The 46,845-nt window shown below is 57.9% G+C and carries 43 protein-coding genes and 1 pseudogene; 28 read left to right on the top strand and 16 right to left on the bottom strand.

The genetic code is table 11. The features are described from left to right. The first annotated feature begins 358 nt into the window (after positions 1-358). The 20 genes from HMPREF3056_RS07775 to der all read left to right on the top strand — a co-directional run bounded on the left by HMPREF3056_RS07775 (position 359) and on the right by der (position 20,186). Positions 359-1,402: a hypothetical protein gene (locus tag HMPREF3056_RS07775; RefSeq protein ID WP_141759858.1), complete on the top strand. Its 1,044-nt coding sequence runs from the start codon at positions 359-361 to the stop codon at positions 1,400-1,402. A gap of 329 nt (positions 1,403-1,731) precedes the next feature. Beyond that, entirely contained in the window at positions 1,732-2,313 is a 582-nt protein-coding gene (locus tag HMPREF3056_RS07770) for a hypothetical protein (protein WP_083317796.1), read from the top strand. Between the two features lie 744 nt (positions 2,314-3,057). Then, entirely contained in the window at positions 3,058-3,804 is a 747-nt protein-coding gene (locus HMPREF3056_RS07765) for a complex I subunit 1 family protein (RefSeq protein WP_246822486.1), read from the top strand. Between the two features lie 129 nt (positions 3,805-3,933). After that, positions 3,934-4,884 (top strand): tetratricopeptide repeat protein, encoded by a 951-nt coding sequence (locus HMPREF3056_RS07760; RefSeq protein ID WP_070754486.1) that lies wholly within the window; start codon positions 3,934-3,936, stop codon positions 4,882-4,884. Beyond that, positions 4,884-5,867, top strand: coding sequence for an HAD-IIA family hydrolase (locus tag HMPREF3056_RS07755; RefSeq protein ID WP_070754485.1), 984 nt, complete (start codon positions 4,884-4,886; stop codon positions 5,865-5,867). Before HMPREF3056_RS07760 ends, HMPREF3056_RS07755 begins: the two co-directional genes overlap by 1 nt. Continuing rightward, positions 5,858-6,019 carry a hypothetical protein gene (locus tag HMPREF3056_RS13490; protein WP_168162645.1) on the top strand — a complete coding sequence of 54 codons (162 nt, stop codon included), beginning with the start codon at positions 5,858-5,860 and terminating at the stop codon, positions 6,017-6,019. The genes HMPREF3056_RS07755 and HMPREF3056_RS13490 overlap by 10 nt, the downstream gene beginning before the upstream one ends. Before the next feature lie 40 nt (positions 6,020-6,059). Continuing rightward, entirely contained in the window at positions 6,060-6,869 is an 810-nt protein-coding gene (locus tag HMPREF3056_RS07750; RefSeq protein WP_070754484.1) for a TlyA family RNA methyltransferase, read from the top strand. Positions 6,870-6,895: 26 nt separating this feature from the next. Next, complete coding sequence (locus HMPREF3056_RS07745) at positions 6,896-7,777, top strand: NAD kinase (protein WP_046649256.1); 882 nt, start codon at positions 6,896-6,898, stop codon at positions 7,775-7,777. 39 nt (positions 7,778-7,816) lie between these two features. Further along, positions 7,817-9,493 (top strand): DNA repair protein RecN, encoded by a 1,677-nt coding sequence (gene recN, locus HMPREF3056_RS07740; RefSeq protein ID WP_070754483.1) that lies wholly within the window; start codon positions 7,817-7,819, stop codon positions 9,491-9,493. 26 nt (positions 9,494-9,519) lie between these two features. Then, positions 9,520-10,704, top strand: coding sequence for a putative cytokinetic ring protein SteA (steA, locus tag HMPREF3056_RS07735; RefSeq protein ID WP_049154955.1), 1,185 nt, complete (start codon positions 9,520-9,522; stop codon positions 10,702-10,704). Beyond that, positions 10,704-11,663 (top strand): copper transporter, encoded by a 960-nt coding sequence (locus HMPREF3056_RS07730; RefSeq protein WP_046649230.1) that lies wholly within the window; start codon positions 10,704-10,706, stop codon positions 11,661-11,663. Before steA ends, HMPREF3056_RS07730 begins: the two co-directional genes overlap by 1 nt. After that, positions 11,664-12,302 carry an NUDIX domain-containing protein gene (locus tag HMPREF3056_RS07725; protein WP_070754482.1) on the top strand — a complete coding sequence of 213 codons (639 nt, stop codon included), beginning with the start codon at positions 11,664-11,666 and terminating at the stop codon, positions 12,300-12,302. Positions 12,303-12,343: 41 nt separating this feature from the next. Continuing rightward, positions 12,344-13,222 (top strand): site-specific tyrosine recombinase XerD, encoded by an 879-nt coding sequence (gene xerD / locus HMPREF3056_RS07720; RefSeq protein WP_046649232.1) that lies wholly within the window; start codon positions 12,344-12,346, stop codon positions 13,220-13,222. Positions 13,223-13,267: 45 nt separating this feature from the next. Further along, the gene (locus HMPREF3056_RS07715) at positions 13,268-14,356 is read left to right on the top strand and encodes a hypothetical protein (RefSeq protein ID WP_070754481.1); all 1,089 of its coding nucleotides are present in this window, start codon (positions 13,268-13,270) and stop codon (positions 14,354-14,356) included. Positions 14,357-14,541: 185 nt separating this feature from the next. Then, a complete protein-coding gene (locus HMPREF3056_RS07710; protein WP_046649257.1) occupies positions 14,542-15,414 on the top strand; it encodes a ParA family protein in 873 nt (290 codons plus the stop codon). 9 nt (positions 15,415-15,423) lie between these two features. Beyond that, the gene (locus tag HMPREF3056_RS07705) at positions 15,424-16,221 is read left to right on the top strand and encodes a segregation and condensation protein A (RefSeq protein ID WP_046649234.1); all 798 of its coding nucleotides are present in this window, start codon (positions 15,424-15,426) and stop codon (positions 16,219-16,221) included. Between the two features lie 16 nt (positions 16,222-16,237). After that, positions 16,238-16,852 (top strand): SMC-Scp complex subunit ScpB, encoded by a 615-nt coding sequence (gene scpB / locus HMPREF3056_RS07700; protein WP_070510783.1) that lies wholly within the window; start codon positions 16,238-16,240, stop codon positions 16,850-16,852. An 85-nt stretch (positions 16,853-16,937) separates the two neighbouring features. After that, a complete protein-coding gene (locus HMPREF3056_RS07695) occupies positions 16,938-17,855 on the top strand; it encodes a pseudouridine synthase (protein WP_046649236.1) in 918 nt (305 codons plus the stop codon). Then, positions 17,855-18,565, top strand: coding sequence for a (d)CMP kinase (gene cmk / locus HMPREF3056_RS07690; RefSeq protein ID WP_070754480.1), 711 nt, complete (start codon positions 17,855-17,857; stop codon positions 18,563-18,565). The genes HMPREF3056_RS07695 and cmk overlap by 1 nt, the downstream gene beginning before the upstream one ends. After that, the gene (der, locus tag HMPREF3056_RS07685) at positions 18,558-20,186 is read left to right on the top strand and encodes a ribosome biogenesis GTPase Der (RefSeq protein ID WP_046649238.1); all 1,629 of its coding nucleotides are present in this window, start codon (positions 18,558-18,560) and stop codon (positions 20,184-20,186) included. The genes cmk and der overlap by 8 nt, the downstream gene beginning before the upstream one ends. Positions 20,187-20,214: 28 nt before the next feature. Here der and HMPREF3056_RS07680 read toward each other — a convergent pair whose 3' ends face one another. The 5 genes from HMPREF3056_RS07680 to HMPREF3056_RS07660 all read right to left on the bottom strand — a co-directional run bounded on the left by HMPREF3056_RS07680 (position 20,215) and on the right by HMPREF3056_RS07660 (position 24,610). Beyond that, positions 20,215-20,823, bottom strand: coding sequence for a response regulator transcription factor (locus HMPREF3056_RS07680; RefSeq protein ID WP_070516234.1), 609 nt, complete (start codon positions 20,821-20,823; stop codon positions 20,215-20,217). 2 nt (positions 20,824-20,825) lie between these two features. Continuing rightward, on the bottom strand, positions 20,826-21,932 hold the full coding sequence (locus HMPREF3056_RS07675; RefSeq protein ID WP_070754488.1) for a sensor histidine kinase: 1,107 nt from the start codon (positions 21,930-21,932) through the stop codon (positions 20,826-20,828). After that, a complete protein-coding gene (locus HMPREF3056_RS07670) occupies positions 21,932-22,729 on the bottom strand; it encodes an ABC transporter permease (protein ID WP_070516231.1) in 798 nt (265 codons plus the stop codon). The genes HMPREF3056_RS07675 and HMPREF3056_RS07670 overlap by 1 nt, the downstream gene beginning before the upstream one ends. Before the next feature lie 12 nt (positions 22,730-22,741). Continuing rightward, a complete protein-coding gene (locus HMPREF3056_RS07665) occupies positions 22,742-23,680 on the bottom strand; it encodes an ABC transporter ATP-binding protein (protein WP_210401784.1) in 939 nt (312 codons plus the stop codon). Between the two features lie 87 nt (positions 23,681-23,767). Further along, positions 23,768-24,610 carry a class I SAM-dependent methyltransferase gene (locus HMPREF3056_RS07660; protein ID WP_049154970.1) on the bottom strand — a complete coding sequence of 281 codons (843 nt, stop codon included), beginning with the start codon at positions 24,608-24,610 and terminating at the stop codon, positions 23,768-23,770. Between the two features lie 109 nt (positions 24,611-24,719). On the opposite strand from HMPREF3056_RS07660, the gene HMPREF3056_RS07655 reads away from it, so the two are divergent. Continuing rightward, a complete protein-coding gene (locus HMPREF3056_RS07655) occupies positions 24,720-25,709 on the top strand; it encodes a CE1 family esterase (RefSeq protein ID WP_082254485.1) in 990 nt (329 codons plus the stop codon). A gap of 10 nt (positions 25,710-25,719) precedes the next feature. Here the strand turns inward: HMPREF3056_RS07655 and HMPREF3056_RS07650 are convergent, their stop codons facing one another. Beyond that, on the bottom strand, positions 25,720-27,021 hold the full coding sequence (locus HMPREF3056_RS07650; RefSeq protein ID WP_083306497.1) for a site-specific DNA-methyltransferase: 1,302 nt from the start codon (positions 27,019-27,021) through the stop codon (positions 25,720-25,722). Between the two features lie 480 nt (positions 27,022-27,501). Between HMPREF3056_RS07650 and HMPREF3056_RS07645 the strand changes: the two genes are divergently transcribed. From HMPREF3056_RS07645 to HMPREF3056_RS07635, 3 genes are all read left to right on the top strand, one after another. Next, entirely contained in the window at positions 27,502-27,708 is a 207-nt protein-coding gene (locus HMPREF3056_RS07645) for an antitoxin (protein ID WP_070510775.1), read from the top strand. Positions 27,709-27,975: 267 nt separating this feature from the next. Continuing rightward, positions 27,976-29,367, top strand: coding sequence for a TetR/AcrR family transcriptional regulator (locus tag HMPREF3056_RS07640; RefSeq protein ID WP_246822485.1), 1,392 nt, complete (start codon positions 27,976-27,978; stop codon positions 29,365-29,367). Positions 29,368-29,734: 367 nt separating this feature from the next. Continuing rightward, a complete protein-coding gene (locus tag HMPREF3056_RS07635) occupies positions 29,735-31,237 on the top strand; it encodes a collagen-like protein (protein ID WP_070546317.1) in 1,503 nt (500 codons plus the stop codon). Between the two features lie 77 nt (positions 31,238-31,314). On the opposite strand, the gene HMPREF3056_RS07630 is transcribed toward HMPREF3056_RS07635, so the two are convergent. The 4 genes from HMPREF3056_RS07630 to HMPREF3056_RS07615 form a co-directional block, all read right to left on the bottom strand. Beyond that, positions 31,315-32,922, bottom strand: a complete 1,608-nt coding sequence (locus HMPREF3056_RS07630; protein WP_070516225.1) for a cation:proton antiporter family protein — start codon at positions 32,920-32,922, stop codon at positions 31,315-31,317. A gap of 561 nt (positions 32,923-33,483) precedes the next feature. Next, positions 33,484-33,705, bottom strand: coding sequence for a hypothetical protein (locus HMPREF3056_RS07625; protein ID WP_005323143.1), 222 nt, complete (start codon positions 33,703-33,705; stop codon positions 33,484-33,486). Then, positions 33,702-33,986 (bottom strand): ArsR/SmtB family transcription factor, encoded by a 285-nt coding sequence (locus tag HMPREF3056_RS07620; protein WP_230310978.1) that lies wholly within the window; start codon positions 33,984-33,986, stop codon positions 33,702-33,704. The genes HMPREF3056_RS07625 and HMPREF3056_RS07620 overlap by 4 nt, the downstream gene beginning before the upstream one ends. Positions 33,987-34,222: 236 nt before the next feature. Further along, positions 34,223-34,891: a hypothetical protein gene (locus HMPREF3056_RS07615; RefSeq protein ID WP_005323141.1), complete on the bottom strand. Its 669-nt coding sequence runs from the start codon at positions 34,889-34,891 to the stop codon at positions 34,223-34,225. 613 nt (positions 34,892-35,504) lie between these two features. On the opposite strand from HMPREF3056_RS07615, the gene HMPREF3056_RS07610 reads away from it, so the two are divergent. Beyond that, positions 35,505-36,500 (top strand): tyrosine-type recombinase/integrase, encoded by a 996-nt coding sequence (locus tag HMPREF3056_RS07610; protein ID WP_070456053.1) that lies wholly within the window; start codon positions 35,505-35,507, stop codon positions 36,498-36,500. 269 nt (positions 36,501-36,769) lie between these two features. Here HMPREF3056_RS07610 and HMPREF3056_RS13055 read toward each other — a convergent pair whose 3' ends face one another. After that, positions 36,770-37,081 carry a helix-turn-helix domain-containing protein gene (locus HMPREF3056_RS13055; RefSeq protein WP_080971166.1) on the bottom strand — a complete coding sequence of 104 codons (312 nt, stop codon included), beginning with the start codon at positions 37,079-37,081 and terminating at the stop codon, positions 36,770-36,772. Between the two features lie 69 nt (positions 37,082-37,150). Between HMPREF3056_RS13055 and HMPREF3056_RS07605 the strand changes: the two genes are divergently transcribed. The 3 genes and pseudogenes from HMPREF3056_RS07605 (at position 37,151) to HMPREF3056_RS13340 (ending at position 41,393) form a co-directional block, all read left to right on the top strand. Then, on the top strand, positions 37,151-38,131 hold the full coding sequence (locus HMPREF3056_RS07605; RefSeq protein WP_083317795.1) for a hypothetical protein: 981 nt from the start codon (positions 37,151-37,153) through the stop codon (positions 38,129-38,131). After that, positions 38,132-39,898, top strand: a complete 1,767-nt coding sequence (locus HMPREF3056_RS07600) for a hypothetical protein (RefSeq protein WP_070456055.1) — start codon at positions 38,132-38,134, stop codon at positions 39,896-39,898. It begins immediately after the preceding gene. A 255-nt stretch (positions 39,899-40,153) separates the two neighbouring features. After that, positions 40,154-41,393, top strand: a pseudogene (locus tag HMPREF3056_RS13340) (IS3 family transposase). Positions 41,394-41,421: 28 nt separating this feature from the next. Here HMPREF3056_RS13340 and HMPREF3056_RS07595 read toward each other — a convergent pair. The 5 genes from HMPREF3056_RS07595 to HMPREF3056_RS13035 all read right to left on the bottom strand — a co-directional run. Continuing rightward, complete coding sequence (locus HMPREF3056_RS07595) at positions 41,422-42,237, bottom strand: ABC transporter ATP-binding protein (protein WP_049156256.1); 816 nt, start codon at positions 42,235-42,237, stop codon at positions 41,422-41,424. Further along, on the bottom strand, positions 42,237-43,361 hold the full coding sequence (locus HMPREF3056_RS07590; protein ID WP_080975109.1) for a FecCD family ABC transporter permease: 1,125 nt from the start codon (positions 43,359-43,361) through the stop codon (positions 42,237-42,239). Before HMPREF3056_RS07590 ends, HMPREF3056_RS07595 begins: the two co-directional genes overlap by 1 nt. Then, positions 43,358-44,515, bottom strand: a complete 1,158-nt coding sequence (locus HMPREF3056_RS07585) for an ABC transporter substrate-binding protein (protein WP_049156259.1) — start codon at positions 44,513-44,515, stop codon at positions 43,358-43,360. Before HMPREF3056_RS07585 ends, HMPREF3056_RS07590 begins: the two co-directional genes overlap by 4 nt. A 152-nt stretch (positions 44,516-44,667) precedes the next feature. Next, positions 44,668-46,029 carry an MATE family efflux transporter gene (locus tag HMPREF3056_RS07580; protein ID WP_231732355.1) on the bottom strand — a complete coding sequence of 454 codons (1,362 nt, stop codon included), beginning with the start codon at positions 46,027-46,029 and terminating at the stop codon, positions 44,668-44,670. 443 nt (positions 46,030-46,472) lie between these two features. Continuing rightward, positions 46,473-46,845: integrase core domain-containing protein (locus HMPREF3056_RS13035; protein ID WP_141759857.1), on the bottom strand; the 373-nt coding region annotated here is incomplete at its 5' end.

Below are 46,845 nucleotides of genomic sequence, written 5' to 3'. Positions count from 1 at the left end.
CAAGAAATACCGCAGCTTTCAACTCGTCGTTGGCGGCGAAACCATCCACGCCGCAGTACCACTACCCCCGGAAATCCAAACCCTCGTCGACAACATCACCGCCCCAACCCTTCGGCACTAATTTGAGCCAAGTCAGGCTACACTAATCAAAATGGTTGAATTAGCGTTCGGCGTTGCTTTTTGCGGATCTAGCCCGGGCTACGAGATTCGGTGGACGGATTCGTCGCTCAGTTTTCTAATGTCACAAGCATTGAGTTGTCATTCGTAGAAATCCAGTTGGAGGTGTCTTGAGATGCTCTTAAGGAAAATGCTCTCTCCTGCAACTGTAATCAGAGTGAATGTTCTTGTGGATGCGTACGTGACTTCATTTCTTGCAGCTTCTGTAGGTTACCTGACAGTAGAATCTGGTCTTGATGGTCAAGGTGCTTTGCATGCGGTGGGCACGGGCATTGTTATTGGGACAATTCTGTCGTTGCCGCTTGCACGTCTCGGAGATGTCGTGGGCGAAGCTAGGGTTCTCGGCTGTGTGCAGATTTTTCAGGTTGTCGCATATGTTGTTCTTGGAATAGTCCCTGGTCAAATCCCATTGATGGGTGCTTTGGTTGGAATCTTTTTGCTTGGAAGGTTTGTTTCGCCTCTGAGAGGTGCTCTTCCTCCACGTTACCTGCAAAAAGAGGAGCTAGTTAGTTTCAAAATTGGGCTACGAACAGCAACGTTGACTGTCGTTCTACTTGGGACAGCCACCGTATCATGCGTTCTGCTTTTTGATATCTCGATTCGAACCTTTGCTTCGTTGCTTGGGATTTTTGGATATTTTGTTTGTATGCTCGCGACGCAAGTATTGAAGCAAAATCAAGGGGTCGACGTTGTACGCCGAGCTTCAGTTTCCGTCAGATTTTCATTGGCAACAGATGTATGGATTTCTTGTCTAAAGGTCTTTGTTACATTCGCAATTGTCACAACCGGTTCCGTTCTAGTGCCGTACATACTGGCATCCAAGGGAAGTAAGCTTAGTTGGTTGCTATTGTGCTCTGTATTTATAGAAATTGCGATCAATTATGTTATCCAGAAGAACTCTCGCTTCAAGGAAGGAGGTGGGGCTTCAAATTTCGCCTTACTCTTGCTAGCAGTTGCTTTGGGGGTGTTCGGCGGGATTCTCTTAGTTAGCAGTGCTGTGCTCTTACAATCAATGATTGTCTTTTCATTAGCCTTGATGGCGGTATTCTGCTTAAATCATACCGCCCGGACGTTCGCAACTATTATGGCTTGGCAGTTTCAGTATGAGAAAGGTGATGATAAAGATCGGACATTTGTGGTAGCTATATTTTCGATGGCGTCAGCTTTTGGGATCGGGTTTGCAAATTTAATAGGTGCAAAAATTTACGAAGTAGTAGGTGTGTAAATTCATAATGAAGGATATCTTCGAAAGCCCGAGAATTAACAGTAGGAATAGACGTGGGCGCTGGTACCCACGACATGAATCTTGGATGCAGTGCGCACGAGCGCGAACTTCGACGCACCCATGCGCGAGCCCTAGTAGTCCGTCTGGTCGAGTGAATTAGTCTATTAGCAGTGTCGGTGGCCGTCTATTGGAATGGTTTATTTGCGACCAGCGTTTTTGTCAGATGCGAGTTTTTGGTACCGGTGTTCTGGGGACTCGGTACTGCCGTGTTCCGGGTAGTTGGTACCGGGCCGAGGGGGGCGTCGGCCCGGACGGGCTACAATTTCAGGGTGGAATCACAGCTAGTCGCCTACATCGATGAGTCCTCCGCCCTTAGACCCCCAGACCGGCAGGAGTACATGGTGTGTGCAACCATCATCGACACTCAAGACTTGGAAAAAATACGCGAGGAGCTGCGTCCACTACGACTTCCTGGCCAGGTCAAACTTCACTGGACCGACGAACGTAATAGCCGACGCCGAAAAATCGTGGACACCCTTTCTGAGATCGACTCCATGCAAGCGATCATCACCCACCAGAGTGAAGTGAGCAAAAAGACGGAGAGGCACCGCAGGAAATGCTTGGAGCAGATGTACTTCGAGCTCTCCGACATGCACGTCCACAACGTCACTTTGGAAAGCCGGCAAGAAGCACAAAACAGGCGAGACGTCGCCCATATAGTTGCCCTGCAGGGCCAGGGACAAAGTGCTGGCATCCGACTGCGACACGTACGCGGTGGCGATGATCCCCTGCTCTGGATTCCAGATGCCGTTCTGGGAGCACTGAACTCCGTCCATCTAGGGGAAGAGCAGTACTGGGAGAAGCTGCACGAGAAAGTGGTCCTCAACCGTCCCACCCCGGATTCCCTCTAGAGGCAGGCGAAGACCCTGGGTCCAGTCGTCCGGCTGGGGTCCCAGGGTCTTCTTCCGATCCTGTCGTAACAGGTGGCAATAACACTAGGGTAGCACCATTTGGCACCATTTGGCACCGATAGGCCCCGTTCGTTTCCTTAGCTGGATCGGCGGCCTCATCCTGGTTTCCTGACAAAATCCACATCGACCAAGCCGAACGCAGCGGGCTAAATATCACTCTGCTCAATACCCCTAGACGTTGACACCGACATGCACCGCCGAGATACAGCTCCTTCCAAGTAGAAGTTGACGCAACACCAGCGGATTGTGGTGTCGCCAACATCAACTATGAAAGAAAACCCCATGCAGTACCGGATACACGGAACACCGGTACCAACTACGCGGACTCGCGGTACCAACTACCCCAAATTGACATTTTAGAACAAGTGAATGAATGCGGCGGCTAAGGGGGCAGGTCTTTCAAATCAGCTTGTACTTCTCCTCGATCTGGAATCATTGGTGACCTTCATGAGTGCACTTCTAAGTTTGCGTTCATAGGCCTGAGGACAAGCAATCACACGGGTTCCTGAACCCCATAACCTCGTCATTTAAGGGACTACATGCCTGACGTTTTAAGTCTTTAGCGCTCCCGTAAATCGTTGGCCACCAGCACTGTATTGATAGCGGGATGTCGTTTCCTTTTCGTGCTTTATAACTAGAATGAGGTCGGTATCAACTTTTGGCGGGATAGCGAAGGAGAACGCGATGAGGTTCCCGCAGACTTCGGCTTCTTTTACTCATTCTTATAACCCGGTCTTTCTGAAGGAACTGAAGGCTGTTCCCTACGGGAGAAAGAACGAGAACCCCTCTCCCTACAACCTTTGTCCGGTCTTTGAATCAGTAGAGCCTGTTCCGCAAGTGCGCGATATCCGTGGTGGGCTTGTGTTTTTCGGAGCGATGGTCTTGGCAGCGGGACTCATCTTCTTTGTGGGCTTGCTTCTTAACAGCTTCAAGGTTCCGGGTCTCTTGGCGTTTCTTCTTGGCGCGTCGCTCCTTTATTTTTTGTTTCTCATCGCTAAACATGCGCTGTTTGCTCTTCGCATTAATAGGGCCTGGAAGAATGGCTGGATCGATTTTTATCCGGTACTCCTTGGCAGTCTTTTTCACGATGAGGAGAATGCCAGGCGTGGGAAGAAAGGGAATTTTTATGCCACGAAGGCGTTGGTCGTGGCGCCAAACGGCGAGTCCCGGATGCTCGAGGTGTCCGTGGAGGGGCTGAGGTTGGACCGAATGATTAGGGAAGGCGCTGTCATGGTGCGTGACCGCCAGGGTATTCGCCTTGATGCAATCCGCAATAATGGGTGGACATTCTGGGCCGTCGTTCGTGGTCGGCCGTTGGACGACGGAAGCGTGGAACATGGGCTGTCCGCTTCACAGGTGGCTGCGGGCTTGGATCGCGTTCGGCATGGTTGGCCATTGGATCGGCTTGATTCCTTGCCTGATGGCCCGTGAATTTTGACTATTAGCCATGGTTGTGGGTCATTTCACTCACCAGTCGGTGCATTGCCGGTTTCGGGCCGCTGACCTGTACACTGGTTCGGTACATACGGACGCGTCTACCGCAGAAAGTGCATGGATTTAATGTCTGAATCTAACTCCCGCGACCACGAGCGTGGCCGCGAAGGTTCCTCGGAAAGCAACCGGGGAAACAACCGCTCTGGTGGCCGGAAGTTTGAGAAGCGTGGCGGCGCATCGGGGCGTCGAGAAGAGCGTCGCGGCGATCGCCGCGATGATCGCCGTGGCGGTCGCGCTGGTGCTAAACCTCGTCGTGGGGATCGCCGCAACGATCGGCAGGGCCACGATCGTGATAAGCACAAGGCCTCGCATCCGCAGCGTTCGGGTTACCGTGAGGAGCGGATCAATCGCCGCATGACGGACCCGGATCTGCCATCTGATATCGATATCACTGACCTGGATCCTTCTGTGCTGCAGGACCTCTCCTCGCTATCGAAGGAAAACTCCGAAGCAGTGGCCAAGCATCTCATTATGGCGGCAACGTGGCTTGATGATGACCCGCAGCTGTCACTTCGCCACGCGCGCGCGGCAAAGGATCGCGCTGGACGCGTATCGGTTGCGCGTGAAATGAATGGAATCGCCGCCTACCGTGCTGGGGAGTGGAAGGAAGCTCTGGCGGAGTTGCGTGCTGCGCGCCGCATTTCCGGTGGCCCTGGATTGCTTGCCGTGATGGCGGATTGTGAACGCGGCCTTGGTCGCCCAGAGAAGGCCGTGGAGCTGTGGCGCAGCGAAGAGGCCAAGGAGCTGGCACCGGAGGATGCCATCGAGTTGGCAATCGTGGCTGCAGGTGCACGCTTAGACATGGGTCAAGCAGATTCTGCTGTGGTCACGATTCAGCGCGCGCAGCCGAACAAGGACGCCACAGGTGTGTCTGCCTGCCGCCTTACTTATGCTTACGCCAATGCCCTGCTGGAGGCCGGCCGTAAGGATGAGGCACAGGAATGGTTCCAGCATGCGGTTGACATCGATGAAGGAGACTGGACCGACGCCGCGGAGCGCCTGGCCGAATGTAAATAATGAGTATTCTCAAGACCCACGATTCGCTGCTGCTAGATCTTGACGGAACCGTGTGGGAGGGAGGACAGGCCCTCCAGTGCGTCGTTGACGTTATTAACTCCTGCGGTGTTCCCGCGGTGTACGTGACGAACAATGCTTCCCGCAGCCCCCAGACCGTGGCTGGCATGCTCGGAGAAATTGGACTGAAAACGGATGCCAACCGTGTTGTTACCTCCGCGCAAGCCGCAGTCAAGATTGCCCGTGAGGACTTCCCGGCAGGAACCAAGGTTCTTGTCATCGGCGCTGACTCATTCCGCACTCTGGCCCGTGAGGCAGGGTTCGAAGTAGTCGACAGCGCCGATGATAAGCCTGCGGCAGTGTTGCAAGGCATGGATAAGTCGGTCGGTTGGGAACAGCTTTCCGAGGGGGCATTTGCTATCAATCAAGGTGCGAAATACTACGCCTCCAACCTCGATACGTCGCTGCCGACGGAGCGAGGAATGGCCGTGGGTAATGGCTCGCTCGTCGCGGCTGTTGTTTCGACCACGGGCGTTGAACCTATTTCTGCAGGCAAACCGGAGCCCGCTATGTTTACGCAGGCGGCCAAGCTGGTGGGGTCGGCCAAACCCCTTGCTGTCGGCGACCGTCTGGACACCGATATCGTCGGTGGTAATAACGCAGCGATGGATACGTTCCACGTGTTGACCGGTGTGTCTCGTGAGCTGGCGCTTATTGAAGCCATTCCGGAGGCACGTCCCAATTTCATCGGCGCGGGCTTCCACGAGCTCTCACTCTCGGAAGCACAGGCACGGCCAGGAGCCCAGGGCGGATTCCGGGCTCGGTATGACGGCTATGACATTGTCCTTCAAGGAGGCGATGAGAAGTCGACTTCGGTCGAGGCGCTGCGCACGGTTTTGGAAGTAGCCTGGGCGGGCGCTGAGCCTCCTCGCTATATTCAGCCGCGGAGCGAGGCCGCTGAAAGAGTAGTATCCACATGGCGGTAAAGCCCCATGACCCGCGGGCGGTGCTTGCCCCAGAAAAGCTGGATGCGTCCATCGCTGCGATTCTTAACGAGCCATCGGAAACTCTTGAGCAGGAGCTGGTCCAGCTGGACCGTGCTCACACCGTGCTGCGGGATGCGCTTCAAGACAACTAGCGCTTTACACCAAGGAATGTAGGGGAAAGAGGACCTGTCTATGCCACCGCAACGTCGCCGTCTTGACGCGGAGTTGGTACGCCGAAAGATCGCGCGCTCACGTGAGCACGCTGTTGAGATGATCAAGGCCGGCCGCGTGACGGTTGGTGGTTTCAAGGCCACCAAACCCGCCACGGTGGTGGAACCAGAGGTATCCATCAAGGTGGAGGCCAGTGAGGGGGATGACTGGGCGTCGCGAGGCGCACACAAGCTCTTGGGCGCATTTGAAGCCTTTGACGTGGATCTGAAGGGCAAGCGCGTGTTGGACGCAGGAGCGTCGACCGGTGGGTTTACCGATGTCTGTTTACGCCGCGGTGCCGCGGAGGTGTTATCGGTTGACGTGGGCTACGGGCAGCTGTTGTGGCGCCTGCAAAACGATGAGCGCGTTACCGTGTTAGACCGCACGAATATTCGTAATCTGACCCTAGAGCAGACCGGTGGGCCGTGCGATGCCATGGTGGGTGACTTATCTTTTATCTCCTTGAAATTGGTGCTTCCGGCCATCGTGGAGTGCATGGTCGATGGCGCGTGGTTACTGCCCATGGTCAAGCCACAGTTTGAAGTAGGTAAGGACCGTATTGGCGCCGGCGGCGTGGTGAGGTCACCCGAGCTTCGCGGGGAAGTAACCAAGGACGTGGCGGTCTTCGCTCAGGAGCTCGGCCTAAGCGTAAAAGGTGTGGCTGCCTCCCCGCTACCGGGACCGAGCGGTAACGTCGAGTATTTCCTCTGGCTGGTCAAGGACGGGATGTCCACCCCGGAGGATAGGCTGGACGTACTCATCGAAACGGCAATTAAGGAAGGACCTCAGTGAGCACTACCAGCGCCGCGGATGGCACCATGCGCCGTGAAATTCTTCTTGTCCCGCACGCCAGTCGCGAGGAAAACCTTGCCGCCACCCACCGGGCCGCGGAGCTGCTGCAGGAGGCAGGCATTAAGGTGCGCGTCTGTGCTGCGGATACTGTGCTTCCCGGGCTGCAGCACGTCCGGCATACACCAGCGGCAGCAGAGGGCTGCGAACTGGTGTTGGTGCTCGGAGGCGATGGCACGTTCTTGCGCGCTGCGGATATGGCCCGCGCCGTGGACGTTCCGGTGTTGGGCATCAACTTGGGGCACGTGGGCTTCCTCGCAGAATGGGAAGCGGAGTCCCTAGACCGTGCGCTCGTGCGCGTCATCGAGCAGTCCTATGACGTCGAAGACCGCCTGACCATCGACGTGAGCGTCTTCGATTCGGAAGGCGCGTTGCGTGAGCGCAGCTGGGCGCTGAATGAGGCGTCGATTGAAAACCTCAACAGGTCCGGAGTGCTTGATGCCATCCTCGAAGTGGATGGCCGCCCAGTATCCGCTTTTGGGTGCGACGGTGTACTTATTTCTACCCCTACGGGCTCCACGGCTTATGCCTTCTCCGCCGGCGGCCCTGTGCTGTGGCCTTCGCTCGATGCCATCCTGGTGGTGCCGAATAACGCGCACGCATTGTTTACCAAGCCGCTCGTGGTGTCTCCGGATTCACAGGTAGCGGTGGAATCGGCATCGGCAACGACTCCCGCCGTGGTGATCCTCGATGGTTTTCGGGAAATCTCCATGCCCCCAGGCTCACGCGTGGAAATCGTGCGCGGTGAACGGCCGGTGCGGTGGGTTCGCCTTGACCACCAGCCTTTCACTGACCGGCTTGTGTCCAAGCTGCGCCTTCCCGTGGAAGGCTGGCGCGGACCGCGGCATTAACCTGCTCTAGCGCGTAACCAGGAAGGAAGATAACTCTCCGTGCTCGTTGATATCAGCATTTCTGATCTCGGTGTAATTGAAAGCTCCACCGCGGAGCTTTCGCAGGGGCTCACCGTGCTCACTGGTGAAACCGGTGCTGGCAAGACCATGGTGGTGACCGGCTTGCGCCTGCTCGCGGGAGGGCGCGCTGATGCCTCGCGCGTGCGCGAAGGAGCCTCCAAAGCTGCCGTCGAAGGGCACTTTTCTTCTGACTCGAAGGCCGTGGCGGAACTAGTCGAGGAAGCCGGGGGAGAGCCCGATGAGAACGGCGAATACATCGCCTCCCGCACGGTGTCGGCTGCGGGACGCTCGCGGGCCTACCTGGGTGGGCGAGCGGTGCCAGCGGCGACGCTGGGGGAGTTCGCTTCCCATCTCATTACCGTCCACGGGCAAAACGATCAGCTGAGGCTGTTGTCTACTGATCAACAGCTGGCGGCCATTGACCGCTTCGACCCTGCAGTCGACGCGGTCCGCGAGGCATATACCCAGGCATTTAGCCGCTGGCGCGCGTTGGCCAAGGACTACCAGCGCCGTACAGAATCACGGCGTGAGATGGCACAGGAAGTCGACCGGCTCCAGTTCGCGATAACGGAGATTTCGGACCTTGACCCGGAACCGGGCGAGGACGCAGAGCTCGTGACCCTCATTAAGCGCCTGCAGGATGTTGATGCCCTGCGCGAGGGAGCCGCCACCGCGCTGAGCGCTCTCGACGGCGGGGAAGGTTTCGGTGATGAGGACACCGCCGTCAACCTCGTCGGCACCGCTGAAACCGCATTGGCTGGGGCCAGCGACGTCGAACTCGCGCGGCTCGGGGAGCGATTGAGCGAGGTCACCACGCAATTGACCGATATTGCCGCTGAGCTCACCACGTATCTGGGAAATCTCCCCGCAGATCCCAACCTCCTCGAGGAATCCCTGCAGCGCCAACAGGAGCTCAAGCGCCTGACACGTAAGTATGCCGCAGACATCGATGGGGTGTTGGCCTGGCGTGACGCGGCAGAAGCGAAACTCGCGACGTTGGACACCTCCACCGAGGCCCTCGAAGCATTGAAGAAGGAGGTAATGGCGGCCGAAAAGACAATGGTGGCTAAGGCCGAGAAGCTCACCGCCGCCCGCACCAAGGCAGCGAAGAAGCTGGGCTCGCAGGTCACCGAGGAGATTCACGGCTTGGCCATGCCTCATTCCATACTGACGGTCGCCGTGCACAAGGCGAAGTACTCCAAGACGGGCGCGGATGAAGTGGAATTCCAACTCAACGGAAAGCCCTTGGCCTCGGCCGCCTCCGGCGGTGAGCTCTCCCGCGTCATGCTAGCGATGGAAGTGGTACTCGCCAGCGGCGACGGCACCACCTTGGTCTTCGACGAAGTGGACGCCGGCGTGGGTGGTCGCGCGGCGGTGGAGATTGGGCGTCGGCTAGCGCGGCTGTCCATCACCAACCAGGTCATTTGCGTGACCCACCTGCCCCAAGTGGCTGCCTATGCGGATTCGCACCTGCACGTGTCCAAGGAGAAATTCACCTCAGGCGTGGCGGATTTGAGCGCCGAGGAACGCGTCGAGGAACTCGCCCGCATGCTCGCTGGTCTTGATGACACCGCGACTGGCCGCGCGCATGCCCAGGAGCTCTTCGACCGGGCTCAAGCAGAAGTAGAGAGTTTCCGCGCGCCTTCCACACATTGAGCGCCTAACAGGGGAAACTGTCAGGCATGAGTCTGTTTTCCCGTAACACCGATCTGCCTGGAGAACACGGCGCGCTGCGTGATTGCACCCCGGGTGGCAAGGGCATGAAGAAGTTCAGCGCCGGTGACTTCGCAGTCATCAACGCCGCCAACATCTCCCGCCAAGAGGCCCAGACCCTCGTGGATATGAAACCAGCTGCTGTGATTAACGTGGCGGAGTTTTCTACCGGCTCCATTCCGAACTATGGCCCGCACATGCTTCTCGACGCCGACGTCACCCTTATCGAGGGCGTGGGCCAAGATTTCGTCAGCAACTTCAAGGACGGGAAGAAGGCGCGTCTTACTGAGGACGGGACGGTGTATGTGGGGGATACCCAGCTGTCTTCTGGAACGGTGGTTACCCGGGACCGCGCGGAGAAGAACTTCTCCTCCGCGCAACGCGAACTTATCGACCATATGGAAGCCTACTTTGGCAATTCCATCGAGTTCATCCACTCCGAAGGCCCGCTCCTCATCGATGGCCTTGGCGTTCCGGATGCTGGTTCCGTCATGGCGGGACGCAAGGTCCTCGTGGTGTCGCCCTCTGAGGAGCACCGCAAAAAGCTCACGCTGCTGCGCAACTTCATCCGCGAGTATGAACCCGTCATCATCGGTGTCGACTCTGCCGCAGATACGTTGGTTGAGCTGGGCTATCAGCCTAACTTCATCGTGGGAAATCCTTCGGAAGTGAGCTCTGAAACCCTGCGCAGTGGTGCCCAAGTTATTCTCCCAGCTGAGCCGGACGGCACTGCGGAAGGACTCGAGCGCATTCAGGATCTGGGAATCGGCGCGATGACATTCCCGGCTGCGACAGACTCAGCAACGGATCTTGCACTCCTGCTCGCGGACTACCACGAAGCGCAGATGATTGTGCAGGTTGGGGGCGCCCTCGATCTCGATGACATCTTTGCCAACGAGCCGACTGCCACGCCCGCAGCCCTGTTATGCCATATGAAGGCAGGTACGCGCCTCGTGGACGCGGACGCCGTCATCAACCTCTACGCCGCGCCGAATTCCGGCGCAATGGGGTGGATGTGGGCCCTGCTGGGCATTTTCGTGGCGCTGGCCGTGGTCATCCTCATCGTGGGCCTGGGTGGCGATGAATCATTCCTGCAGAACCTGATCGATACGTGGAACAACTTCGCGTTGAGCGTGCAGGGGTGGTTTAAATAATGGGTTCGCCTAAATCCCTGATTGTCACCGGCCTTGGCTTCGGTGCAGCCATTGGTATTGCGTTGGGCACGTTGGTCATCGCACCGAACATGGACTCCACCCCGGGGCGCGGTGGGGAGTCCAACGACGAGGTCCGAGAAAAATACAGCAAGCTGGTGCTTGACCACAACATTGCGAAGGCCCAGCTGGATTCCGCTGATTCCGTGATGGGGGACCTCGGCCGTTACGTCGTCGACGGCACTCTAGTCCAGCGTCCGGTCATGGTACTCAGCATGCCCGACGCCAATGATGCCGATGTCACGGCTGTGAAGGATCTTCTAGGCTCCGCCGATTCCACCGACGCTGGAAGCATTAAACTGACCGAAAAATTCTTGGCCCAGGAATCCGCAGACAAGTTGTTGTCCCTCGTCACCACCACGCTGCCGGCAGGAGCGAAGCTCGATAAGAAGAAGATCGATGCCGGTACTCATGCCGGCCAAGCGCTTGCTGCCGGGCTGATGATGGATGCTAAGACCACCCAACCGCTTGCCACCGTCGACGATCGGGCGACCTTGCTGCGTGCCTTGCGCGATGCCGGCTACATCGATTACAAGGATGGCACGATCCTGCCCGCTCAGGCGGTCGTAATCGTCGGCGGCGGCCTGACACCGGGAGAAGACGAAGACAGCGCTGGCAAGAAGTACACTATCGACACCACCGTCAAGTTCCTGGAAGGTTTCGAGTCCGCGGACGCCGCCATGGTGTATGCCGGGCGCGTGCAGTCCGCAGGGGATGGCGGAGTGTTGGAAAAGCTCCGGGCGGCCAAGACTGGGATTAGCACCGTGGACTCCATCGACCACCCGGTCTCCCAGATGGCCAGCGTCTTGGCCGTCAAGGAGCAGCTCGATGGCGGCCGCGGCGTGTACGGTTCTGCAGCGAATGCCGAGGGCGCAGCGCCGGCGCTGCCGAAGGATCTCTAAATGCCACACGAGTTTCGTACGGTGGGAAGCGAGCTGCTTGTCGACGCCCCCATTATCGCCGTCCGCCGTGATGACGTTGTGATGCCGGGAGATGTCGTGGCGCAGCGGGAGATCGTCGAGCACCTCGGTGCCGTGGCCGTTATGGCTTTGGACGAGGACAACCGCGTCGCCATGGTGGAGCAGTACCGCCACAGTGTGGGCAAACGCCTGTGGGAGCTGCCAGCTGGTTTGCTCGACGTCAAAGGTGAAGATGAGCTCAGTGCCGCACAACGCGAACTCCAAGAGGAGGCCGGACTGGCCGCCGAGGACTGGGGTGTGTTGACCGATCTGGTGACCTCCCCGGGCTTTTGTGAAGAAGCCGTACGGGTGTTCGTGGCGCGTGGGCTGCGGGACGTCGCCAAGCTCGAGGCCACAGGTGATGAAGAGGCCGACATGGGGTTTTCGTGGGTGCCGCTAGCGGAGGCCGTCGATCGTATCCTCGCCGGCGAGATTGTGAACTCTATTGCAGTGGCCGGAATTCTCGCCGCCTATGCCTGTGTGCGTGAAGGACGCACACCGCGGCCGGTTGATTCACCTTTCGAGTTGCGGCCGCAGTCGCTGGCTAGCCGGCGTACCGGACCGGATTTGAAGAAGCTGTGAGCAGCACGACTCCTGCTGCTGCCGCTGGGCAAGCGTGGCTGATGCACCTCATGGTGGAAAAAGGTGCCTCGAAGAACACGGTGAGTAATTACCGGCGTGACATCAATCGCTACGTGTCGTGGCTAGCGGAATCTGGGATCACGGATTTGCGCCAGGTTTCTCGCGCGCACGTGGAGAACTACCTCATGTACCTGCGTGAATCCCTCGCCCAGTCCTCGGCCAGTCGAGCGCTGATCGTCGCGCGTGGGCTGCATAAATTTGCGCTCGCGGAGGGGATGATTGAAGAAGACGTCGCGGCGGAGGTTTCGCCGCCCAAGCGGGCCCAAGCGCTACCGGAGACCCTCAGCGTGGAGGACGTCGAGACTTTGCTCACCGCCATTCCCACTGATGAATCCGCAACCCCCATAGACATCCGCGATCGCGCTTTGCTGGAGGTTCTCTACGGCACGGGCGCGCGCATCTCCGAAGTGATCTCCTTGAGCGTGGATGACGTAACGGCTGAGGGGCCGACGACCGTGCGCGATATTCTGCTGCTGAGCGGCAAGGGCGATAAGCAACGCCTCGTTCCGTTGGGTTCGCACGCGGTAAGAGCGGTCGAGCATTACCTCGTGCGGGCACGGCCGGTCTTAGCAACTGGAGCCTCTCACGCGCTATTCCTCAACACCCGGGGCAAGGCCCTGTCACGGCAAAGCGCATGGGCCGCCATCAAGTCCGCTGCACAGCGCGCGCACTTGAGCGCCAACATCTCTCCGCACACCCTGCGTCACTCCTTTGCTACCCACCTGCTGGAGGGTGGTGCGGATGTGCGTACAGTTCAGGAACTGCTGGGTCATTCTTCCGTGACGACGACGCAGATTTACACGCACGTGACTGCGGATTCGCTTCGCGAGGTGTGGCGTACTGCTCATCCACGCGCCTAAAGGCGCCTAGACTCAGTTCGATTTACATCAATGAAAAGGATTTCTATGACTTCATCTGCTCGCGCTTCCCGGACCTTTCGCGGGGCTGCGATTGCTCTCGCGCTCACCGTATTTCCACTTGCCGGTGTTGCGGCCAACCCGGTGAGCGCGAAGGGCGGGATCCCCGGGCTCGGCGCGGCAGTTGCCCATGCTCAGGATGCCACCATCCCCGTGCCGGCTGGACAAACCACGACGGTTTCCCTGCCGGTGCCTGTCGACGTCTCCGTGGCTGCCGATGGGTGGAATGTGAGCGCCTCAGGTGGCACTGCTACGGTGACGGCCCCGCCAGCAGGTGGACAGATTACCGTTCCGGTGACCTATCAGGGCGTGACCATGACCATCGTGCTCGTTGCTGACGCCGATGTCACCGCCGAGGAACTCAACGACGCTGCCGAAAGTGTCGATCCGGGGCGCCTTGGTGGTGGCCAGCCGGGGCCGGGGGACGCAGAGAACCAGCAAGGTAACGAAGAACTGGGTGGAAACGGCGACGTCACAGACGATACAAGCGATGGCGGAGCGGTGACCGGTGCGGATAGTTCCAGCACCGGCCACGCGCAACCGCTCCGTACGGGCCGTGGCTGGGAAGGCGTGGATGATTCCCACACGTCCTATGTCAACCTAGAATCCACCATCGAAGGCCAGACCATTCACGCCAAGCTAGGTTTGAAACAAGCACTGGACCTTTACAACCGTTTCAAGCATCTTGAGGATGAAGGCGTCACGCTGCGTTATCTCAACGCGGAAGGGGAGTTCATCGAGGGCGTGAAACGCGACATTGATAAGGGCTCGCGCACCATGACCCTGACCTACCCAGAGGGCATGGAACCCGACAACCCCTTCATCATGCAGTTCATCAACGAGGACACCCAGTCGGCAGAGCTGGTGGTGACACTCACAGACCCAACCCGGGAGCACACCACCGAGGTGCCTCCGGAGCAGCAGCTTGACAGCGACAGCGCCACGACAGCTAGCGAAGAATCAGGCACTGATACGGGCCTTGGCGCCGGCGCGGTGATAGCGGGGATTGCGGCACTCGGCATCATCGCATTGGTCGCTGGGTTCGCACTCCGTCGGTTCCGTTCGAACCGGAAGTAAAAGCTCTCGTCGTCTAGCTTCCAGGCTTTATGTGGCGGCTTTTGCTGGCTATAATCGCGATGCGGGTGCTCAAGGGGGTACCCTATAATCACAAGGATGTAAGAGTGCGGCGCCGGTGAGTGCCGCAGGGCTAACGCGAAGATGGCCTAACTAGAGCCGTACAGGTCAAGGAAGCAGGTGTGACTGTGAGCGACGAGGGACTGTTTGAGGCCTCCGAAACACAGGTCGGGTTGACCGGCCGGCCACTGCGGGAGCTTCCGGAACCAGAGCCATTGGAAAAGCATGGTCCCGCCACGATTATCTCCATGTGCAACCAGAAAGGTGGCGTGGGGAAAACCACGTCCACGATCAATATGGGAGCATGCTTGGCGGAGTTGGGGCGTAAAGTCCTCCTCGTTGACTTGGACCCGCAGGGCGCTCTGTCCGCCGGATTAGGGCTGACGCATGATCAGATTCAGGACACTATCTACGACGTCATGCTCGATAGTGAGGTCTCGGTGCATTCTGCCATCGTGCACACCGGCGTGGCGGGGCTCGACCTGGTTCCGGCCAACATTGATCTTTCCGCCGCAGAGATTCAGATGGTCAACGAGGTGGGCCGCGAGCACACCTTGGCCCGAGCGCTGCGCCCGGTACGCAAGGACTATGACTTCATCATCATTGACTGCCAGCCTTCCCTAGGCCTGCTCACGGTCAATGCGCTGGCCTGCTCGCAAGGCGTCATTATCCCGATGGAATGCGAGTTCTTCTCCCTGCGCGGTCTCGCGCTGTTGACCGACACCGTGGAGAAGGTTGCTGACCGCATCAATTTCGACCTAGAGATCATGGGCATTCTGGTCACCATGTTTGACCGTCGCACCCGTCACGCCCGCGAAGTCATGGACCGGGTAGTCGAGTACTTCGGGGACAAGGTCTTCGACACGGTGATTACGCGGACCGTGCGTTTCCCAGAGACCTCGGTAGCCGGTGAGCCGATTACCACTTGGGCACCGAGCTCGCAGGCTGCCAAGCAATACCGCGACCTAGCTAAAGAGGTCATTGAGCGGGCCAACGGCTAGCCGCCTATTATGACCCAACCGGAGATCACCGGCTTTCGCATCGCGCTGGGCAATTTTGAGGGTCCGTTCGATCTGCTGCTCCAGCTCATTCAAGCGAAAAAGCTAGATGTCACCGAGGTGGCGCTGTCTGAGGTTACCGATGAGTTCGTGGCCTATACCCGAGCGTTGGGGGAGACCGCGGACCTGGACGAGACGACGGAATTTCTGCTCATCGCCGCTACGCTGTTGGATCTGAAGGCGGCGCGTCTATTGCCGCGCGGCGAGGTCGATGACCTTGAGGACCTCGAACTGCTGGAGACCCGAGATCTGCTTTTCGCGCGGTTGCTGCAGTATAAGGCTTATAAGCAGGTCGCTGACCAGTTTGCGCAGTGGCAGCGCGCCGCCCAGCGCCGCTATCCACGTGCGGTGGCGATGGAGGAGCGCTTCAGCGAGCTTCTTCCACCTGTCAAACTTGGACACACCCCAGCCACGTTCGCGGAACTCGCCGCCGGGGTATTCCGCCCCAAGCCTCCCGAGGAAGTCGCGACCGGTCACATCCACCAAGTCGCCGTCTCTGTGCCGGAACAGGCTGGAAAAATCCTTACCACGCTCAAGCTGTTAGGCACAGGGCAATGGATGAGCTTTGATGCGTTAACGCGGGACTGCACCATTTCCATGGAAGTGGTGGGCCGCTTCTTGGCATTGCTGGAGCTGTACAAAGCCAAGGCTGTGGATGCGTCCCAACCAGAATCCTTGGGCCCGTTGGAACTGTCGTGGACAGGGCTCGACGTGGATCCGGCCGTTGTTGCGGCGGCGAACTGGGATTAAGGTACGCTACCGACTCATGGAGGACACGTCACCCGCAGTACACAGTGAGGCCCCAGTGCCGAGCGCACCGGCGGCTCTTCCGCTGATCCCGCAATTGCGCTCACGCCTCGAATCGATCCTTCTGGTCATCGATTCGCCCGCCAGCGCGGAAGAGCTGGCGCGCGTGGTAGATGCGGAGGTCTCCGTTGTCAGAGATACTTTGCGGGCAGTGGAGCGTGAGCTCACCGAGCGTGGTTCTGGCATCGACCTGCGTGAGACACCGGAAGGATGGCGTTTTTATACCCGCAAAGAAAATGCGGACGCCGTCGAGCAGTTCGTGCTTGATGGGACCCAAACCAAGCTTTCGCGCGCCGCACTCGAAACCCTCGCGGTCATCGCCTACCGCCAGCCGGTCACCCGCGCCCAAGTCGCTGGTGTTCGCGGTGTCAACGTCGATGGCGTTGTCCGCACGCTGCTTCTGCGCGGGCTCATTCGAGAGATCGAAAGCCCCGAGCCGACAGTCGGCAACGCACACCAGTATGAAACCACTGAGCTTTTCCTGGAGCTTCTGGGAATCGATTCCCTCGAGCGTCTTCCAGACCTCGCGCCGCTGCTGCCAGACATCGAGCAGATCGATGAGGACTACTCATAAAGGCCCACCGTGCGGTAGGATTGCGGCCGGACAACGGCGTGATTCCGCGCGCCGCAAATTGAAGAACTATTGAGAGGACACATCCGTGACTCCACCCGCTCGCCGCGATGGCACACCGGACAAGAAAAAGCGAGACAGCGACATGATTGTCTCGAACGCTAAGCCGGCCCGCCATCAGCATGTAAAGAAGAAGGCCACCGCCGATTCCGTCGCCCGCGACTTGGGCGCGGACTGGCTGGTAGACGGTAAAGCTAAGAAGAATTCCCAGAACCAAGGCGAACGCCTCCAGAAGGTGCTGGCCAAGGCCGGCGTTGCCTCCCGCCGCCATGCAGAGATTCTCATCGATGAGGGCCGCGTTGAGGTCAACGGTCAGGTCATCATCACCCAAGGCACCCGAGTTAACCCCAACACGGACGTGATCCGCGTCGATGGCACACGCATCAACGTCAACGAAGAAACTCAGTACTTCGTACTCAACAAGCCCCGCGGCATGCAGTCCACTATGTCGGATGACATGGGTCGTCCGTGCGTGGGCGATGTCGTAGCGGATCGGGTCGTGGCAGGCCAGCGCCTGTTTCACGTCGGGCGCCTCGATGCGGATACCGAGGGCCTTCTTTTGCTCACCAACGACGGTGAGCTGGCCAATCGCCTCATGCATCCTAAGTACGAGGTCACCAAGACCTACCTGGCCACCGTTTTGGGTGAGGCCGATAAGAGGCTGGTTCGCCAGCTGCGCGAGGGCGTTGAACTAGAAGACGGCCCGGCGAAGGCGGATTATGTGCAGATCGTGGACAAGAACCAGGGCTATTCGCTGGTGCGTCTTGAGCTGCACGAAGGCCGCAAGCACATCGTGCGCCGCATGCTGAAGGAGGCCGGCTTTCCGGTCCAGCGTCTTGTGCGCACCAAGCTCCACACCGTGCAGCTGGGCGATATGAAGCCCGGCTCCTTGCGCGCATTGAACTCCAACGAATTAACCAGCCTGTACAAGGCGGTGGGGATGTAATGATTTCAAACATGCCAAACCAGGGACTCGTTCTGGCCGTGGATGGCCCGTCGGGCACCGGAAAGTCCACGACCTGCCGCGCGTTGGCCAAGCGCCTCGACGCGAAGTATGTCGATACCGGCGCCATGTACCGCGTGGCTACCCTTGCCGTGCTGCGCGCGGGCGTGGACCCAGCGGATACCGACGCTGTCATCGCCGCAACCGCAAACCTGCCTCTGGAGGTCTCCGATGATCCGGCTTCCACTCAGGTCATCTTTGCCGGCGAGGACGTCTCCCGCGTGATCCGCGAGGACGAGGTAACCCGCAACGTGTCGGCAGTATCTGCCATCCCGGAGGTACGCCAGAACCTCGTGGAGCTGCAGCGGAACCTTGCCGCGAAGGCACACCGTGCCATTGTGGAGGGTCGCGATATCGGCACCGTGGTGCTCGCTGACGCTCCCGCTAAGGCCTTCATGACGGCCAGCGCCGAGGTCCGCGCGCAGCGCCGCCACGATCAGAACCGTGCGGCGGGCATCGATTCGGATTTTGACACCGTGCTTGCCGACGTCGAGCGGCGCGACGCTGCGGACTCCTCCCGTGCCACCTCGCCGCTGCGCCCAGCCGAGGACGCCGTACTCGTGGATACCTCTGAGATGACCCCAGACGAGGTCCTCGATGCCCTCATCGCCGTCGTCGAAGAATCGGCCGCAAAGGAGGCCTCACATGACTAATGGACCGCAGAACCCAAACGTGAACCCCGAACAGCAGCCGGAAGAATTCGAGACGGAATTTCATTACCCGGTAGGCAAACTCGAGGAAGAGGTCGTGCGCGATCCGCACGGCGGGTGGGCGCAGAAGGATTTCGATTCTGAGGACTTCGACTATGAATTCGATGAGTCGGAATTCGACGACTCCGAGTTCGGCGAAGCCGATTTCGGCGAGGAAGAAGATATCGCTGAAGGTGAGAACCCGCTCAGCGAAGAAGAGTGGGAGGCGCTATCTCACGCCTTTGGCGTGGGCGAGGAGCACACGGAGGAAAACCTCTGCACAGTGGCCGTTGTCGGCCGCCCGAACGTGGGTAAGTCTTCCCTGGTGAACCGCTTTCTCGGCCGCCGCGAAGCCGTGGTGGAGGACCACCCAGGTGTGACTCGTGACCGTGTGTCCTACGTGGCGGACTGGAACGGACAGCGCTTCTTCGTTCAGGACACCGGTGGTTGGGATCCCAACGTCAAGGGCATCCACGCCGCCATCGCACGTCAGGCCGAACAGGCCATGGAGACCGCCGATGTCATCGTGTTCGTGGTGGACACCAAGGTAGGCATCACCGAGACCGATGCGGTCATGGCTCGAAAGCTGCAGCGCTCCGAGGTCCCGGTCATCCTGGTATCCAACAAGTTTGACTCGGAAACCATGTACGCAGATATGGCCGAGTTTTACGGGCTTGGATTGGGTGATCCATGGCCGGTATCCGCCCAGCATGGCCGCGGCGGCGCCGACGTCTTGGATGAAATTCTGCGTTTGTTCCCGGAGGAGCCGCGTCATTCCTCGATTACCTCTGGTCCTCGCCGCGTGGCGCTGGTGGGCAAGCCGAACGTGGGCAAGTCCTCCTTGCTAAACAAGCTGACGGCGGAGGAGCGCTCCGTGGTTGACAATGCCGCCGGCACGACGGTCGACCCGGTTGACTCCTTGGTGCAGCTAGATCAGCGCCTGTGGAAATTCATTGATACTGCGGGCCTGCGCAAGAAGGTTAAGAACGCGCAGGGCCATGAGTACTACGCTTCGCTGCGCACGCGCGGCGTGATTGATGCTGCCGAGGTATGCATCATGCTTATCGACGCTTCCCAGGAAGTCTCCGAGCAGGATCAGCGCGTCCTCAACATGATTCTGGAAGCCGGTAAGGCCCTGGTCATCGCCTTCAATAAGTGGGACCTTGTGGACGAGGATCGCCGCTACTACTTGGAGCGCGAAATCGATGAGAACCTGCGGCATCTGCCATGGGTGACCCGCGTGAATATCTCGGCGGAGACTGGCCGCGCCCTGCAGAAGCTAGAGCCTGCCATGATTGAGGCTCTCGAGAGCTGGGACCAGCGCGTGTCTACTGGTCAGCTCAACAACTGGATGCGTGAGGCGATTGCTGCGAATCCGCCGCCAATGAACAACAACCGCCTCCCGCGCGTGCTGTTCGCTACCCAGGCCTCGACACAGCCGCCGACCATCGTGCTGTTTACCACCGGCTTTTTGGATGCGGGCTATCGCCGCTATTTGGAGCGCAAGTTCCGCGAGCGTTTCGGTTTCCATGGCTCGCCCGTGCGCATCGCGGTGCGCGTGCGCGAGCGCCGTCAACGCCGATAGCTAGTGTGGGCTGAGAGCACGCAAGCGTCTAGATCCAGCCGTTTGCCTCGGCGCGCCGCGCGGCCTCAAATCGGTTACTTGCCTGTGTTTTCGTCATGATGGCCGAAACGTGGTTGCGCACCGTACCTCCACTGAGATGGAGGTGTGCTGCGATATCGGCGGAGCCGAGGCCGCGAACCAGTAGGCGGCACACCTCGACTTCCCGTTCGCTCAGCGGGTTGTCGGGAGTAAAGAGTATGTCCTGAGCAAGCTGCGGATCGATGACACGCAGACCCGAGTGGACGCGGCGGATGGCATCGGCGAGTTCCTCCGGGGGAGTGTCTTTGACGAGGAAGCCATCGACGCCCGCGTTGAGGGCGCGTTTGACGTAACCGGGACGGCCAAACGTGGTGACGATGAGGCTGCGGCAGTGAGTGCCGGCGATCGACTTTGCGGCATCGATACCGTTCATTCCAGGCATCTCAATGTCGAGTAGAGCGACGTCTACCTGATGCTCAGCAACGAGTGCGGCGACCTCGGCTCCGGTGGAACACTCGGCAACGACGTCGATGTCAGGTTCGGTACTCAGTAAAGCGGTGAGAGCGCCCCGGACAAGGGATTGGTCTTCGGCGATGAGTACGCGGATGTGTTCGCTCATAACTATCGCACCTGTTGAATCAGCCGGTGGCCGTCCAAGGCGAGGAGGACCGTGGTCACACCTTCGGCACGCTGAGTAATGACCTCGCCACCGACAGCTTCTGCACGGTGGCGAAGGCCGGCGAGCCCCGTGAGGCCGTCGGCAAGCGCCTGCGTGGCATCCTCCGTGAAGCCGTTGCCGTTGTCCGTGACCTGGAGCGAATCTTCAGTGAGAATCACCCAGCACTGCGTGGCACCCGAATGACGTACAACGTTGGTGGTGAGCTCGCGCAGTGCCCACGAGAACAGATCTTCATGAGCCCGTGGCTGGGTGAGAGTCTCTGGAAGGTGAGCTTGGATTCCGGCGGTTTCCAGAATGCGCCGCGCGGCTTGAATTTCGCCAGCAAAGGTGGGGTTCTTCATGCGGGTAACAGTGGAGCGGACCTCGGCAAGGGATAACCGAGACAGCGAACTAATCTCCTCGAGCTCGGCAGCGGCCTTGGTAGGGTCGCGGTCGATGAGCCGGCGGGCCACTTCGGCCTTGAGGTTGATAGCCGTGAGGGTATGGCCGAGGAGATCGTGAATATCTGAGGCAATGTCTTCTCGTTGCTGGGCCAGATCCAGGTCGTGGCGCAACGCTGTTTCGGTGTCTTCGCGCTGGGAGAGGGCACCGAGCGCCAAAATAAGGAGGGGCCACCCGAAGAGAATGATTGCGAGGTCAACGAAGCGCGGGCGATCGAACAACCAGACAGGGATACTAGCTAGGATTCCAGTGACCGTGATGATCACGGCTGCGATTTTGAGAGGCAAAGTGAAGGCTACCAAGGCCCCGAGGTAGGGCACGAAGACCACAATCCAGGCGCCGTGAGAAGGGACGGCGGCAAGCGCGATCAGCGCGAGAATAACCCACCGGATAGCTACTCGATGGTTATGGGACCACCCACGTGGATAGTCGTGCACCGTACCGAAAGAGACAAGGTAAGCAGCACAAAACACCGCGGTGATAATAACCGCCCAGGTTCGCTGGGCGGTGGAATAGCTGGGCTGGAGGAGGATCTGCAGCAGCACCGGTAGGAGAAAGATGAGCCAGACAGCGGCGAAAGCAGCGTCACGCGGTCTGAAGTTCCGCATCATGCTCGCTCCTTGTCGCGCTTGTGCAAAAGCAGGCATAGCCCGACGAACACCACCGTCCATACAGCGATATTAACGTATGCGTACCAGATCGGGTCCTCAATGAAGAGGCGTTCGCCATTGATCATCTGGGAGCCTTCAGAAAGAGGCCAACGGGCAAGCGCTTGCGCGCCATACATTGGGGTGAAGCGACCTACCTCCAACAGCGATTCCTTCAGCGGCATGAATACGTTCCCGGCAAACGCAAGTATGACGATGGTCGAGGTCGCTACGGAGACGGTGTTTTCCGAGGGAATGAGCATAGCGCAGGCCATGCCGTAGAAGCCGAAGGGAATGGCGCAGACAACAGTTATGAGAAAAGCTAGCGTCCACTGGTCCGGCTGCATGGACGCCTTTGTCAGCCCACCGGTAATGAAGACAGCGGCAATGGGCAGGATGGCACGAACCGAGATGTTGAGAAAGTTGGCAACGGCTAGCTGGGAAGACCGAAGGGGAGTCAACGCTAGTTGGCGGCCCCAACCCGCGCGATTCTCTGCGACCATAGATCCGGCTGCACCCACAGCGCCAGTGGCTCCTGCATAGAGCGCCATGCCGATCATGACCAGTGCGGCGACATTCCCACCGTTGAATTCGATGTCGCCGTACTCTTGCATCGCGCCAAAGAGGATATAGAAAATGATTGGCAGGCCGATGCTGAAAAAGAGCGTGGGCAGGTCTCGGCGCAGACGTTTAAGGTCGTGGGCCGCGTAGTTGAGGGTTGTCCCGAGCGTGGGAGTTACGGCATTGTTGATGCTCATCGTGGGGTCTCCTTATGGGGTAGTCGTGTCGGGGGAAGCGTTAGAGAGCTCCATAAAGGAGTCTTCGAGGCTATGGCCGGAAATCGTGATGTCCCGGGCCGTGGTTTCGGTGAGTAAGTAGCGAGCAAGCGCATCAGAGTCTCGGGTCGTGATGGACAGGCCGGTGTCTGTGTGCTCTTGATACAGCACCCCTGGAAAAGACCCGGTCACGAGGTTGTCCGGAATCCCGTCGGGGAAGCTGGCACGGATGGTACGGGTGGCGTTTGCATTGCGGATCTCCTCGGTGGAGCCATCAGCTTGAATCTCGCCCCTGTTGAGCATGATGATGCGTTGCGCAAACGTATCGGCCTCTTCGAGATAGTGAGTGGTGAGAAGAATCGTTCGCCCAGCGCTAGCTTCCTCGTGCATGGCCTCCCAAAAATGACGGCGGGCGCCGGCGTCCATGCCTGCGGTTGGTTCGTCGAGAAGCAGCACCTCCGGATCTCCCAACAAGGCCAGCCCGAAGCGCAGACGTTGTTGCTCGCCGCCAGAGCACTTGCCCACCCGACGCGAGAGGATAGAGCCCAAGTTGGCGCGCTCGATGATCTCCTTATAGGGGCGGTGGACGGGAAACGCGGCACCGAGAAGCTCAAGGGTTTCCTTCACGGTTATCTCCGGTAATAAGCCGCCAGATTGCATGACGGCACCGATACGCCCACTTTTAGAGGCATGAGATGGAGAGGCGCCAAGCACACTAATAAACCCTGAGGTTGGGGTGGTCAGTCCCAGGATGAGGTCAAGCAGCGTGGTCTTGCCGGCGCCATTAGTGCCTAAGAGGCCGACGATTTCACCTTGCTCAATGCTCAGAGAGACGTCGTGAAGCGCGCGCACAGGATTGCGGGAGGAGGCGTTGAAGGTTTTGCTTACACCGGTGACCTCGATTGCCGGTGGGGTGGTACGTGTCGTGCTCATACCTTCACGCTATGGCGCGAAGGTTTTCACAGCGTAGATAGGGTGTCACGAATCCGGGATGACAGTTGTCATGGTTGACGGAGTTGGCTACTCACTTGAGCGCGCCAGCACGAAAGCATCAGTTCGGTACGGAATACGCAGGACCTGGCCGGGCTTAAAACCCATGTGCTCATAGAGATACCAGTTGAGGTTGTAGGTCATGCGCTCGTGGATTCTTTCTCCATTGCGAAGCCAATACGAGCGAGTATGCATTAGCTCATGCAGGTCCTCAGGGGTGAGCTCGTGTTCCCACGTAAGGCGCAGCTCCTCACGAAGTGTCCACGGCGCGGTAAAGGATGGGTAAAAGCCGGGACGGTGGACATCACCGGAGTGCATGATGCGGGAAAGGCGCAGGATCCACGGGTCTGCATTGACGTCAAGGGTGTTCCATACCAAAAGGACCTTGCCACCCGGCCGAAGAATTCGGTCGAATTCTGCACATGCCTTGTCGACGTCGACCCAATGCCAGGTTTGCGCGCAGGTGAGGGCATCAAGGGAGGAGCTGGCGAGCGCTGTGTTCTCGGCGGTGGCGCGCCAGCACGGCACCCCGAGCCGGCGCAGGACACGCGTCATGTCGGGGGATGGATCGCTGGCATAGACGACGGAATTGGTCAGGGATTCAGTAAGTTTGCCGGTTCCTGCACCAACATCGAGAACTGTGTGCGCAGAAGCGATGAGCTGCGACACTTCGCGTGGGTAACCCGGGCGCACGTCATGGTAGGTCTCCGCGCCTTCGCTAAAAGCTTGCGCGGAATGCCTGCGTTGTTGGGCAGTGCCGAAGCTGGGCGCCTCCTTCCCCGAAGCCCGACGGTAGCTGGGGTAGTGCTCGGGCAGAGGGTGAGCGGGAGAGGCGCTGGAGGAAACAGATGGTTCGGAAGGCGAAGAGCACATGATGCTTCCAAACTTACCGTGGCGCTGCGGGTTCGTAGATGTCGGTGCGATGTTTTAAGGTGGACGAGGATTTATTGGCGCGCAGAAGTGAGAGTGTTGAGGGGGAACAATGGGTAAAACGTCTACAGCATGGCCGCGCCCAGTGCACACGCTCGTCGGTCTAGCGGCCAGCGCTGTCTGCGCGCTAGCGTTGGCGTCGTGTGGAACATCCCAGGAAGCCCCGACATCCCCGACACCTGAAGCAGCATGGACAAATGATCTCGGTATCCCGGTAGCGCCCATGCTCGTCGGCCCTGAGCCGGGGCACACAAAGAAGATGAAGCTAGCCTCTGGGCGCAGTTTCCTACTTCACGTGCCTGAGAATTACACCCCGGAGCGCGCGTGGCCGGTGCTGCTTTCTTTCCACGGGTATACGGATTCGCCTGAAAATATGGAGAAGTACAGCCAGTTTGATGCTGCTGATGCCATCGTGGCTTACCCTGCTGGGGAGAAGGCGGCGTGGGCCCCAGCACCTTACGCAGTGACGAGCGCGGAAGAAGACCTCGACTTTGTGCGCACAATTGTGGATAGCCTGCGGGCCACTTATGAGGTGGACGACAATGCCATTTTCGCGGCTGGATTGTCTAATGGCGGAGGGTTTGCGGCCTTCTTGGCGTGCCGGATGCCAGGGACTTTTCGTTCAGTAGCTACCGTGTCAGCTGCATACTACGAAGGAATCCATACGGACTGTTCTGATCGACCGGTAGGCCGTTTGGACATTCACGGAACTAAGGATCCCGTGGTCAACTATGAAGGCGGTGTGCGTCATGGCACGGCTTATTCTTCCGTTGCAGAGGTGCTCGGGCAGCATCAGAAACGCAACAAGTGCCGCGGCGACGTCGAGTCGGTACGCCTCACAAACGGTGCGACCAGAGAGACGTGGACCGGGTGCCAGGCTCCGCTTCAGCACATCCGCATTGAGGGGGGATCGCACGTGTGGCCGGGTGGTAACAACTCTACGAAAATTGAGGTGGGAGAAGGCTTCGCCACCGATGCGGTGCTAGATTTCTTCGGAATCCCTGGCAGGCCCGAAGGCACAGAAGAGCATAATGTGGCCTAGAGCCGGGCTATCACCTCAAGGTGAAATGCGCACAAGGAGTATCGAGGGAGCGAACCCGCGCTAGACAGATATCCGCGACCGTTTCAAAACCCGCGTGGCGCGCGGCACTAGACGGCTCGGTGGGGTGGGGTATTTGGACCAAGTGGAATGAGCGTTGACCGTTATCCTCGCGGTTGAGCTCAACGACGGCTTGGGCAGTGGTTCCTGAGCCTGCAAAGAAATCAAGGACTACCGCGTCCGTGCCGCCGGTGATGGACAGTAGATGCTTGATGAGGCGCACAGGTTTGGGGAAGTCGAAGACTCCCGTGACACCAAGTGCTTCTTCGGCGTCACGACGGCCTGTTCGAGTGACCCCAAAACGTTCCCCATCGAGAATGGAACGGGGACGCGCACCCTTCTTTTCGTAGTTCTTGGTGTAGACAAAGCCGCGCCGAAAGACCAGCTCCTCATAATGCTCAGCGACCTTGTCTTTACCCCAACGCCACCGCGCGACGCCCGACTTGCCCTCCGGCTGGTGCGGCCAATATTCGTGGCCATTGGGGCCAACGATGGGAAAGTCGAGGCTTGGTAAGTATCCCAAGGTCTTAGAATCCAACCGCACGAGTGAATAATTCCCTTTCTCATCGCTGTGGTTATAGCGGGTTGAAGTGTGCGCTTCCAAGTCCAGGTTGAATCCGGCATTTGACGGTGACTTGGCATAACAAAGGATGTACTCGTGCTCGAGAACCGCATATTTGGAATCATTCTTGCCTGTCCCGCCCTTCTTCCAAATGAATTGCCCGGCGAAGCAGTCCTCACCGAAAACCTCGTTGAGTAGTAGGCGCAGGTGAGCGCTTTCTGACTCACCGATAGACACGATGATAAAGCCGGTATCGGCGAGCACCTCACGAGCCAGGATCAAGCGTGGCAACATCATAGAAAGCCAGTCGGCATGCCACTGCCCAAAGTGCTCTGAGCGCATTTCTCGGCGTTGGCGGAAATTATCGCGGTAGACAAAATCTTTGCCGGTGTTATAGGGCGGATCAATGTAGATGATGTCCGCTCGCATCCCCTGTGCAATGAAATCCTTCAAGGCGTCGAGATTATCCGCCACCGTCACGCTGTTGGGGGCCGAATGAGGACCGCTCATCAGTGTTCTTGTGCGAGTGGCCTTGTTCGTGGCCTGCGCCGCAGCCGCCTCCTTACCCGGCCACACAAGGCCAAAGACTGATCCGCCTTGGGGGACTGAAGGAGTGTGTAGCTCAGAGGAAGGCAGCTCTTCAGAGAGCTGAGCGGCAAATTGGTGTGCGGAATGAGAATGAAAGGAAGGCATTGTGGTGCGCCGAGGTTTCGACTTCGATCTTTAAAGGTAAGTGAGCGGTCAATGACGTTGTACAGCATGTGCCGCGCGACGCGGCAAGAATGAGCACATGTGAATTGTGTCCCAGAGTACAAGGGTTCACAAATGAGAGAGTGGCGGCACGCGCCAAGTTGTTGAACGAAAAGGGGTAACCGGAGGGGGTAGACTTTAAGAACGATTCTGAGAACTCTCAGTGTGTGAAAGTCTTCCTTTAACTCGTGCTCTAGATGTATAACGATTTATAACGTTTGTGGCGAAGAGCACGGCGAGTCGGTACGGTGGGGTGACGTGATGGCGCTCAGCTTGAATGTGCCGACCATGGTGCGCGTGCTTGTCGCTCGGGGAGTCGGCTAACGCCTCCCACTGTCGCTGGCATTGCGCAGTATCCGGCACACTCGGGCCGTGAGGGTCACCACTGTTAGGACAGCATTTACTTAAGGAAGGAACAAAGTAATGGGTATTTTTGACAAGGCAAAGGATGCTCTGAACTCCGATAAGGGCGAGCAGATTTCGGATAGCGCACTGGATAAGGGTGCAGATCTTGCTAAGGGCAAGCTGGGCGAGGATAAGGCGGATAAGATTGACTCCGCTCGCGACCAGCTCGATGAGCGCATTGGCAACCAGGGCGCTGAGGCTCCTCAGGGGGATGAGCAGAAGTAAAGCGATTGTCGCGCTTGGTTCCGAGCCACATCAAGGTTCCGGCATTGTGCGACACGTAGCCTGAACGCTCAGGGGTCCCGTCCGCATAGCGGGCGGGACTGTATAAGTTTTACAGCAACGTATACTTTGAATTTGGGGTGACGGGGTGGATTGTCTTACAGTGCGGGCGAAAGCTTAAGAAAACCTGTGCATATTCCTATCCTTTGTTTATGGGCCTAAAGTGATTGTTTCCTAGGTAAGCTGAATTCTGTGATTACTTCAGTAGGTGTGGAACAAGGTAACCAACCCTCGCGCCAGCTCCTTATTGAGCAGGCCGGCCGTGTTATTGCCAAAGCGGGCATTGATGAGGTGCGCCTCCGGGAGGTGGCCGATCAAGTGGATGTTCCGCTAGCGGAAGCCCAAGAGCTCTTTGCCTCTGAAGCTGAGCTTGTAAAGGAAACCAAGCGCACCCTGAACGAGGCGCTTACCTCACTCGTTGATCTGCATCTCCAGCGTTTGCCTGAGAATGCGACGGCCGTGGATAAGCTTCGCGCCACGGCGCTGGCGTATTTCTCCTTCGCGGTGGAGGATCCTTCTGCCTTTGCGGCATTTTCTGCGGTTCACGCTACTCCTCGGGTAGGCGTTACCGCAGAGGACTTTGTTAATCCTGATGGGGATGTCGAAAAATGTCCTATCATGCAGATTCTTTTTGAGTTGACCGAGGAGGCTATCAAGGAATCTGGCGGAGTGGATCCCGATGTTGATGGGACTTTGTTGTCGGCGCTGTCGATTTTTTCCCACCTACACGGCGTGACGCAACTGGCAGCTGAAGGAATCCTGCGTTACCTGTCGCCGGCAGCGAAAAAACAGACATTCGGCGCTGTTATGGACACCCTGAGCGTCGGCCTCTACCCATTCTTTAGGGGAGAGCGCGTCGAGCGCACTATTCCTTATGGCTTGGTGGGAGAGCAGCCGGAAGCGTTGGTAGCAAAGGCCAAGGATTACCCACGGGGAACCGAGGATGAACAGCGTACGGCGTTGCTGCGTGGTGCTATTGAGGAGGCGCTTGACCACGGCGTTACCGGTCTTCATATCGGTGGTGCTGCGAAGCGGGCGGGCCTTAGTGTGCAGGAAGCTGAGCATCTGATTGAAAGCGATCAAGAGCTGGCCAGCTTCCTTGAGCGGTATTTGGACAAGGTCAACTATGAGTTCATTTTCCGGCAGGTAGCTGCGCTTCCGGAAGACGCTAAAGTAATGTCCAAGATTAAGGCCACCGGGTACGGCTACGTCTCGCATGCGCTGGCTGATCCGAAGGGCTTTGAAGCTCTCATCAAGATCGCGTCCGGGCCGATTGTTCCCATGTCCTTCGAGGACGACTTTTTGCCGAACGCGAACAAAGCGGTTGAGCTCCAACGTGACTTTAGCGAATTTGGACGGGCTTTTGGCTTCATTATGTCTCTCATGCGTGAGGCAATCGATGAAGTTGACGGGCCGCGCACCCCGTGGGTTCTTTTCACCTTGGTAATTTCCGTGTGGGCGGGCGCTCATGGTCTAGCCATGCTGAGTACCAAGGGTCCCTTGCGTGGATTTGATTCAGACTATATTTTCGAGATTCTCACTCACTACATGGACATTGAATTTGGTGGCATCATGCGCAGTCTTAGTGGAACGACTGACTAATGCAGCAACGTAACTGAGGATTGCCTCTTGGCGCGTCATCGTCGCCGTTTCTCTACCCGCTTTCTTAATGAGAAAGCGGGTAGTTCTTTCTATTGGCACCTGGGGAGGGCCGGGGTGTCGGCGGCTAAACTCGGCGTCTATCCGCAAGTTACCCGTTGGTGATGGGGGTAAGATAATCGTATTGTCAACGATGTTGACGCTGTGAACTGCACTGATGCTGAACTGGGGGTTTCCAAACGGGGGTAATGAATGGTTACTCAAATGTAGAAAATATATTTCGACGGTTGTATGGTGACCACGTCCGAACCTTAAGCACTTAGCCCACTGTGTTAAGTGTGTGCTCATGAACTTGCAAGAAAGACTTCGTATGCGTTCCTTACACTCCCGCATCGTTGCCACCGCAGTGGCCGTAGCAACCTTTTCTTCCGTTATCGTCGCCCCGCAGGCTTTCGCCGTTGAGGAGCCGAGCGAAACCGCCTTTGTCCACGAACAGTCCGGCGCTGACACTGTCGACGTCAATGGCACCGCTTTCGACGAAGACGGCAACCTGATTGATTCAAACAACGCTGGCGACAACATCATTGAGGAGTTGGACCGTGAATCCCGGGGCAACGACTTTGGCTTCTACGGCGCGGAAAACGGCAAGCCAACGACACTTGATGAGCTGAAAACCGCCGAGGCATCGACGGCTGACGCCACTATCAAGGTCGTGGAGAAGAACGGCAAATTGGTGTGTGAGATCACCGATGTCCCAGGCAAAGAAGGCGAGATTCTCGAGCGCAAGCTGGACCTTGCACGGGCTTTCTACGACGGTGGAAACAAGCTGCTCCAGACCGTGTGGGAAGTAATCCCAGTCGTCGGTGAACTTGTGCCTTCTGACTTCATCAAGAAGATTGGCGCAAGCTCTTGGGAGGGAATTGCCAAACTTGTTCGTGATGGTGAGGCAGACAAGGACGTCACCTGGGATCTCGCACGCGCGCAAGGTATGGCCATCGCCAAGATTAATAACGCTGATGCAGAGGTGGATCTAAAGAATCCAGATGCCGCTAAGAAGACCGTTTCTGGTCTCATCAAATTTGCTGATGGTGCTTTTGGCAATGGTGTGGCCACCGTTCTGAAGATCTTCAATGCCGCTGTCACCATCGCAGGTCTCTTCCCAGGCGCCAGCGCAGCCAAGGATTTGAAGTTGAGCAAGACCCAGCGAAAGGAAATTGAGTCTACTCTCTCAGATATTTCGGCTTCTGCCTCCGCGCTCGCAGAAATCAATGCACCAGCTGGTCAGAAGTGTGCGGATATGCTCAATGGCAAGAAGGTAAGCAACGACAAGCCCGCTTCTCCTTCGACGTCTAATACCACTGAGCCTTCAGAATCCCCCGCGTCTTCTGAGCCGTCTAGCTCAGTAACGCCGAGCCCTTCTGAGACCACCGAGCCCGAGGAATCGGAGTCTGAGACGCCTACGACGACCGAACCCTCGACTTCTACCACCGACGGTGCTGAGGCTCAGGACGGCAAAGACGGTAAGGACGGTGAACCAGGCCGCGATGGAAAAGACGGTAAGGATGGTATCGACGGCAAGGATGGCCGCGACGGTGCCAACGGTGCACCGGGCGCACCCGGCCGCGATGGCGTCGATGGCCAGGACGGGCGCGACGGTCTTAACGGTCTAAATGGCCGCGACGGCGCTGACGGGAAGGATGGCAAAGACGGTCAAGACGGAAAGGACGTCGATTCCTCCTCCATGGCTGGCTACACATTCCTCGCAGCTATCCTCGGTGGCGGTCTCGTCGTTTCTATTCTGGGCGCGATGGATTACCTCTACCTTTTGGGCTACCTGCCCAAGGAGGGGATCCCGTGGCGTGCTAACAGCTAAGCACCCATTGGACGCTGAGTCCGGACACAGGAGCCGGTCTCAGCAGGGAGCGGGCTGGATGCCGCGGAGGACGTTTTCTAAAGCTCGCCCTCGTTGCGCAAGTGCCGTAGCTGATTCTCCGTAAAAGTTCGCTCCGCTAGGGATTCGCCGGCACCGTCCTGCAAGTGCACAACGACACTGAGCCCGAGCTCCTGCAGGTCCTCGACGTCTTCACGGTACATGGCCACCGAACTGATGGTGCATTCTTCGGTATTGATGCGGGAAGCGTAGATTTCCTTGACGGCGTCTACGTTCGCGTGCTGGGCCGGCATGGCGAGCATAATCATATCGATCTGGTGGCTGTCCTTGACGCGCTCCCAGAAGTCGATATCTGTTGCATCGCCCTCCACGACGTTGTAGCCACTCTCTTGGAGATGGCGAACTCGTGCTGGATCGTGTTCCACTCCCAAAACATTGGCGCCGTAGACGTCGACGAGCTCCTTGTAACAGGAAAGGCCGAGCCGTCCTACGCCGAGGACGAGCGCATGGGCGTCGCCAAGCTCGATGGGGCGATCCTCCGGGTGAATCTTGTGCGGTGGGCGGGCCGGCAGTCGCTTGGCTAGGTGTGTAGCTCGCGAGACGTTTTGTGGGTTGAGGATTGCCGAGATGACAAAGCTCAACGAAACAGCGAGCACGAGTGACAGCAGCCAGCGCTGGTTGAGCCAGCCGTCCTGTACTCCCACAGCGGCAATGATAAGGGCGAACTCAGAGTAATTCGCCAGCAACAGGGAAGCAAGGACAGAAGTGCGGTTGCGCAGTCCCAACATCCACAGGATTGCCCAGTAAGCGAGGCCCTGGATGGGCAAAAGCAGCAGGAGCAACCCGGCGTCGACGATGTTGTGCCACGTTGGTAGGCCCAGGAAACCGATGTTGACGAAAAAGCCAACCAGCAGCAGTTCTTTGAGGGTAAACAGTGAATGGCTGAGCTGTTCTGCGCCAGGGGAGCGGGAGAGCACCACGCCCATGATGAGCGCGCCGAGGCTTCCGGAGAGGCCGACCCACTCGAAGAGAGCATAACCAGGCAGCAGCGCCATGACGATGCCAAAGAGCGCGCCCAGCTCACCGTGCCCGAGCTTGTACCAGCGGCGAGTAGTCAGCGCTAGCAGCGGGACGATGAGGACAAGCAACACGGCCGCTAAGCTTGGCGGCTCTCCCCGCAGGATGCTCATGAAGACGACAGCGATGATGTCCTGCATGATGAGGACGCCGATGCAGATATTGCCGTAGAGGGCTTGTTCATCGCCGCGGTCTTGCAAGATTTTGACGACCACGATGGTGCTGGAAAAACTCAGCACGAGGGCGACGTTGACCGCTATCGAAAAACTGGTCGGACCGAATGCGCCGAGTGCGCCGAGAGCCGTGATAAAACCCATGCCGAGGAGGGTCATCACGAGCACGTGGGCGGTGGCGGTAAGCCAGACAGCCTTGTCGGTCAAGGCCCTCAGATCGAGGCGCAACCCGATTGCAAAAAGCATCAGCGTGACACCGATGTCGGCGAAAAGATCTAACGCTTCAACGTGCTCGATACCCCCGGCATTGAGCGCGAAGCCAGCGACGAGAAACCCGATGAGAGGCGGCAATCGCACCGCCCACGCAACGAGGCCGCAGCCAAACACCACTGCGAGGTAGATCAATAACAATTCCATGGATTGTAATAGTGCCCTAACCCGAGCTTTGGCCAGAGTTTGAAACACTATCTACCCCATGAGGGTGAGAAACATGGAGTGGCCTTGCTTGGCGATACATGTCGTTCACGGTAAATAAGCGCTAAAAAATTGAATTATTTGAACTCTATTTACCGTGGGCGTAGTAACCCAAGGCTTAAGCCTTAACCCGTCGACTCGTTCCAGAAGAAAAGGCTGGTCAGAGTTTTCTGGCCAGCCTAAGAGTCTTTTGCGAAACTACCCACCCACCTGCAACGACCCGAACCACAGCTATGGTTTCCGTCGGTTTCCGTTCCCGGTTCCGTCGGCAGGTGGGCCGGGGCGGTGTCGGAGGTGGGGGCACACCACGTGGTTCGTCCCCAGTCCTAGCCCCTATCCGCGAGAGGGACAGGATAACGCCACGACCGGAGACACACCCCGCCGCCAAAGTCACAAGCAAGTTTATGTTGCTGGAGGTCTACGCGACGTGCTTAGCGCATACGCTGTGACAGCCCATAGCGCGGAGCCAAAACCACCGCGCCCCTTGTTTAAGGAAGAGCCTGATTACTCGGGGATCTCGCTGAGTTGGGCCTCAATCCGATCCAACCGCTCGGTGATGTTGCGTAGATGCTCCACGATGAGTTGGTTGGAACCATCGATCGCCGTCGCCGTTTCGCGTCGTGCGCTGGTGACGGTGCGTACCACCCAGACGGTAAGAGCAACGAAGATCGCGAGTGGTAATGCGGCGGCGAGGATGACAAGAAATACGGTAGCGGTAAGTGTCACGAAGATTCCCTTTTCTGTTCTTGATTAATCAGGTGCCTAATGTGGTCTGGAGTTACTTCAAGCTGAAACGGAGCGACCCAGTAGTGCTTCCTCACTCGGCTCTCTCCGAGCTGTTCCAGGCCACTCTCGATGAGTCCAGCAGCTTCCAAGCGGTTGAGGTGCTGGTAGAGCAGTGGCCGAGACATCCCGAGTCGGCGGGCCAGCTCACTGACATGGGTCGAATCCGTCTCTAGGGAGGCGATAATTCGCAACCGAGGCTCACTTCCAAGAGCACTGAGCATCTGAGCGAGCCGTGCTGCGTCCATCATCCCTCCGTATCGTAATCGAACGATGTCAGGTGTAAGTATATGCTTACAGTCAGCGGTGCGCAAGTTCTGCCGGGTCTGGCGGAGACGCTGCCCGACTTAAGACGTGGCCGGTGTCCCATCACGTCCCCTCTTCACCCTCCCCAAGAAGAAACCCAGCCGCAGCACACACCACAGCTGGGTTCCTTCATGGCTTACAGCGTAGCCAGCAGCTACAGCCGCTCGATGTCTACATCGCCATCGAGAATCCTCGGCTCTACCTCCATGTGGATCCCGCGGTAGGGAAGTAGTGCGCGGATAATGTCGTGGGTGATGTCGATGCCTGGAGATGGTTCGTCCCGCAAAAGGTGGTACAGGCTAGGGCAGTAGTCCACGCCGGGAAACTCGTCCTTTGCTTCGGGAACGCACCCGTCCGGGTCAAAAGTCGTGCAGCGAATGATCAGGTCGTCGTGGACACTATTGGGCAGATTGATGGTGAGTCCTGGTGTGGTGGCAGACATGTCTGCAACCGTGGCCTCGTTTACAGACCGGGTAAGCGGGATTAGGCCGCGGGCGGACTCACCGCCTTGGATGCGGGTGAGTCCCGCACGGTTTCCGTAAGTGTCGGCCAGGGTGACAAACGTGACGCGCACCGGGGCAGTGGCCACCGACATGGAGTTAAACGCGGTGAGGACGTTGATTTCGCGCTCGGTGATAAGCCCCTGCGGGCCTGTGAAGCTAATGACGTGGTTGTAGAGCGCGGCGGTGGACATGGACAAGATGGTGTCGGCCACCTGTTTTCCCTGTTTCAGGGTTTCGGTGACTTGGGCGAGGTCGTCTACCTCAAGCTCGGCGGTGAAGTACTGGCAGTACAGTGGTGTGCTCATGTCGAGTGTGGACATGGTTCGTCCCTTTCCTTTGAGGGTGTGAGCAGTGGAAATGTCAAGTGTCGGGCACGGTAACAGGTAGAAATTTGCGGATACGCAAACTGTCCGCGCGGTGGGTTGCCGATGTGCGAGGTATGGCAACAAGCCGCGTGAGTTAAGACAAAATTGCGGATACGCAATCGCGCTCGACGGTGGTCACGCTAGTCGGTGCGGGGTGTGGTTGAGGCTCCGCGCAGGTCGCGCACGTATCGGTTAGCCACAACCGGGGGCAGCGGATCTACATGTTGTGGTGGACATAGCTGTGGGCCACAAAGCGGGGCCTTGAAGGACTTGGTGGGTAGGATTAAGGCCGTGTCCGAGGCTCGCGCGGGGGTACTAAATATGGCATGTCCCTTTTTTGATCTCCACAACATGATGTGGTGGTTCGTCTGGTAGATGTTTGCGGAACCGCAAACATGCAGGCCATATAAGAAATTCCTGCGAAGTTGGCGGTGTGGGGCCACCTGCTTGCCAGATTGCAGATCGGCAAACAAGACTATGTGTAGCGGAGTGCACTGCGTGGCCTAGCTACGTAGCATCCACTACACCGCCCCATTCCACTGCGATCGTGCCGACGAAGGAAAGGCCCATGTCCAGTAACTACACCACCGCCGACTATGAGGCGATCATCGCCAACTACACACCACACGCCGTGCGCTCTGAGCCGTGGAGCCACGTTGCCGACTTCACCCGCGAGTGCGTGCGCGCACTTAACATCACCCCGGATAACACCAGCCGCGACGCACTGCGCAACACGCTCAACTGCGTGTCCAAGCTCGCCGCCTGGGTCTGGGTGAGCTACGGCGTGGTGACTGTCGAGACCGTCTTCCACCCCGACATCATCGGAAACTACTTCCTTGCCGGAGGTGGTGCAAAGCTCAGCCCGTCCACCGCAGGAACCCAGCGCTCGCTGCTGTGTCGTGTGGCGGAGGTGATCAACGACGACTGGAACCCTGACTACCAGCACCCGATTAGCTACGAGCCAACCCTTGAACCCTACGACTCTTATGCCTGTGACAGGATGTGGGATTGGGCCGAGTCGCAACCCACAGCTGCCCGCCGCCGCAACTTCACTACGGTGCTAGCACTCACGCTTGGTGCGGGCTTGCGCGCAGGAGAAATCTGCACGCTGCGCGGCAAAGACGTGCGTGTTGACGGCGACGGGGTGCTGCTGTTTCCGCACGGCTACCGCGGGGCTGGCCCGCGCGAGGTGCCACTGCTCAAGTCTCATATCGAGGTACTTCAGCCGGTCATTATGGCTACCGGCCCGGAGGACTACCTGTTCAGGCCAGGCCGCGACAACGAGAACGTCAGCCAGCTCTCGGCGTATCTCCGCCGGGTAACACCTAGTACATCGCCGGATATGGTGCCGGATACCCGCAGGCTGCGCAATACGTGGATTATCGACCGCATTGCAGCCGGAGTTCCCGCTGATGTGCTGTGTGCTGCGGCAGGACTGAAGTCCTTGCACCAGTTTGAGGACTACGTGGTCGAGGCCGGAGCTAACCGCCGCCATGCCTACCGGATTCTTTTGGCCGGAGGATCGACTCATGGCACCCCAGGTGGAGGCCTGTACGTGCTGTAGCTCGGCTCACGGAGACTTCCTGAGCTATCCCTAGCGATTGCACATCTGCAAAGTTGGATTGCGGATACGCAAAACTCGTCTCATGGCGCACAGACCGCACCAGGGACGAACCACCCTGTGACCTGCGGGTTTACTCATGGTCTGAGGTAAGAAGGCACCGCCACCTATTTCGTGGTGTAGGTGTGCTCACCTCGTGAGCCATGAACGACACCCATGTAACTCACACCCGCCTTACCAGTGTCGGAAACATGCAGTTTCCAACCCTCGGGTCACTGACTGCCGTATCGGTTGCTGCGATGGCGCGGCCACAAGGGCTTGCCTGTGGTGACCTCGATATTGGCAATGACACGTCCCGTCGGGATCATCTCGCCGCGGATGATTCGGGTGATGGTGGAGGTGGGGATACCGCAGGCCTCGGCCAAGTCTTTGGCACTGGGGTAGCTCCCGTCCAGGGTGAGTTTCTGGACGTTGCGGGCAAAGTCCTGCAATTTCCGCATGACCGGATCGTGGGCCTCGATATGGGCATTAGGCCAGTTGGCGTAACGCCTGACCGGAGCCTCGGCGGGAAGGTCGGAAGCCACGAGACCACTTCCTTTGAACAAGAAGAAAAAGACGAACCACCTAAGTCTAAATACAATGAGGTCTACGCTGTGATCGACACACTGACGACACGCGGATTACTGCCACCTACAACTCCTACCGTTGAGCGCAACCGCAAGCGCGTGCTCGCCACGTACTTTTGCTACATGCGCGACCGCTGGTACGACGACATCTCCGTGGACGGCTGTATCTACCTGCTGCGCGATGGCGGAAAGATCCGCACCTACTTACAAGCCCGTACAGCGGATTTATCCAAATCCAGCCTCAATGCCACCCGCCGCATCCTCAACCGCTGCGCAAGCCATGTCATTGGCCAAGAAGGCGCGCTGGAGTGGGCAGAAGAATTACCGGAGGTCTTTTACCCGGCAGCTACGGCTCCGCGCCGCGCCTACAACGCCAGCGAACTTATCCGAATCAACGACTGGGTTCACTCCCGCCCCCGCCGCGAGTCGCGGCGCGTGGCCTGCATCATCGTGTCACTGGCTTTAGGTGCTGGCATGTCCACCGAGGAAATCTATCACTGCCGTTATGGCGACTTCACCGACTTTGGCACAGTGCTGGCGGTTCATGCACGCGGTGGTCGTGGGCTAAAGCCGCGTACCGTTCCGCTGACTGCACCTTTCGACGACCTCATGCGCCAAGTGCTGCATGGCGTGGGCGACGACCGTAGAGACGAACCACTGGTAAAACCCAACTCGGCGCGCCGCCGCAACGATGCCACAGGCCCACACCTGATTGCTGACTTCATCCACAAGACCAGCCAGAACCCATCGAGTACCGGCCTTGCCCCGACACTGCCCAGGCTGCGCTATACCTGGATCGCTACTCATGCCGCCGAGCGCGTGGACTTTAACCATCTGGTCTATGCCACCGGAAGCATCCAGCCCTTCCAGGACACGTTTCACCACATGATCGTTGAATCTGGCGCGCTCACCGAGACCGAATACCGTGAGTGGATCAGCGGCAACAGGGACGAACCAGACTACCCGCCGCTTCGAGTCGTCGAACCGAGAGCAGGAGGCGAAGTCTAGGTGGCCCACTTCAACACCACACCCACCCCGCTGCTTCGCCTGGATGGAGCCAGCGTTTCCTGGGCATTGACCATCATCGACCGCACCGACATCTGCCACCATCTTGACACCTGGAGGCGAGTAGACGGCTACGACCCCGCCAAAGGAGGCAGGCCTAAATCCGTTAACGACCGCACCATCCTTGCGCTCTACCTGATTCTGGCGCGTTCTGGTCAACCCATGCATTTGACCACCATGACGACGCTCCTGGCCTCGCCTGATACGACAGACAAGGCTTTAGAACTCCTTAACCTGCCCAGCCGCGATAAGGCACGACGGGTAGGTGACTTTTACGCAACCCAGCACAGCAACTGGTACTACCGCCTGTGGCGTGCGCTGCACAGCTTCCTTGATGTCGTTGACCCATTCGACAACATCCCGCACCGGGCCAGGCTTACCCGTGCTGAATTCAACCGGCTGATGGACGAACAAGACCCTGAGCGCCGCGAGGAAAAATGGCAGCGCGCCACCTACGTGTTCAATGAGCTAGTTATGGCAAGTACCGAGGACATGCCCGAAGAATACCGAGCCAACTGGCAGGGAGACCTCACCCTAGACGGAACACTTATTCCAGGCGTGCGCCGTGGCAACAACCGATGGACGAACCGACCGGACGATCTCATGTCCTCCGAGCCGGAGGCAGGCTGGTACTCCCGTGACGAGCGACAAGAAACACATGGCGAATCAAACCGAAAGCGAAACGCCAAGCATGTGTGGGGTTGGGAGGCCACACTTGTTGCCGGAGTCATCCGCGACCAAGGCCCATATGCACAGCCACACCTGATTATGGGCATGGCCTTCGACCGGCCCAGCCACAACCCTGCGATCCGTGGGTTGGAAGCCATGCGGCATTTAACGGATGATCCTGAGACACCTAAGGGCACAGTGGTGGGCGATCGTGCTTACTTCGCGGTGGCTAAGACCAAAGACTTCCATGAACCACTGCGCAAACTCGGCTATACCCTGGTGGGAGACTACAGAACCAATCAGCTGGGAAAGCGCGGATCCTATGAAACCATGGGGTTAGTTGAAGGCCACTGGTATTGTCCTGCCATGCCGAAACCTCTGGTGGAAGCCACCGAAGACTTCTATGCCGGACGTATTGATGAGGCCACCTACAACCAGCGGATCAACGAGCGCCGCGCCTTTGCCATGCGGAGAAAAGGCAAGAAGCTCTCCGGTGAGAGCCAGATGTTTATGTGTCCGGGACGAGGTAAAGGAAAGACACTGGCATGTCCCTTGGTGGAAAAGAGTCAGCGCCAGGACGCGAGAGACAGAGGACTACCCTCCATCTCCGGGCCAAATCTATCTACCGCGCGCAAGGCAAAAGGAAAGTGCTGTACCAATAAGGTCTCGGTAACCATCCCGAATAAGGAGGGAATGCGCTACCGCCAAACTGGCCCTGCTTTTAAGACACCGGAATGGAAGAAGGTGTATGGCACGTGGCGCAATGTGATTGAAACCCGCAACGACTATGTAAAGAACAATCGTGGTGGTGCTGCTATTGGTGACCATACGAGAAGACCTGTACGCGGTTTTGCTGCGGCCTTCTTCTATACAGCTCTTGGTGTGGTCGCGGCCAATGTATCTATGATTCGGCGTTTTCTTGGCCGGGTGGATCGGGATGAAAAGACTCCGCCTCCTGACTCTGGTAAACCTGTACCGCCGCGCGATCCGGCGCGCGAGAAGGCAAGCCCGAACGCGCCGCCTGCGCGCGAGGCCGCTTAAGACCAACTGAATACTTTTATCCATCTAGCTCGGAAAACCGATATGGGGTTCCGGGCTAGAAGTGTGATGTCTAGCGACTTTTTGGACACGGAGTCCAGGATGTTTTTGGACGGGATGTCTAGTGGCTTTTTGGACGTTTGCGGCGGTGGAATAGCCGGATGGCTGGGCCTGGCCCCCGGAAAGTAGACACGTCGGGGGTTAGCTATGAAGTGTCCCAGGTTTTGTTCCGTTTGAGTAGATGGGAAAATCTGGAACATGCCAAGAAAATTTGACCAGGATGCAAAGGACCGTGTGGTCCGTCTCGTGGAGGACCGCATCTTGGCGGAAAGCATGTCGATGCATCCCGCGTGCTAGGCAGTAGCTTCAAAGTTGGGGGTTTCATGGCACACGGCTCGTCTATGGACTTAAGCCTGCTCGTCGTGCGGGAAACATCCCAGAACCTGTTCCTGAAGATTTGGCTACCGAAAATGCCAGGCTACGCCGCGAAAATCAAGAGCTTCGAGATACCAACGAGTTGCTGAAGGCTGCGTCAGCTTTTTCGCCTCACGACCAGGCCCCAAACGTTAAGAAATGATCCGGTTCATCGATAAATACCGGAATCATTTCTCTGTCGAGTTCATCTGCACCGGAGTTGAAGATTAACCGGGCTGGTGGGTTTATCACCTCGCGTGGTTATCGCCAGTCCAAAGCCCGTGGGCTTAAGTGCTCGTCGCCTTCGTGACGCTGTGCTGATTGAACGCATTGGTGCCATTCATCGGGATAATTACGGTGTCTACGGCGTGCGGACAATGTGGCATGCGCTTGACCGTGACGGAATCGACATCGGTCGTGAGCAAACCGCCCGGCTGATGCGCCTAGCTGGTGTTTCTGGCACAGGCACAGGCGGATCACCAATCACAACCCGTACACCTCAACAGGCCGGATCTGCGCCCGGATTTGGTCGAGCGTGAGTTCAAAGCCCAAGGCCTTAAACAAGCTGTGGGTGGCCGACATTACCTACGTGCGTACGAAGAAGGGTTTTGTGTACACCGCGTTTGTCACTGACGTTTACTCCCGGCGGATCGTCGGATGGGCATTATCGGACTCGATGCGCACCGAGGTATTACCGCTGCAAGCACTCAACCAAGCGATTGTGAGCGCGAAGGAAACAACAGGCCTTATTCACCATTCGGATCACGGCTTATAGTACGTCAGCGTTGTCTACAACCAGCGTCTCGCCCAGCACGGGATTGCCGCTTCCACTGGGACCGTCGGTGACTGAAATGACAATGCTCTAGCTGAAAACGTTAACGGCTCTTACAAGAATGAGCTCATCCATACTCGCAGGTGGAATGATGTTGTCGAGGTAGAAATCGCGACGTTCGAGTGGGTGTCATGGTGGAACGAGGTAAGGCTCCACCAAAGCCTGGGATATCGAACCCCAGCCGAGGTGGAAACCGAATTGTGGAAGAAGAACCCGCAACAGGGAATAATAGAAATCAAGGAACATGCCTAGGAACAAAACTCGGGGCACTTCAAGCCCCTTATATGGCTCTGGATGTGGTGATTGCTGCAGAACCGTCATCAGTAAGGGTGACTTTTCCATCTACGCGGTAGACTTCACGCAACATTTTTGCGGTTAACACGTCCTTAGCTGCTCCGTGTGCGTATACAGTGCCCGCGTGGAGTACCGCAATGCGGTGAGCGAAGCGCGCTGCTTGTGAAAGATCGTGCATCGAAACCACGACCGCCGCGGGTGCTTCAGCTGCATAGGCGCGAATATGCTCCATGAGGATGAGCTGATTTCTTAGGTCAAGAGCGCTGGTTGGCTCGTCCAGTAGTAATGCCTGCGGCCGGCATACGATGGCCTGGGCGAAGCTTACTAATTGACGCTGGCCGCCGGAGAGCTGGGACATTGTTCGGGATTCTAGGTCTTCTAGCCCCAGCCGCGTGAGGACCGAGCTGACTCGGTCCTGTGTGGATGTGGCTACCCGTAGTCCGCTGAATCCCGTCCGGGAATGCTGGAGTGCCAGAAGTACCGATTCGAATACGGTAAGGGTGCTTTCCGGCGGGGGATCCTGTGGCAAATATACTGCCTCGGGCCCAGTGACGTCGCCGCTGAATCGGCATAGGTTAGCCATGCAGCGCAGCAAAGTCGACTTACCAGCGCCATTAGGGCCGACGAGGGCGGTGACGGTTCCAGCTTCGATCTTTGGGAGACATACGTCATTCAGTATCTGTTCGTCTCCATGGGAAAAGCACAGGTTATCTACCCGGAGTGTGGGTTCTGGCGGAACCGTGGGCGGTTGTTCCACGAGGGGGTCCTTTCTGGGGCAGGAAGTACTGGGAGAGGCGATCATTAGGTTGAGGAGACAGTTCGGGGGCGGCGTCGCAAAACAATGAGGACGACGAACACGGGAACGCCCACAATCGCGGTGATGATGCCGACAGGCAGAATCGCCCCAGGCTGGATCAGCTTGGATACCACTGAGGCTGAGGTCAGCAAAAGCGCACCTGAGATGATGGACGTGGTGAGGAAGAAGCGTTGGTCCTCACCAACGAGCATCCTGGCGATATGTGGGCCGACGAGTCCGATGAAACCAATTGTCCCGGCCATCGAAACGGCAGTTGCCGCCATAAGGGAGACTCCCACCAGCGTGTACGTGCGCAGCTTTGGGATATTGATACCCATGGACCTAGCGCGGTCGTCGCCCATTCGAAACGCGGTCAGCGTCCACGCATTGCGGTAGAAGTAAGCAATTCCGATTAGTGAGATGACCGCGAGAAGGCCGATCTGAGGCCACGTAGCGCGCGTAAGGCTGCCCAAGGTCCAGAAAACCACCTGCTCTAATTGGGTCTGCGAGGCGAGGTACTGCATTAGCGCTAGTAGAGCATCGAAGAGGAACACGATGGCTATGCCCAGCAGAATCATTCCCTCGGTACCAGAGCTCTTTGACCGAGAGAATAGGACGATCACCGCACAGGCCGCGAGGGCGAAGACCCAAGCACTGCCCGCCATTCCCAGCGCTGCCCCGATTCCCGCCGCGGTGAATCCTGAGACGGTGGCAAAGGCTGCGCCAAAGCTCGCAGCGGCGGAAATGCCCAGCGTATAGGGCTCTGCCAAGGGGTTATCCAAGATGGTTTGCATCTCTGCGCCGGCAGCAGCGAGGGTGCCACCGATGAGCACCGCTGTGACGGTCATAGGCAGACGTATATCAAAGATGATCTGCCAGTCAATTGGGCGGGAATCGCTGGGGTGAAAGAGCACGTAGAGCGCCTCATTTGCGTTCAAACTGCTGCCGATGAGGAAATCTATGGCAATGGTGACGCATAGCAGGGCCGTAAGCCCTGCGATGATCGCTACCTTTCGCCTGCTAGCTGTTCGGTACCAGTTTGACCGGGGGCGTTGCCGTTGCGGGGTAGAGTTTTGGTCGTCCACCTCGCTTCCGGTGGCAATTGATTGCGCTCGTGCTCCGTGGCTCATGGCAAACCAGTCCAGAAGGTGCCGCTAGCCTCCACAGGGAGGAATTTTTCATGTAGTTCTTCCAAATCGGCCTGCGGGTCGACATCGGAAAACAGGTCGGGGTGCATGGCTTTGGCAAACCACTCGATGGCTAGGTAGTTGTATGGGGAGTCGTAGAAGTGATGCCACGCAGCGTAGGCCCGCTTGTTCTTGACCGCCCGCATTTCCTTAAGGACAGGTTGCCCGTCAACAACGCGTTGGAAGTCTTTGGCTGCCTGTTCGGTGGACTCGTCGTAGCCCAGGGGTACAAAGCCATTCTTCTTTGGCTGCTGCTTGGCGCCGGTCCAGTCTGCGCCGGTGGCGATGATGACGTCTGGGTCTTTTTCAGCTAGCGCCTCGGGAGAGACTTGCCCCTGCTTGGCGTCGATCATATCGTCGCCCACGTTTTCGCCACCCGCTGCGTTAACAATTTGGGCTAGGTTGGACTTAGCGAAGGTAGAGCAGCAGTCGAAGTAGCCGGGAGCTCGCCAGAGGAAGGTCGGTGTGGGGGTGGCCTTGGCTTTTTCTAGGCGCTCCTGAACCATGTTCACCTTGGACTCATAGAACTCGGCATACTCTTCCGCTTCCTTCTCGTGGCCGAGTACCTTGCCGAGCAAGCGCACGCTCGGTGCGGTGTTCTTCACCGGGTCGGTAAAGTAATCGACGGTAACCGTGGGGATTCCGGCCTTTTCTAGACCGTCTACGATGCCAGCATCCTGGGCGGCTTCGAAGCTGCTTGCGGAGACAATGAAGACATCTGGACGGGAATTCAAAGCTTGCTCAACGGACATCGAGCCGTCGTAAACTTCACCAGTTTGCTCAATATCTTCGATCTCTGAGAATTTCTGTTCGTACTTCTTGTACGTGCCAGGGTCGTTCTGCTCCAGGTCATCTGGCCAGGCAACGATGCCCTGGAGCGGGTTTTCTTTGTTGAGGATGGATGTCGTGTAAAGCATCCGTTGCCCGCCCATGAGGACCCGATCGACGTTCTTCGGGACCTCGACTTCGCGCCCGAGAATGTCGGTGATCTGTTGCTTTTCTCCGTCATCTGCGGTCTGTTGTTCATCGTTAGTGCTGCAGGCAGCGGTCATAAGGAGGGCAGTGGCGGTGACGGCTGAGGCGACTACGCGGGCCATTCGGTGGTGAGGGGCGCGTGGGGTTTTAAAACCGCGAGCCCTAGTTGTCGTGAGGGACAAGGCAATCCTTTCTTCCAAGTGGATCTATTAGGTTAGCCATACCTTTGTTTATCTACAAGGGGTGATGAAACTTTTACCCCCTAACATTCCCGTTAAGTCAGTTCATTCAGTCGGCGGGAATATGTGCGTAGCAGCAGTACCGCCGTGGTTGCGAAACCCATGATGAGTCCTAACCAGACGCCATATCCTTCCCATCCGAGGAGCTTTCCAAATATCAGAATCCCGGGGACGCCAACCAGCCAGTACCCGACGAGGGTGCAGCGTAGCCCTGAGGTGGTGTCTTTCAGGCCTCTCAGTAGGCCCACTGCCACGTTTTGGATTCCTTTGGCGAACTGTTGCAGTACCGCGAGACATAGGAGCAGGACGGCAATGTGAAAGGTGGTGGGATCTGCCTCTTTTAAGAAAGGATGCAGTACCCACCTGCCCAACAGAAGCCACAGCGCGCCCATTATTCCCAGATACGTGACCACGACGAACAATATGCGTCGGGTAATCTCGCGCACTGAGTCGGCACTCTCGGCCCGAGCCCTTGTGATCAGCACCGAGCCGCCGTGAGAAAAGCCGATGCACACTTGGTAAACGATGTACGCCAGTTGGTTCACAATATTGTGCGCCGCTAGCATCTGTGGGCTAAAGGTCCCCATCACTAAACCGGCGATGGTTGTTATTGCAGCCTCCGAGCCATAGGTCAGACTGACTGGTACCCCGAGGCGGACGAGGCGGCAGATAGTCTCCCCATCTCCTTTACACGGAAGGATGTGGAAATAGGGCTGTAGCTCGGGAATGCGCAGTACCACAATCCGGAAGGCCAGGAAGGTAAGCAGTTGGATGACAGTTGTAGAAAGCCCGATGCCCGCTACCTTCCAGTGATCCGAGGCTGCCCATGTCATAAATAACCAGTTCAATGCGATATTTATAAATATCGATATCAGCGTGATGGTTAACAGGGAGCCGGGTTTTCGCATGCCCACGGCGAATTGGCGCAGGACGTTGAGCCACATCATCGGGACTAACCCGGGTGCGAGCGCAAGGGTCATGGCGAAGGTGAGTTGGGCAACGTGCTTGTCGATGGGCAGAACAAGGACCAATCCGCCTAGGGCGATGACCAGTAACGCGCCGAGAATTGCAGTGCCAGTGGCCACCGCGAAGGAGGAGCGCACAGCCCGCCGGATCTGTTCTGCTCCCGCCTCGCAATTTTGACAAGAGGTTTTCTCTTTTTCCATTTTTGCTGCTGCTTCAGCCACAAGATTTGCCCCGGCCGTCACCATGCCCACGCACATCGTGCGGATCTGGTTGTAAAGCTGCATCGCTAGGCCGCCGCCGGCTATCGCCAGTACGCCCACGGACTGCAGCATCAATACGTCCGTGGTGGTCAATGCAACTCCGGCGAGTTGTACTCCAGCGATGGGAAGGGAAATTCCCAGAACTTCGCGATATTTCCGGATGGATTTCAACCTCGCAGCCACCTTCAACTTCGGACTAACATTCGTCTCGGCCCTCGCTTCTCATCTTCTAAACCTCGCCCATTTTGGCGGCTGGTCTCCAATGTGCTGCGGTTTCTAGCGGTAGATACGCAGCACATCCGATTCATTTGCGGCCTCCAGGCCGTTGAAGCGAATGGCGCTGCGATACATCTGCACCAAAGTTGCAATCGGACGCTGCCGTCTGCACCATGGAAATTAGTGGTTCGCCCCTGCGGATTCAGCTGGTGCTGGCCGATGCCCCAGCGGTACCACCGTTGGTTGAGACCGAATCCCGTTCAGGGCTGGTGTTTGCAGCGGCAGAGACTCCCTTCGGAAAGTATAAAGATTATACCTAGTTTAGGTAAGGCTACCATAATTGAAGATTTCCACTTCAAACACTTCAGGTGGAAGGAGTGTGAAGATGGATAGGAGAGCTATGCTGCTTGAGTCAGTGTAGCTGATGTGAGTGCTTCGAAGGCATCGGGGGCTAGAAGATTGCACCAGGAGTGCCGTCTGCGCGTGTTGTAGCGCATGCACCATCGAAAGACTTCTTGGCGGCAGGTAATGGGATTGTCAAAGGCTTTCCGATCACGCAGGACTTCACGCTTTAAGGTGGCGTTAAAAGATTCTGCCAGGGCATTATCGGCACTCGTTCCCACTGCTCCCATGGATTGGCGCACGCCAAGCTGGGCGCAGTGATCTTGAAATGCTTGTGAGGTGTACACACTGCCATGATCAGAATGGAAAATTACCCCTTTAAGGCTTCCACGGACTTTCCTGGCATGAGATAAAGCTTCGATAACCAGC

The sequence above is a fragment of the Corynebacterium sp. HMSC056F09 genome (assembly GCF_001815785.1).
Taxonomy (GTDB): Bacteria; Actinomycetota; Actinomycetes; order Mycobacteriales; family Mycobacteriaceae; genus Corynebacterium; species Corynebacterium hiratae.
The sequence above is the reverse complement of the archived record's forward strand: the minus strand, read 5'-3'. Positions and strand labels throughout refer to the sequence as shown.

Coding starts and splice junctions, on each gene's coding strand:
- HMPREF3056_RS07765 (WP_246822486.1), top strand. CDS start 3,058: ATGAGGTTCCCGCAGACTTCGGCTTCTTTTACTCATTCTTATAACCCG.
- HMPREF3056_RS07760 (WP_070754486.1), top strand. CDS start 3,934: ATGTCTGAATCTAACTCCCGCGACCACGAGCGTGGCCGCGAAGGTTCC.
- HMPREF3056_RS07755 (WP_070754485.1), top strand. CDS start 4,884: ATGAGTATTCTCAAGACCCACGATTCGCTGCTGCTAGATCTTGACGGA.
- HMPREF3056_RS13490 (WP_168162645.1), top strand. CDS start 5,858: ATGGCGGTAAAGCCCCATGACCCGCGGGCGGTGCTTGCCCCAGAAAAG.
- HMPREF3056_RS07750 (WP_070754484.1), top strand. CDS start 6,060: ATGCCACCGCAACGTCGCCGTCTTGACGCGGAGTTGGTACGCCGAAAG.
- HMPREF3056_RS07745 (WP_046649256.1), top strand. CDS start 6,896: ATGCGCCGTGAAATTCTTCTTGTCCCGCACGCCAGTCGCGAGGAAAAC.
- steA (WP_049154955.1), top strand. CDS start 9,520: ATGAGTCTGTTTTCCCGTAACACCGATCTGCCTGGAGAACACGGCGCG.
- HMPREF3056_RS07730 (WP_046649230.1), top strand. CDS start 10,704: ATGGGTTCGCCTAAATCCCTGATTGTCACCGGCCTTGGCTTCGGTGCA.
- HMPREF3056_RS07725 (WP_070754482.1), top strand. CDS start 11,664: ATGCCACACGAGTTTCGTACGGTGGGAAGCGAGCTGCTTGTCGACGCC.
- xerD (WP_046649232.1), top strand. CDS start 12,344: ATGCACCTCATGGTGGAAAAAGGTGCCTCGAAGAACACGGTGAGTAAT.
- HMPREF3056_RS07715 (WP_070754481.1), top strand. CDS start 13,268: ATGACTTCATCTGCTCGCGCTTCCCGGACCTTTCGCGGGGCTGCGATT.
- HMPREF3056_RS07705 (WP_046649234.1), top strand. CDS start 15,424: ATGACCCAACCGGAGATCACCGGCTTTCGCATCGCGCTGGGCAATTTT.
- scpB (WP_070510783.1), top strand. CDS start 16,238: ATGGAGGACACGTCACCCGCAGTACACAGTGAGGCCCCAGTGCCGAGC.
- cmk (WP_070754480.1), top strand. CDS start 17,855: ATGATTTCAAACATGCCAAACCAGGGACTCGTTCTGGCCGTGGATGGC.
- der (WP_046649238.1), top strand. CDS start 18,558: ATGACTAATGGACCGCAGAACCCAAACGTGAACCCCGAACAGCAGCCG.
- HMPREF3056_RS07680 (WP_070516234.1), bottom strand. CDS start 20,823: ATGAGCGAACACATCCGCGTACTCATCGCCGAAGACCAATCCCTTGTC.
- HMPREF3056_RS07675 (WP_070754488.1), bottom strand. CDS start 21,932: ATGCGGAACTTCAGACCGCGTGACGCTGCTTTCGCCGCTGTCTGGCTC.
- HMPREF3056_RS07670 (WP_070516231.1), bottom strand. CDS start 22,729: ATGAGCATCAACAATGCCGTAACTCCCACGCTCGGGACAACCCTCAAC.
- HMPREF3056_RS07665 (WP_210401784.1), bottom strand. CDS start 23,680: ATGAGCACGACACGTACCACCCCACCGGCAATCGAGGTCACCGGTGTA.
- HMPREF3056_RS07660 (WP_049154970.1), bottom strand. CDS start 24,610: ATGTGCTCTTCGCCTTCCGAACCATCTGTTTCCTCCAGCGCCTCTCCC.
- HMPREF3056_RS07655 (WP_082254485.1), top strand. CDS start 24,720: ATGGGTAAAACGTCTACAGCATGGCCGCGCCCAGTGCACACGCTCGTC.
- HMPREF3056_RS07650 (WP_083306497.1), bottom strand. CDS start 27,021: ATGCCTTCCTTTCATTCTCATTCCGCACACCAATTTGCCGCTCAGCTC.
- HMPREF3056_RS07645 (WP_070510775.1), top strand. CDS start 27,502: ATGGGTATTTTTGACAAGGCAAAGGATGCTCTGAACTCCGATAAGGGC.
- HMPREF3056_RS07635 (WP_070546317.1), top strand. CDS start 29,735: ATGCGTTCCTTACACTCCCGCATCGTTGCCACCGCAGTGGCCGTAGCA.
- HMPREF3056_RS07630 (WP_070516225.1), bottom strand. CDS start 32,922: ATGGAATTGTTATTGATCTACCTCGCAGTGGTGTTTGGCTGCGGCCTC.
- HMPREF3056_RS07620 (WP_230310978.1), bottom strand. CDS start 33,986: ATGCTCAGTGCTCTTGGAAGTGAGCCTCGGTTGCGAATTATCGCCTCC.
- HMPREF3056_RS07615 (WP_005323141.1), bottom strand. CDS start 34,891: ATGTCCACACTCGACATGAGCACACCACTGTACTGCCAGTACTTCACC.
- HMPREF3056_RS07610 (WP_070456053.1), top strand. CDS start 35,505: ATGTCCAGTAACTACACCACCGCCGACTATGAGGCGATCATCGCCAAC.
- HMPREF3056_RS07595 (WP_049156256.1), bottom strand. CDS start 42,237: ATGATCGCCTCTCCCAGTACTTCCTGCCCCAGAAAGGACCCCCTCGTG.
- HMPREF3056_RS07590 (WP_080975109.1), bottom strand. CDS start 43,361: ATGAGCCACGGAGCACGAGCGCAATCAATTGCCACCGGAAGCGAGGTG.
- HMPREF3056_RS07585 (WP_049156259.1), bottom strand. CDS start 44,515: ATGGCCCGCGTAGTCGCCTCAGCCGTCACCGCCACTGCCCTCCTTATG.